Consider the following 56804-nt stretch of genomic DNA (forward strand, 5'->3'; position numbering starts at 1 on the left):
GCTGTCCACGGCGAGGAGACGGGGTTCGCACAGTATGCCCAGCGCTTGCAAAACAGCATGGCGAACATCCAGAAACGCCTGGGTGGCGAGCGCTACAAGCGTTTCTCGACCCTGCTGCAGGACGCGCTCGATGAGCAGCAACGCAGTGCTCAGGTTGACTTGCACCGCGGCTGGATCGCAGGCCTGCTGAACGAGTATTACGACCCGATGTACGCCTTCCAGCGCGCCAGCAAGGGCGAACGGGTTGAATTCGTTGGCGAACAACAGGCCGTCATCGAGTACCTGCAACAGCGCATGGCACGCCACTAAGCGCTATCAATCGCCCTGCCCTACTTCAGATAAGACCTGAGCAGAGCGGCAATCTGGTCGACTTCGGCTTGCCGCTGCTGCGCTGTCAAATCCTCTGCTCCGAGGTGCTCACGAATGTGACCCTCCATCACCTCGGTCATCAAGCCATTGACGGCGCCGCGAATGGCCGCGATCTGCTGCAGGATCGCGATGCAGTCAGTGTCCTGCTCCAGTGCCGTTTCCAGTGCCGTTGCCTGCCCTTTGATCCGGCGAACCCGGGTCAGCAGTTGCTTCTTGCCTTTGGTTGTGTGTGCCATTGCATTCTCGCCAATTAGTATACTGGGGTATAGTATACGAACCCCTGTTATCCCGAGCATGATACCCATGAATTCACTGGCCTCCGAGTACCGGCATTCCCATGTCTTCGACGAAGGGAATCCGCTGGCGGAAAAAAAGACCCGCTGGGCCCTGGGTTTGACACTGGTGATGATGGTCGCAGAGATCTGCGGCGGCTGGTTGTCCAACTCGATGGCGCTGCTTGCCGACGGCTGGCACATGAGTTCACACGCTCTGGCGCTGGGCTTGTCGGTGTTTGCCTATCGCGCAGCCCGGCAGTTGGCCAACGACGGGCGCTTCGCCTTTGGTACCTGGAAAATCGAGATACTGGGTGGCTACTCGAGCGCCATCGTGCTGCTGGGTATCGCGGGCTTGATGCTGTTCCAGTCCGTCGAGCGACTGTTCAGCCCCAGCCTGATCCATTATGACGAAGCCATCGCGATTGCCATTGTCGGGTTGGCGGTGAACCTGGCCTGCGCCTGGCTGCTCAAGGACGACCACTCGCATCATCACGATCACCACCACGGGCACGCTCATGAAGGGCATGGACATGGGCATGACCACCACCATCACGACCTGAACCTGCGCTCAGCCTACCTGCACGTCATTGCCGATGCGGCGACTTCGGTGCTGGCAATCATCGCCCTGATCGGCGGCAAACTCTGGGGCGCGGCATGGTTGGACCCTTTGATCGGGATTGTCGGCGCGGCAATGGTTGCGATCTGGGCCGTAGGCCTGCTGCGTGAAACCGGGCGCGTGCTGCTGGATGCCGAGATGGACGCGCCAGTCGTCGAGGAAATCCGCGAGGTGATCGAGCAGTTCCCCATCCAGGCGGAAATCGCCGACCTGCATGTCTGGCGTGTTGGTAAAGGAAAGTACGCCTGTATCCTCTCCCTCGTCAGCCACGGCTCATTCAACGCCGATGCCGTGCGCCGGCGGTTGAGTATTCACGAAGAACTGGTACACATTACGGTAGAGGTGAATCAGCCCCGCGCGGCGTGATCCACCTCTACGACAACGACAGCCCTGCGTATCACCCGCTAGCGGTGTCGGGTATCAAGACAGGCTTCAGGCACAGGGCTTCTGCGCCTGATCCAGGGCGCGTAGCACCTGCACTTGCGGGGGTGTCGCCAGCCAGCCGCTGATGCGACTGCGGTAGGCCTGAAAATGCGCGCTGTCACGGTGAGCCTCCAGTGCTGCCTGGTCGGCATAGGTCTCGAACAACGAGAACCCGGCGCCACCGTCAAGGTCCGCAAACAGGTCATAGCACAGGTTACCCGGCTCTTGGCGGGTAGCGGCGACCATCGTGCGCAGCTCCGCCTCAACCTGTGCCTGGTGCTCCGGCAACCCGACTACACGGGCAATGACGTGAATCATCAATACAGTCCTCTCTGCGATATTCAGTGCTGAAGGCCGGCCAGTCTACTGGCTGACCTGATAGCGTTCCAGCCAATGGGCGTAGGGCGTGGGCAGCACCCAGGAAGGGCGTTCTACCTGCAGTTGCAGTGCCGCCTGGTAAGGCCAATTGGGGTTGGCCAGGTGAGCGCGGCCCACCATCACCAGATCCATCTGCCCCTCGGCCAGGGTAGCTTGCGCGATTGCCGGGCTGTCGATGCCCCACGCAGCAGCCACCGGCAGTTCCGCTTCACGACGCACGCGCTCGGCAATCGGCGCAAGGAACGCTGGCCCCCATGGAATAGAGACGTCCGGCACAGTGAAACCCACGCTGACACTGAGCAGGTCCAGCCCACCCCGGCGAAATGCCTTGGCCAGCTCGATGGACTCTTCCAGCGTCGCCTCGTCGCGACCGTCATATTCAATGACACCGAAACGCGCGGTCAGCGGCAGGTGCTCCGGCCAGACCTCTCGCACCTGCGCCAGGGTTTCAAGCAGGAAGCGGCTACGGTTTTCAAAGCTGCCACCGTAGGCATCATCGCGCTGGTTGCTATGGCTGGAAAAGAAGCTCTGGCCCAGGTAACCATGAGCAAAATGCAGCTCCAGCCACTCAAAACCGGCCGCCAGGGCACGGCGTGCCGCCGCCACGAAGTCCGCGCGAACACGGGCAATGTCTTCGAGGGTCATGGCCTTTGGGGTTTTCGGCAGATGAGTACCGAAAGGAATCGCCGAGGGTGCGAGGGTGTCCCAACCACGGGCATCCTCTTCGCCAATGTGATCGTCGCCTTCCCACGGACGGTTGGCACTGGCCTTGCGACCGGCATGAGCGATCTGAATACCCGGTACGGCACCGGCGCGCTTGATCGCAGAGGCGACCTCAGCCAACGCGTCGGCCTGGGCATCGTTCCAGATGCCGGCACAACCCGGGGTAATGCGCCCTTCCGGTGAAACAGCGGTGGCCTCGACAATGACCAGGCCGGCACCACCACGCGCAAGGCTGGTGTAGTGCGCCAGGTGCCAGTCATTGATCAAGCCGTCAGTGGCGGTGTATTGGCACATCGGCGGCACGGCAATGCGGTTGCGCAAGGTCACGCCCTTGAGCTGGAACGGGGTAAAGAGTGCGGACATGTAATCAACTCGTCTGATGCTGAAACGAAGAGAAGGCAGGCTGAACAGCGCCTGCCTCAGGGGCAGCCAGGTGGCCAGCCTTAGAGCAGCTTGAGCAAGGCGTGGGCGGTGGCATCGGAGGACGCTGGGTTCTGCCCGGTTACAAGCAGGCCGTCGACGACCACATGGCTGTGCCAGTCCTCGGCACGGCTGTACACCCCACCATGGCCTTTGAGCATGTCTTCAACCAGAAAAGGCACCACATCCGTCAAGTTGACAGCCGCTTCTTCGGTGTTACTGAAACCCGTCACCTGCTTGCCCTTGACCAAAGGCGCACCGTTGGCATCCACAGTGTGGCGCAGCACCGCCGGAGCGTGGCAGACCGCACCAACGGGCTTGCCCAGTGCCTGGAAACGTTCAATCAGGGCGATCGAGCGCGGGTCTTCAGCAAGGTCCCAGAGCGGACCATGACCACCGGGGTAAAACAGTGCATCGAAATCATCGGCGTTGACCTGAGCCAAGGTCAGGGTGCTGGCCAGGGCCTTGCGTGCAGCCTCATCGGCCTGGAAGCGTTCAGTGGCGGCAGTCTGCGCGCCAGGATCGTCGCTCTTGGGGTCGATCGGCGGCTGGCCGCCCTTGGGCGAGGCCAGGGTGACCTGCGCCCCAGCATCGAGAAATGCGTAGTAAGGGGCTGCGAACTCTTCCAGCCAGAAGCCGGTCTTGTGGCCTGTATTACCCAGGGTGTCGTGGGACGTGAGCACCATCAAAATGTTCATCGGGTTCTCCTGCTATGGCCGCTGGGCCAGTGATGAGTCAGTGCCGAGGATCTTAGAGCGGGACTCAGGATTCGATAAATCGAACGCAGTGATTAACGGTATTCGATTAATGAATAGCAGGTAGCACCCGTGCTACAGGGCGGTGCCCAGTACCTGGCGCAACTGCGCGCCACGCGCATCGGCAACGTCACTGATCAATGCATAGTTATAGTCACCGCGAGACCAGTAGCGCGCTTGCAGTTCGCCCTCGGTGCGCTCACCACTGGGCATCCGCACATAACGCTCACTGGGAGAGCGCAGGAAAAGGCTGACACGCTCACCGTTTCGGTCCTGGAACAGCAGCAGCGCGGCCGGGCCCTGCTCATTGCTCAGCAACCGTGCCCCTACCGGAGTAAACCCATAGGCCGAGAGGTCCGGCAGATTGCCGGCATGCCTGAAGTGCTGGCCCAACCAGGCCTGCAGTTGCTCTGGGGTGTTTACCGACAAGTCCAGTGAGGATGCATAGGCGAACAGCCGGTGCGCCTGCACGGCGTCGGCCATCGGCGGGTTGCCAGCCATCAGATTGACCTCCCGCGCCTGCCAGCCACCCAGCCCCCCTACGCCCAACGCGACCAGCAGCATCGCAGCACTGGCCCAGCGGCGCTGGCGACGCTGACGCAGGTCGCGGCGAACCCAGGCCGGGTCGAGGCGCGGGTTAGGCGCCTGTTCGATTTGCCCTGCCAGGGCAGCACGCAAACGCCGGGCATCGGCACGCCAGGCATCAAGCTCGGCGGCCCGCTGCGGATGTGCCGCCAGGTACCTGTCTACCTCACGTCGACGTTCGGGCAGCAACCGATCATCGACGTAAGCCTGTAATTCCTCTTCGGATGGGATCAACCGACTCATTTCAACCTCCGCAACCCAGGGGGCAACGGCGTGCCCTCGGTCAGTTCTCGCAGTGCTGCACGGGCCCGCGACAAGCGCGACATCACCGTGCCAATCGGTACATCCAGGGCCTGCGCGGCCTCCTTGTAGCTCATGCCTTCAACACTCACCATCATCAACAAGGCGCGCTGCTCAGCCGAAAGCCTGGCAAAGGCAGCCAGACCGGACTGAGCCTCGACAATATCCTCGGTATTGTTCCCGACCTCTTCGGCCCGCCCGAACCAGCTCAGCCAGCGCATATGGCGGCGCTCTCGACGCTTGCTGTCGAGAAACTGCCGGTAAAGGATCGAGAACAGCCAGGCACGCAAACTCGCAGGATCACGCTGCTGCGCGCCCCGGCTCAATGCTCGCTCCACCGTCGCCTGCACCAGGTCGTCGGCGCTCGTGCCCTCGCGGGTCAACCACAAGGCGAAACGGCGCAACCGCTGAAGCATCTCGCGTAGTTGGTCGTCATCCAGTTCGTTCATCGAGTGATCCGTGATCTTCGTGCAGTCAGTGTACGAGGCAGACGGCCGACCGCGAATTTTATTCCAGGCCACTGGAATAAAACTTCAGCGGGTGCGTCGTACCCGCTCATTTACTGACCTGGATAGCCCCATGAGCACTCCACTAAACGGTCGCGCCCGTACACTACGCCTGGCTGCCATCGGCCTAGGCGTCGCTGCACTGGGCGCAGGCTTTGCCTTCACCGCCGGCTGGATCGGCCCGGACCGGCTGACCCCGAAACGTATCGTCGACACCTTCGAAGCTCAGGCCGGGCACTACCCTGGCTACCGGAAAAACCACGCCAAAGGCCTGTGCGTCAGCGGCTACTTTGAAAGCAGCGGCCAGGCCGCCGAACTCTCAAGCGCTCGGGTGTTTGCCCAGCCAAGGGTACCGGTTATTGGCCGCTTCGCCATCGGCGGCGCCAACCCGCATAGCGCCGATGCCAGCGTCGCCACTCGCAGCCTGGCCGTGGAATTCACCACTGATGATGGACAACGCTGGCGCAGTGGCATGAATACCCCGCCGGTACTGGCAGTGAACACCATCGAGGGTTTCTACGAACAGGTGCTGGCAATGACCCCGGTACCTGCCACCGGTAAACCCGACCCGGCAAGGTTGCAGGCCTTCTTTGCCGCACACCCGGAAAGCGCGGCCTTCCGCCAGTGGGTCAAGGGCTACACGCCCTCCGACAGCTTTGCCAGTTCGGCTTACCACAGCATCAACGCCTTTCGCCTGATCGACGCCAAGGGCACCCCGCATTACGTGCGCTGGAAACTACAGCCACTGACCCCGTTCAGTGCATTACCGGCCCAGGTGGAAGACCCGAATTACCTGCAGAATGACCTGCGCAAACGCCTGACCGAAGGCCCCTTGCGCTGGAACCTGCTGTTGACCCTGGCCGAGCCGGGCGATGCAGTCGACGATCCCGCTCAACCCTGGCCTGAGCAACGGCTGCAAGTCAACGCGGGCACCGTGGTCATTGAGCAGGTCGATGCGGCCGAGCAAGGCGCCTGCCGTGACCTGAACTTCGACCCGCTGATTCTGCCAACCGGCATTGAACCGTCTGCTGATCCGATTCTCGCCGCGCGCTCGGCCGCCTACTCGGAATCCTTCAACCGCCGCAGCCGCGAAGCGGCCCATTCAGGAGTACAACCATGACCCCCTCCTTCCATCCCCTGCTGCGCGGGCTGCACTGGCTGATGGCTCTGCTGATCCTGAGCATGCTGTTCATCGGTGTAGGCATGATCAGTGACCTGTCACCCCGGCACACCCTGTTGGTCAGCGTACACAAGCTGGTGGGGCTGGCCCTTCTGGTATTGGTATTGATCCGTATCGGCGTGCGCGTGTGCGTTGGCAGCCCCGCGTTGCCGAGCGATCTGCCACCGGCGCAACGCTGGGCAGCCAAGGCCTCGCACCTGGTGCTCTACGGAATGATGCTGGCCATGCCGCTGCTTGGCTGGGGCATGCTTTCGGCGGGAGGTTATCCATTACCCCTGCAGTTACCCGCACTGCTGCCTCAGGATATCCGCGTCTACGCCGTCCTTCGCCAGGCGCATGGCTGGCTCGCATACCTGCTCTTCGCGACCGTGTTGTTGCACTTGGCGGCGGCGTTGGTGCACGGCTTGATCCGCCGTGACGGCGTGTTACGCAGCATGTGGTCGGGACGTGTCAATTGAGCGTGCGCTACTGAGGGCCCGAGTGTGCTTTAATGCGTCGCCATTTATTTTTGACACTAAGGCAGCTATGGATACGGGGACACGACTCAGACTGGTGCGTGAACGCAACAAGCTCTCGCAACGGGAACTGGCCAGACGCAGCGGCTTGACCAACTCGACGATCTCGCAGATCGAGCAAAACCGCGTCAGCCCGTCGGTCAGTTCCCTGAAGAAACTGCTCGAAGGCATCCCGATGTCGCTGGCAGAGTTTTTCAGCTTCGATGAACCGCCGCGCCAGGAACGCTTCGTGTTCCGCTCCAACGAACAACCCGACCTGGGCAATAGCGGCCTGCGCCTGTTGCTGGTCGGCGCCAGCGTGGAAGGTCGGCAAATGCGTATGCTGCGCGAACTGTATGCACCCGGCGCAGACTCCGGTGAAGAGCCGATCGTGCATACCGAGGGCGAGGAATGCGGCCTGGTTACCCGTGGCACCATCGAATTGCGCGTCGATGGCCAGGTCAGCGTGCTCAATTCCGGTGACGGTTACTACTTCCCCACCACCCTGCCCCACAGCTTCAAGAACATCGGCCCGGATGAAGCCGAAATCATCAGCGCCAACACCCCGGCGAACTTCTGACGGGCAAGCGCCTGCGAGCGTGAGCCTGCCTGCAAAGGTGTTGACTGGGTGCAGTGAGTTCGCGGTGTGTGCATCACTGGCACGCCAGTTCCCACGCGGTGTCGACGCCACCGCGAAGTCTCACCCTGTTTTCACATCCAGCCCAGCCAGTGCCACCAGGTCGCCGCGAACACCAGCATCAGCAGGTAGCCGATCAGGGTAATCACCACACCGACCCGAGCAAACTGCCTGGCATTGAAGGTTTCGGTACCCAGGCAGACCATGTTCTGCGGCGCGTTGATCGGCAAGATGAAGCCATAACTGACGACAAACCCCAACGCCATGGTCATCCCCAGGCGACTGAAGTCGCCCGGCAACGTCTGCAGCACGGCAATCAGAATGGGCAGCAGCGCCGAGGTCAGTGCGGTGGCACTGGCGAAGCCGAGGTGGATAAGGATCAGGAACGCCGCGAGAATCGAGAACACCCCCAATGTACCGAGTTGGTCCAGGCCGGTATGGGCCACGACCTGCTGCCCCAGCCACTGCCCGGCCTGCGTCGTGAGCAAGGTAGTGCCCAGGCTGATCCCGACACCGAAGACAATCACCGTGCCCCACGGAATGCGCGACTGCACATCTTTCCAGGTCATCACGCCAAAGCGCGGCAGCAACAGCAAGACCAGCCCGGCGTAGGTGGTCGAGGTCGTGTCAAAGCGATGCAACTTGCCTTCGGTGGCCCAGGCCAGCAGCAACAGGACCGAAACGCCTAACAAGCGTTTCTGCGCAGACGTCATCGGCCCCAATGCGGCCAACTGATCCGCCACCGCCGCCTTGCCACCGGGAATGCTGTCGCTCTCTGGCGGAAGCATTTTCAGTACCACGACGATCAGCACCAACGACATGAGCACCGCCCAGGGCGCCCCGGCGATCAGCCAGTCAATCCATGACACCCGTCCGCCGAGCATCTTGTCCATGAAGCCCACTGTCAGCAGGTTCTGTGCCGCTGCGGTCTGGATACCGATATTCCAGATACTGGTGCCCTGCGCAACGATAATCATGATCCCGGCGGCGATGTTTGAGCGCTTGTCGACGCCAAAGGCCGCAATCACCCCCATCATGATCGGCACCACACAGGCACTGCGCGCCGTCGCGCTGGGCACTACCAGGCTAAGCAGCACCGTGACTGCGACGGCGCCCAAGAGGATGCGCCGGGTGCTGACACCAACACTGGACAAGGTCACCAGTGCGATACGCCGGTCCAGCCCGGTGTGGGTCATGGCCGCTGCAATGAACAAGGCGCCAACCACCAGCGCCAGCGCTGCGTTGGAGAACCCGGTCAAGGCCATGGTGATCCCGGCGGACGAACCGTACGTCACCGAGGGATCGGCCAGGGTCGGTGCCGTGCCAAGCAAGAACGCCATAAGCGAAGTGATCATGATGGCGCTGGCTTCGTACGACACCGCTTCAGTGATCCAGATGACCACGGCAAATGCGAGGATCGCCAAGACCCGCTGCCCCGCCACAGGCAAGTCAGCCGGCAATGGCAGCAACAGCACCGCAATCAAGGCCGCAATACCGACTATAAGGCCCAATGGCAGCGAAGCCTTGGCGGTTTCTGAAGAAGGCGCGGAGGCCGGTGAATGCATGAGGATCTCCCTGAAAGGCATGTGCCGGTCATGATCCACCATCCCGATGACACCTGCGCTGATGCGGATCAATAAGCCCGGGGCCGGTATTGTCGGACAATATGTAGTGAAGATAAAAAAACACTACAAACCCTATTGACGCCGTTCATCGCCGCTTGCATGATGCAGACGTCTCCCCGATCGGGAGCGCTGGCAAGGGTGTTCCAGACGGCTCAACGGATCCAAGAGCTGTCGCTGGATGGGTACTGCCCAAAAGGCAGAAAGTAGAAGCCCCCTGTTGTGACGCTGCTGTAGCAGCTTTCTGTCAACGCTACATGATTGGCGCCAAGCAATAACTCAACAATTAATGGTGGTTAAGGGGGCTTTAATGATGAACTTGAACAATCAACCTACTATCGACGAATTGGCCCGGCTGTTCGCAGCACGCAAGGACAGTCTCGACAGCCACATTCTCTGGGTCTGCGACTCGGGCGAAGTTCGCATCGACAAGGTCTCGCCGCTGGCTGGCGAAGAAGAGTTCGAGCAACGCAACCCGAACATGCGTGCCCGCTTCAAGATGTACCGCCGTGGCCATGGCTACGTCGGCAAGAAGGCCGCTGCCGATACCCACTTCATCGGTAACGTACTGCAGACCCTGCAACATGAATGGGCCGCCGTACAAAACCAGCCTGGCGTACGCTTGATCGACCGTTACAGCTGATCACGCCAATGCCGTGAGAAAGCCCGGCCTGAAAAGGTCGGGCTTTTTTCGTTCAAGACGGCGCTGGCTCTGGCTACAATGACGCTTTGAGCTCATGAGTCCTGCGGATGAACAAACCTGCATTCGGTACCGGAGATGCGTCCTACCAAGCCGCTGGCGGCATTGATGGCCTGCGCCGACTGGTCGATGATTTCTATCGATTGATGGACGAACGCCCGGAAGCCGCACTCATTCGACGCATGCACCCGCAAGATTTGAGCATGGCCCGGGACAAGCTGGCCTGTTTTCTCAGCGGCTGGCTGGGTGGCCCACGGCTGTTCAGTGAGCGTTATGGGCCCATCTCGATCCCGGCATTCCATGCCCAGTGGCCGATCGATGAAACCCATAGCGCCCAGTGGCTTGAGTGCATGGCACAGGCCATTGCCTTGCAACCCTACGACGCGGACTTTGCCGAATACCTGCTAACGCAGTTACGCGTGCCAGCCCAACGCATTGTCCAGGCCAGCCACAATCGCCACGGCACGCCCTAGGCCTGGCGCCGTAACGTTTGGGTTTCAATCGCTATCGCGCCCGTGGCCAAGGCCCGGGCCCGATCAACCCCCCACACCAACGCCCGGGTCATGCTTTCGCAAGGCCGGTTCGCGTAGTACTCCTCGACCAACGCCTTGCCGTTGCGGGCATAGATACCCACGAACAACTGTGTAGCGCCAGTACGTGAAAGGCGGGTTTTCACATCAATACTGATGCCGTCGCTGAGTTTTTCATCATGGCTACGGCAGCTCAATTGCCGGTCTGCCCAGCGCCAATAAGTCGCTTCCCTGATACGCATTGAGGTCCTCCTCGATTGAATCGCACCTAGTAAGACACACAAGTGTTACAGCCGCGAGACCAACTGCTCAGGCGTTTGAGCGAGATCAATCAATCAGAAAAAATACCTTGCTCAACAGGCTGTTACCGACAAAAGGCATTAAAAAGCCCCTCATGCAGACGGGGCTATTCTTGACGTGTTCGTTAACGCTTCGGTACCACAACCCTGGGCACGAACTTGGCCAGGCGACGCCGCTGCTGGCTGACAGGCGGGTTCAGGCCTGACGCATCGTCGGCAGTCATGTTGGCGAAGCCGAGCCTGACTGCCGCCTGGCCACAGCGGACCCGGCTATTGATTGGAAACTCGTCCCCATCGTCTTCAATGTAAGGATCACTCATCCTTGCGCCCCCTCCTGCGATAGACCGCTACCGGTAACCCATCGATTACCTGAAAATACCGGCCATCAACAGAAACTGAGACTAGCTGGTCATTTGCAGACTTAAAGTCCGAAATGCAAAAAGCCCGACCAGCTGCCTCACCGAGGACACCGTTGACTCAGCGCCAGCGGCTCAAACGGCTCCACAAGCCCACCAGCGTATTCTCGATCGAACTGCTGGCAGCCAAGCCAACCCGCTCCTGCAGGCTTTTGCGCTCGGCAAAATGCAGGTGATAGAGGTTCGCCTCTCGGGCACGGTCACTGAGGTACTCATCGCTGGTTTTCAGCTCATCAACCAGATGCTTGTTCAGCGCGGCAACACCCAACCAGACTTCGCCGGTGGCGACCTCGTCGATGTGCAACTGAGGGCGATAGCGCGACACGAAATCCTTGAACAGCTGGTGAGTGACGTCCAGGTCTTCCTGAAACTTCTCCCGCCCCTTCTCGGTGTTCTCGCCGAAGACGGTCAGGGTGCGCTTGTACTCACCTGCGGTCAGCACTTCAAAGTCGATGTCATGCTTTTTCAGCAAGCGATTGACGTTGGGCAACTGCGCCACCACGCCGATGGAGCCCAGCACGGCAAACGGTGCACTGACGATTTTCTCGCCGATACAGGCCATCATGTAGCCGCCGCTGGCCGCGACCTTGTCGATGCACACGGTCAGTGGTACACCCGCCTGGCGAATGCGCGCCAACTGCGAAGCGGCCAGGCCGTAGCTGTGGACCATGCCGCCGCCGCTCTCCAGGCGCAACACGACCTCGTCACGCGGCGTCGCGAGCGTCAGCAGCGCCGTAATTTCATGCCGCAGGCTGTCGGTGGCAGACGCCTTGATGTCACCGTCGAAGTCCAGCACGAAGACCCGGCTTTTCTCGTCAGGTGTTTTTTTCTGCAACTTCTCGGCCTTGCCCTGCTGCTTGCGCAAGGCCTTGAGCTGGGCCTTGTCGAGCAGGTTGGTCTCCAGCCGCTCACGTAGCTCCTTATAGAAGTCGTTGAGCTTGGTGACCTGCAATTGCCCACCGGCCTTGCGCCGACCCTTGCCACGCAGGCCGGCGAGGGCCGACAGAACAACCAGTATCGCGATCACCAGGGTCGCGGTCTTGGCGAGAAAGCTTGCGTACTCAGCAAGAAACTCCACAGTAACTCCTTAACATGCCTGCGCCCATACGGCGCGAACCAGGGCTCAAGCATACCGACGCTACCCCGCCCCTGCCAGCGCCTGAAAACACCGGCATTACAGTTCAAACAACCTTTTCAAACGCTTGTATGTTTTTTCATTGACAGCCTGACAGCGGCAACCTAACCTCGCCGAAACCCTTAATTCCGGCAGACGGTCGCAACGTGGGCAGCATTTACCTGATTCGACATGGCCAGGCCTCCTTTGGTGCAGACGACTACGACGTCCTCTCGCCCGTCGGTGTTCGCCAGAGCACCGTGCTTGGCGAACACCTGGCCGAACTGGGCCTGCGCCTGGACCGTTGCCTGGCCGGCGATCTGCGTCGCCAGCAGGATACCGGGCGCCTGGCACTGGCGCGCATGCAGGAGGCCGGCGCCACGGTGCCGAGGCTGGAAACCGACAGCGCCTTCAACGAGTTCGATGCTGATACGCTGATCCGCGCCCTGCTGCCGAGCCTGCTGCCAGACGAGCCCCACGCACTGGATGTCTTGCGCAACGCGGCACAACACCGCAGTGAGTTTCAGCGTATTTTCGCCCTGATTGTTCGCCGCTGGCACACGGGTGACTACCATCACCCCGAGGTGGAAAGCTGGCAGGGTTTCGTCGCCCGGGTAAATGCCGGGTTGCAACGCGTGCTGCAACAGGCCGAGCATGGCGACAATATCGCGATCTTTACGTCGGGCGGCACCATTACTGCCCTGCTCCACCTGATTACCCGAATGACACCAGACCAGGCCTTCGCACTGAACTGGCAGATCATCAACACCTCGCTCAGCCAATTGAAGTTTCGTGGCAGCGAGGTGGCCCTGGCTTCCTTCAACAGCCAAGCCCATGTGCAGCTGTTGAAGGCGCCGGAACTCATGACCTATCGTTGAGTACCGGCCCATGGTGACCTTTGCCGGTCGCCGAAATCACTTAATAAGGAATGCACCATGACCTCTGTAGCTGATGCCGTTCAAGCCATGAAATCCAAGTTCAACCCAGCTGCCGCTGCTGGCCTGGACCTGGTATTCGGTTTCAACGTGACCGACGAAGACAAGCACTACGCGCTGATCATCAAGGATGGCACCTGTGACCTGCAGGAAGGCGAAAACCCAGACGCCAACGTCACCCTGGTCATGGACAGCGAAACCCTCAAGGGTATCGTCAGCGGCGAAACCGACGGCATGCAGGCCTTCATGGGCGGCAAGCTGCGCGTTGAAGGCGACATGATGCTGTCGATGAAGCTCAGCGAGCTGTTCCCGGTTTAAGCCGTCTGCCGGATGCAATTGAAACCGAAGTGTTGCCTGCTTCGGTTTTTTTTCGCCTGCACTTTTGCTGGCCCATCAGGACCACTGATCGACCGGCAACACGGCCGCCAATAAGGCCCTGCGACACTTGTTCGGCCCGAGGGCCAGAATTAGATTAGCCAATAATCTCAGGCCTCAATCATAAGGGATAAGCATGACGCTCAACGACCAGTCCACCCAGGTCCGTCCCGGCGAAGAACTCGACGTCGCCCTCATCGACCCTTATCTGAAAGCACAGATTCCCGGCCTGGGCGGCACGCCGCGCATCAGTCAGTTCCCCGGCGGGGCCTCGAACCTGACCTACCTGCTGCAGTACCCGCAGCAGGAACTGGTACTGCGCCGCCCGCCTTTCGGGCACAAGGCCAAATCGGCCCACGACATGGGCCGTGAGTTCCGTATCCTCAACCAGCTCAACCGTGGCTTCCCCTATTGCCCCAAGGCCTATGTACATTGCACCGACGCCTCGTTGATCGGCAGCGAGTTCTACGTAATGGAACGGGTCAAGGGCATCATCCTGCGCGCCGACCTGCCGGCAGAGCTGAACCTGAACGCCGAGCGCACCGAAGCCTTGTGCAAGAGCTTCATCGATCGCCTGGTCGAGCTGCATCAGGTCGACTATAGCGCCTGCAACCTGACCGACCTCGGCAAGCCTGAAGGTTACGTGCAGCGCCAGATCGAAGGCTGGAGCAGTCGCTACGAGAAGGCATTGACCCCTGACGCGCCGCGCTGGGAAGCCGTGGTCGCCTGGCTGCGCGAGAAGATGCCGGCAGACCACGCGCGCCCCGGCATCATTCACAACGACTACCGCTTCGATAACGTGATCCTTGATGCCGCCAACCCAATGCGGATCATTGGCGTACTGGACTGGGAAATGACCACCCTCGGCGACCCGCTGATGGACCTGGGTAACACCCTGGCGTATTGGATAGAAGCAACAGACCCTGCCCCCGTACAACTGATGCGCCGCCAGCCGAGTAACGCCCCCGGAATGCTGACCCGTCGCCAATTTATTGATTACTACGCCGAACGGGCGGGCATCACGATCGATAATATTGATTTTTACTACACCTACGGCCTGTTCCGCCTGGCCGGTATCATCCAGCAGATCTACTACCGCTTTTATCACGGCCAAACCCAGGACAAGCGTTTCGCCCCGTTCATCCACATGAACAGACTGCTGGAGCATATGAGCCTGCAGGTCATCGAAAAATCCAGCCTTTGACACCAACAAGAAGAAAGGAAAAGCCCATGTCCAAGACCCAACTGTTCGACCTCGACGGCAAGATCGCCTTTGTCTCGGGGGCCAGCCGTGGCATCGGCGAAGCCATTGCGCACCTGTTGGCCCAGCAGGGCGCCCATGTCATCGTCTCCAGCCGCAAGCTCGAAGGCTGCCAGCACGTCGCCGATGCCATTATCGCGGCAGGCGGCAAGGCGACCGCCGTGGCATGTCACATCGGCGAAATGGAACAGATCCGCGAGACCTTTGCCGTTATTCGCGGGCAATTCGGGCGCCTGGACATTCTGGTAAACAATGCGGCCACCAACCCGCAGTTCTGCAACGTACTGGACACCGACCTGAGTGCCTTCCAGAAGACCGTTGACGTGAATATCCGCGGCTACTTCTTCATGTCGGTGGAAGCCGGCAAGCTCATGCGCGAGCACGGCGGCGGCAGTATTATCAACGTTGCCTCAATCAATGGGGTTTCGCCGGGGCTGTTTCAGGGCATCTACTCGGTGACGAAAGCCGCCGTGATCAACATGACCAAGGTGTTCGCCAAGGAGTGCGCCCCGTTCGGTATCCGCTGCAATGCCCTGCTGCCCGGCCTGACCGATACCAAGTTCGCCTCCGCGCTGGTCAAAAACGAGGCCATCCTCAATACGGCCCTGCAGCAAATTCCGCTCAAGCGCGTGGCCGATCCCAAGGAAATGGCGGGTGCGGTGCTGTATCTGGCCAGCGATGCCTCGAGCTACACCACAGGGGTGGCGTTGAACGTCGATGGCGGTTTCCTGTCCTGAGCCGCGCGGCGAGGCGGCTTGTTGGCTTGCCTGCGGCTGCAGGCGCCAGCAAGGCTGGCTCCTGCAGGCACCTGGCGGTACCATGTCGGCCCTTCTGCGCCCTGCCGAATTAAGCCGATTAAATGCCTTTTGAACTCAGCGTTGACCTGACCACCCTCGCCATTCTCGCCGCCGTTGCTTTTGTCGCCGGCTTTATCGATGCCATCGCCGGTGGCGGCGGATTGCTTACCACACCCGCCCTGCTGACTGCCGGCCTGCCACCGCACCTGGTATTGGGTACCAACAAACTCAGCTCGACCTTTGGCTCGGCTACCGCCGGTTTCACGTTCTACCGGCGCAAGCTGTTCGACCCCATTCAATGGCGTCGAGGCCTGATCGGTACGGCGATTGGTGCATTGATTGGCGCGGTCACCGCCCATTACCTGCCCGCCGAGTGGTTGAACAAGATGCTACCGGTGATCGTCTTCGCCTGCGGCGTCTACCTGTTGTTCGGCGGCACGCCCAAGGCGCCACTGGACGCCAACGCGCCGATCAAGAAAGGCAGGCAGTTTCCCCAAGGTTTTTCCCTGGGTTTCTATGACGGCGTTGCCGGCCCTGGCACGGGCGCCTTCTGGACCGTCAGCAGCCTGCTGCTGTACCCCATCGACCTGGTACGGGCCAGCGGTGTGGCGCGCAGCATGAACTTTGTCAGCAACGCAGCCGCACTGTCGGTGTTCATCTTTTCGGGGCAAGTGGACTGGCTGATCGGGCTGTCCATGGGTTCGGCGCTGATGGTGGGTGCGTTTTTCGGTGCACGCACCGCCATCAGCGGCGGCGCCAAGTTTATCCGCCCGGTGTTCATCACCGTTGTGCTCGGGCTGACTGTCCGCTTAGCTTGGCAACACTGGTTCAGCCAGGCCTGAACGACGGGCTACATAAAGGTCAATCAGGTACCGGGCGATAGAGCGGCTTGCTGGCAACGGCGGCAATGCATCTACCCGGAACCACCGGGCATCCTCGATCTCGTCAGGCTGCATGACGATCTCGCCCCCGGCGTACTCAGCATGGAACCCCAGCATCATGGAGTGCGGGAACGGCCAGCACTGGCTGCCGACGTACTGGATGTTCTTCACCTCGACCTGCACTTCCTCACGCACTTCACGAACCAGGCAGTCTTCAGCGGACTCACCTGGTTCGGCAAAGCCTGCCAGGGTGCTGTACACCCCGGTGACAAAGCGTGGTGAACGGGCCAACAGGATTTCATCACCACGGGTGATCAGCACAATCATGCTGGGCGAGATGCGTGGGTAGAAACGCAGCTCGCACGGCGCGCAGTACATCGCGCGCTCCCAGTGGATCTGTTGCATCGGCTGACCACAACTGCCGCAGAAGCGGTGCTCTCGGGCCCAGGTACCGATTTGCGCGGCGTACCCCAGCACCTTGTAGATCTCGAAGTCGCCTTCGAGCATGAACTGGCGCAGCCCACGCCAGCTGCAGCCGGGTACGTCCTGCTCGGCCTTGAGCTCCAACAGAAACACCGGTTGCCCATCAAAATAGCCGATGCCGTGTTCGCACAACACCTCCAGGCCCTGGCGCTTGAGCCAATCGCGGGGAAACAAGGCACCGTTATCGTCGACCAGAAAACCCTGGGCACAGCGGGCGACCGCCAAGCCGCCGCTGATGTTCGTATCCAGTACCGCGGTTGTCCAACGCACTGACATATTCCGGTTCCTTGTGCGAGCCCGCGGCTGGGTGGTTTCAGTCGGCGAACTCGGGTTTCTGTTTACTCATGTGGGCAGCCATGGCTACCCGCAGATCGGTGGACTGCAGCATGGCAGCATTCCAGGTGGCGATGTACTCCAGACCATCGTCGATGCGGTGGTCACGCATGTAGCTGAGCATCTCCTTGGTGCCGGCCACGGCAATGGGGGATTTTCCCGCAATTTCCTTGGCAATGGCAAAGACCCCGTCGAGCAGGCTGGCCTGATCGGTGAAGGTACGGTTGACCAGGCCGATTTGCCGCGCCTCTTCTGCGTCGATGGTACGGCCGGTATAGGCCAGTTCTCGCACCAAGCCATCGCCGATGATACGTGGCAAACGCTGCAAGGTGCCGACGTCCGCCGCCATGCCCATGTCGATTTCCTTGATCGAGAACTGTGCATCGCTGGCGGCATAGCGCATGTCGCAGGCAGTGATCAGGTCGATGGCACCCCCCAGGCAGTAGCCCTGAATGGCCGCCAGGACCGGTTTGCGGCACGTGTCGACGGCATTGAAGGACGCCTGCATCTGCAAAATGGTGCGCCGCAGCAGGCGCGCATTGCGGCCAACGTCCTTGCCCAGCTGGTTGGCCACCGAGGCCAGCAGCAGCAGGTCGATGCCGGACGAGAAATGCTTGCCCGCGCCGCTGATCACCACGACCCGCACAGCATCGGTATCGTCGATCCATTTGAAAATGTCGATGATTTCCGTCCAGAACGCGGCGTTCATCGCGTTGACCTTTTCCGGACGGTTGATCTGTACATGGGCAATGTTGTTCGACAGTTCGACCTTGAACGCTTGATAGTCGGTCACAACGGCACTCCTTAGGCTACGGCAGGGTTAATTCGCAGGACTATATCAAGGTGACGGCCGACACCCAGACCGTGGTTTTGCCAAAACAAGGACTACATCCGCCTTGATCTTGTCGTCCACATCCGGCAAGTTGCGCAGCTGTTGAATCATAAGGATACATTTTTCATGTCCCGCTCCCTGGCCGGCGCCCTGGCCCACAATTTTCTCGGGCAGTCGCCACGTTGGTATAAAGCCACCATTTGCCTGTTCCTGCTGCTCAACCCACTGTTGCTGTTTACCCTCGGCCCGGTAGTGGCTGGCTGGGTACTGGTAATCGAATTCATTTTCACCTTGGGCATGGCGCTCAAGTGCTACCCATTGATGCCCGGCGGGTTACTGATGGTCGAAGCCCTGTTGCTGGGGATGACCACGCCACAAACACTGTACAAAGAGCTGCAACACAACTTCCCGGTCATCCTGCTGCTGATGTTCATGGTGGCTGGCATCTACTTCATGAAAGAGCTGTTGCTGTTCGTGTTCTCGCGCATCCTGCTCGGGGTGCGCTCAAAGGCACTGTTGTCGCTGCTGTTCTGTTTTCTCTCGGCGTTTCTGTCGGCCTTCCTTGATGCCCTCACCGTGACCGCGGTGATCATCAGTGCCGCCGTGGGCTTCTACTCGGTGTACCACCGGGTGGCATCAGGCAACAACCCACGCGAAGAGTCGCTGGTCGATGATGATCAGCACCTGGCAAACCTGCACCATGAAGACCTGCAACAGTTCCGCGCCTTTCTGCGCAGCCTGCTGATGCACGGCGCAGTCGGTACGGCACTGGGCGGTGTCTGCACCCTGGTGGGTGAGCCGCAGAACCTGCTGATCGGTCATGAAATGGGCTGGCACTTTGCCGACTTCTTCCTCAAGGTCGCACCGGTGTCCTTGCCCGTACTGGCCGCCGGCCTGGTGACCTGCGTGCTGCTGGAGAAACTGCGCTGGTTTGGCTATGGCACCTTGCTGCCGGACAACGTGCGCCGCGTGCTCGCCGCCTACGCTGCCGAAGACGATGCCGCCCGCACCTCCCAGCAACGCGCCGCACTGCTGATTCAGGGCCTGGCCGCCTTGATCCTGATTGTCAGCCTTGGCCTGCACATCGCCGAAGTGGGCCTGATCGGCCTGCTGGTCATCGTGCTGATCACCAGCTTCACCGGGATTACCGATGAGCATCGGCTAGGCCGCGCTTTCCAGGACGCCATGCCATTCACCTCGTTGTTGGTGGTGTTCTTTGCCGTGGTCGCGGTCATCCACCAACAACAACTGTTCAGCCCGCTGATTGCGGCGGTACTGGCCCTGCCGGCCGAGCAGCAACCCGGCATGCTGTTCATTGCCAACGGCCTGTTGTCGGCGATCAGCGATAACGTCTTCGTCGCCACGATCTACATCACCGAGGTCAAGCAGGCGTTCCTGGCAGGCAGCATGAGCCGCGAGCATTTCGAAACCCTGGCGGTGGCGATCAACACCGGCACCAACCTGCCGAGTGTGGCCACCCCGAATGGCCAGGCGGCGTTCCTGTTCCTGCTGACGTCGGCCATCGCACCGCTGATTCGCCTGTCCTACGGGCGGATGGTCTGGATGGCCCTGCCCTACACCATCGTCATGGGCGGGCTGGGCTGGTGGGCCGTGACCTATTGGCTGTAGGCCAACAGCACACTTGAGCGCCGAACAGGGCTTCGACAGGCAACCGCCGGTCGAAGCCCTGTTTTTTTCAGCCAATTTTCAGCCAATCGGATGCCAGGCGCGGTGATCCCGTGCCAGCAGTTCATCCGCTGCAGCCGGGCCATCTTCGCCAGCCGCATACGGCTGTACATCGCCGCCACACTGCCACGCATCGAGAAAAGGCTGTACCGCACGCCAGCCATTCTCGATGTTGTCGGCGCGCTGGAACAACGTCTGATCGCCGGTCAGACAGTCATAGATCAGCGTTTCGTAGCCCGTTGATGGCTGCATCTTGAAAAAATCCTTGTAGGCAAAGCCGAACTCCACCGTCTCCATGGCAAGGGTTGGCCCCGGGCGTTTGGCTTGCAGGTCAAACCACATCCCTTCATTGGGCTGGATCTGGATTTTCAAGTAGTTGGGCTTCGGCCGCTCGGCATCGCTGTCACGAAACTGCGCATAAGGCGCTGGCTTGAAGCAGATGGCGATTTCGGTATCACGCACGCTCATCCGCTTGCCGGTACGCAGGTAAAATGGCACCCCGACCCATCGCCAGTTGTCGATCATGACTTTCAACGCAACATAGGTTTCGGTCTGGCTATGCGGGCCAACCCTGGGCTCATCGCGATACCCCGGCAGTTTCTTGCGCCCTTGTTTGCCTGCCGTGTACTGCCCACGCACCGAATTTTTCAAAGCCATGGCCATCGACCAAGGCCGGATAGCCCCGATCACCTTGGCCTTTTCGCTGCGCACGGCATCGGCGCCAAACGCCGCTGGCGGCTCCATGGCAACCATCGCCAGCAACTGGAACAAGTGATTTGGCACCATGTCCCGCAATGCCCCGGTGTGATCGTAAAACCCGCCACGGCTTTCCACGCCGATGGTTTCGGCTGCGGTGATCTGCACATGATCAATGTAGTGATTATTCCAGAAGGCCTCGAACAAGCCGTTGGAGAAGCGGCTGACAAGAATGTTCTGCACCGTCTCTTTGCCCAGGTAGTGGTCGATGCGGTAGATCTGCTTTTCGCTCATCACCGCGAGCAACGCCGCATTCAACGCCTCAGCGCTGGCCAGGTCGGAACCGAACGGTTTTTCCACCACAACCCGACGAAAGCCGTTGGCTTCGTCGAGCAACCCTGCACCGCCCAGTTGCCGGGCTACCTCGGCGAAAAAACGCGGCGCGGTAGCCAGGTAGAAGATGGCATTGCCCGGGCCGCTCTTGTCGATCCGCTGCGCGATGGCTTGATAGGTGGTCGAGGCGAGGAAATCGCCAGTCAGATAGTGAATACGCCTGGCCAGGCGCCCCCATCGCTTTTCATCAAAACAGCGTGTGCCCTCATTACCCTGGTCGCGTTCACGCATGAAGGCTTCCAGACGCGCGGCAAACTCACGGTCGGCGGACGGGTTGTGATCGACCCCGACAATACGCATGCGCGGGTCAAGCAAGCCATCACGCTGCAGGTTGAACAGGGCAGGCATCAGCAGACGTTTGACCAGATCGCCATTGGCACCAAACAGAAACAGCGTGCACGGTGCAGCGGTTTCAGCCTTGGATAGCGTCATTCGAACTTCTCACTGTGCCCACCAAAACCAAAACGCATCGCTGAAAGCAGTTTGTCGGCATAGGTGCCTTGCTGCTGGCGTGAGCGGAAGCGCGCGAACAGGGCACTCGACAACACCGGCACGGGCACTGCCTGCTCGACTGCCGCATCAATGGTCCAACGCCCCTCCCCACTGTCGGCAACGGCGCTGCTGAAACTGTCGAGTTGCGGATCGGCGACCAGCGCGCTGGCGGTCAGGTCTAGCAGCCAGGACGTGACGACGCTGCCACGGCGCCAGACCTCGGCAATCTCGGCCAGGTCGAGGTCAAGACGCTGCTCGGCGGGCAGTGCTGCGCTGGCTTTGCTCTTGAGCAGGTCGAAGCCCTCGGCATAAGCCTGCATCAGGCCATACTCGATGCCATTGTGGATCATCTTCACATAATGACCGGCACCTGCAGGCCCGGCATGGATGTAGCCCTGCTCAGCGCGCCCGAGCGGGCCCGTGCGCCCCCCGGTACGGGGAACGTTGCCAGCCCCCGGCGCCAGTGCGATGAACAACGATTCCAACCGTTCCACGATGGCTGCCTCGCCACCGATCATCATGCAATAGCCGCGCTCCAGGCCCCAGACGCCGCCCGAGGTTCCTACATCGACATAATGCAGTTGATGTGTGGCCAAGGTGTCGGCCCGACGGATGTCATCCTTGTAGTGGGTGTTACCACCATCAATAATCACGTCATCGGCTTCCAGCAGGTCGGCCAACCGGGCAATGGTCTGCTCGGTAGCCTCGCCAGCTGGCAGCATTACCCAAACGGCCCGCGGCTTGTCCAGCAGACCAACCATGTCCTCGAGGCTCTGCGCGCCGCGCGCGCCTTCAACGACCAGAGCATCGATTGCCTCCACGTTACGGTCGTGAACCACTGGAAGATGGCCATGGCGCATCAACCTTCTCGCGATGTTGCCGCCCATGCGGCCCAGCCCCACGATTCCCAATTGCATGACGATGGCTCCACTGGATGTCGGAAAATTCAGCCCGTTGTTGGGCTCAAGATTAGTCCAGAGAGAGGCATTGGCCGTCATAAAGCGCACCGACGCGCGATGACTGACCGGCCAACGCCTGCAGCAGCGCCGTCGTTCACTCAGGGTTGGCCGAGAAACACGTCATCTGCGGTTTTCTTGTCCAGTTTGGCGCGATAGATCGCAATCACCTGCTGACCGTCGCTGGCCTGGGCTTTCTGCCACTGCAAGCCTTGTCGTCGTTGCTCGCGGGTTTTCACATGGGCAGCGCTGAAGTCACGCTCGGCTGCGTCGGCACTGGCGTAATGAAAATGGGCATACCAGAGCACTTCGCCATCCTTGTCACGTATTTCGTACTCATCCAGGTAGTCCACCAGCCGTTGCTGCTTGTCCTTCAACGGTTTACGCCTGACAGTACGAGCGATGATGATCGCCTTCTGCTCGTGCAGGTAGGCAATCCGTGCAGCCGTTGGCAGTTGGCGTTTGATCATCTCGATACGAATCCGCTTGCCAGCCTCGCGCATCTGCTCAGACTTGTCCCATAAGGCCTTGTTTATCAATTCTGCAGACTGCCCCGTCACCGCCTCATCGGTCGCGTTGTCACGAATGAGCAGCGCATCGATCTGCGTGTACAAGTCAATCAAGGGCCGGGCCTGCAACACCAGCAGGTCCTCCATGTCAGAAGGCAACTGAGCCGTCAGTGACTGGGCCTGAGCACGCGCAATAGACTGATCGGCTTGACGCAACAGCGCATCGGCACGCCCCAGCAATGTCCGCAGGGCAACACCCGGTTGCGCGGTGGCCTGCGTCCGTTGGGCCATTGGCACCTCGCGCCACACCGACTCGCCGGGGGTCTGCTCATAACTGGTAATGACCGTGTTCTAGATCGGGTCCATTACATCGACAATCGCCGGTTGCCCGGCGTGCCCCTCAGCACGACGCTGCCCGACGACCAGTCGCTGCCCTCGGGTACGAATCAGCGTTTTACCCCGGCTGGAAGGCCCAGGTTTGGGCTTTGGCGCTTTGGGAAGGCGAGTGATCTGCTCTGCCAGCGCCTGTAATGCCTGGTCCAGGAGTTTCTGAATCAGATCGAGCAGCGGCGCCAGCAACGCCTGATGTTCGGCTTCATCAAGGCTTTGACGATAGTTATCAAGCGTGTCGAGTGATTTTTGGTAACTTCGTACCGCATTATCCAACACCTCCACCTGCTCCTGCGCCGACAAGGCAGGGTCCTTCGCATCGATTCTCAACCGACAGGCCAGTTTGGCTTGCGGAATGACCTGTTCCAGCAACACCGTGCTGCTGTCTTCGATCTTCAGGATGATCCCGAGGGCCATCGTGTACAACTGCGTCCCCCGCCAGGCCAGGGAGGATGACAACCCGACCTGAAGCAGTTGAGTTTCCGTCAAGTAACGAGGGCCATCAGGAAGCGCTTTTTCCAATACTGGCGCCAGCGACTCCATGGCGTAAGTCGTCTCGGCAATTTCAGTGATTTGGGCCTGTTGCTTGGCACAATACTTCTCCAACAGTGCACGTTCCGGCGTACCGTGCCCCTTGAGCAACGCAGGCAACCCCCCTCGCCCCTCGAAACTGTCGACCAAGCGGTCGATCAACTGCTTGACGCTAAAGCGCTGCAAACGCAGCTCTGAAGACAGTTGCCCCTTGACCAGCATGTGCTGCCTGAGCATTTCGGCCATAATGCGCCGATAGCCGCTTACCGCCGACAGGTCGTTCAGCGTTTGCATGTTGGTGATCACCTGCCCGACCAATTCGTCGTGCTGACGCAGCCGTTCAATCAGGCTGGCCAGTTCAGCCCCGGATATTTCCTCTGGGCGCCTGGGTGCGTCCCGCAGCGCTTCCAGTTGCGCACGCTGGGTTGTCAGCTCTCCCTGTAACGCTGCAATACGCGCCTGCTTGCTCACCTGGGCCGCACGTATACGCGCACTGCCGTGCATGCCACCGCGCAGGCGTAAACGCAGGTCCAACGCCCAGGTGCCATCGGCCTGACGTTTCAGCCAGGGCCCTGGCTCATCCGGTGTGCGGCTGTCGGCGATGCGTACCCCCTCTTCATCCACTCGCACCGGATAAACGTCATGGCCGATCTGAACCCAGTTTTTGTGCTGGAAGGAATACACGCCCTGCGCATCCGGCGAGCCGAGTGTGTCGATTGATTTAGCTGAGCGAAAACGTGCCAGCGCCCGAACCTGTGCGCTCGACAACCGGCCTTGAGCCGAGGACCAGGAAAAGTCCAACTGATTGAGCACCGTACCGTTACTCAATACCGCGGGCGCCTCTTCAACACGCAGCGATATCGGAGCCTCGGTTGCCGGGGGTAACGACGTAGCCCCTGCAGCCGATGGCCGTACCGGTAACGGCAGTAACTCCAGGACGTACATCAGGCAGAACAACAGATCGAGCAAGGCCGGTACAAGTTGCGACGGGCTGGTCTGGCCGTTGAGCTGCTGTACACCATGGGCAAACGCCAGCGCCCAACCCACAGCGGCCAAGGGACCACGCACAAATGGCAACAGCGTATTGAACAGCAGCCAACTGAGCGTTTGCCAATGCTTTGCACGGTCCTCGGCATTGGAGATGGACTGCAAGTCGGCAATGCGCAGCAGTTGCGCAACAGTTCCTTCATAGACATGCCGAGCGGCCTCACCCGGCAGTGCCAGGCTACTCAACACTACAGGTGCCGGCGTTTCGATGAGCTGGAAATCGGGTTCCAGAAGAACCCTTCGCAGGTGCGGCTCGCTGAAACCGCCATGGTCGTAGATCGGCCGTACCAGATCGGCCAAGCGGGACACGATGTCCGCCTGCAACCCTGGGTCAGCCACAATCTGCTCCAACAGAGCCTTGCGCGAGGCAAACTGCAACAGCGGCGTGGCGTGCAGGGGTCGAAACAACAGCAGAGGCCCCGGCGAGGAAGGCTCAATCAAGTAGGTGTTCTCTACCTTGTCCGCCGAGGCGCCCGGTTCAGCGACAAAGGCCAGTGCGGACACCGTTGGCGACGGCCCCGCTGGCGATGACGTCAGTGCAACCGCCAACTCATACCCCGCCTCGGTAAAGCCACATGCACCGCGAATGGTGTATTCAAGTGCCAGCAACGGCAGTTGCCCATACCATTGGGCCCTGAACAACGGATAGCGCAGTTCAACCTGCGCAGCATCATCACGCAGTTGGTTTGCCAACAAGGCCTGATACTGCGCGCCTGCATCGACGCTACGGACCAGGTGCCTGACATAGTCAATGTCGAACCATTCCGGCAAGGCAGCCGCGCCTCGGGTGCGAACTTCAAGTGCCCCGGGGCGCAAGCTCTCAAGGTTGTCGAGTGCCAGTTGTGTCAGGCTGCGGACGCTGGTTTTAATCGTACCCTGCACCGTCAGGTTGCCAGCGCTACCCAACGCTGCACCGATCACCTCATGATTGAGGACTTCGATCTGCTCGATCGCCACGGCCTGGGCATCAGGGTGATCACGCAGCATTTGTTGCTGCAGGCGCTTTTGTGCAAAGACCTCGATCGTCGGAATACCGTCGAGATAAGAACGGCCACTCATGACCTCCGGTATCTGTGCCACTGCCTTGAGGCACTGAAGATAGCGATCCTGGTCACTTTTGCGTGCGCTCAACAACCACTCCGGGAGATGCCGGGACAGCTCACGTGCATAATCAATGGCCTGCAGTTGCCCGATGGCTTGCATCGAGATCACGCCATCCAGCGTTGCAGCGAAGGTACTGCCATCAAGGTCCGCGCGCTTGCCCATCAGGTCAATCCAATGGAGCTGCTGCTCAAGCAGCAAACGTGCCTGAGCCTCGAACATGTCGCCCAGGGTACGGGAAACGGTACAGGTGGCCGCACGGTGTTCGGGCCATTGTTCAACATATTGCAGCAACGCCTGGAGTGAGTCGAAGGGTTGCAGATAGCCACTCAGGTCGTACAGGTACACCTGGGTATTGTGCTCACCCTCCAGCCCGCTGATGATCAGGCTGCTCATCAGTTCGCCAGCGCCCCCCTGCTCGCCCGGCGGTACACCCAGCACGTACAGCTTTACCTTGGCCAGTTCGGTAACCCGTGAACGATCCGCCTCGACAGGGTAGCGGGCCAGTTCAGTGAGCAGTGACTGCTGGGTAGCGGTAAGGCGACCCGACGCCTTCGCGACCTGGACTGCGATTGCAAAATGCTGCCGCAGCCAGTGCTCAGTGCAACTGAGCGGTGTTTGCCCGGTGGGTAATGCGCGGTTCCAGAATTCGACCAGTGCCTGTTTGTACGCATCGAGAAGTGCAGTGCCGCAGGCATTGATCAGCAACTCCACGGTATGCAGATCAAGCGTCAGGCCTTGAGGAAATTCGGCGCCCTGCTCTTGCGTGAGGAAATCATGGCCGGGGGTAAGGTTGCAGGTCACTTTGCTGGCGCACTGCTGAACCACTGCTTGAGCCAGGCTCAGCGCGGTACTCGCCTGGTCAGACACCGGCCCACGCACGGTGATATGCAGTGGGTCCAACGTCACGGGCAATTGCCGCGCTGCCCATTCTCGGTTCAGCAGTTGCTCGGCCACCGCGTCCAGGGTGGGTCGGGAGGCAACGATACCAGCCAAGGTCATTGCCTGTGAAACATGGCGCTCGCGCCATTGGGCATAGTGTAGGTCTGTCATCTGAAAAGCCTTCTTGTGTAGAACTGAAGGCCCGATTTGAACGCAGTGCTGCCAATGCCACGCGGTATCCTGATACCGCCCTGCAACAAAACCTCTTAACCTTCACAAAACCCTCGCTAAAGTGACCAGCGGGTCACATATTTCGCTCAAGCTCTCCTACACTCATAACGCTGCCCGGATAACGTTTGGGGAAATTGCCCTGTCGCACCGGTCACGCCTGAAAAACGGGCTAACCACCCAGTAGTAACCAGGCCAGGGTTCCTGACAACAGGTACAACCCTTTCGCCCTCAGTCTGAAACACGCCTTCGGCTGAAAGCATCAATGGGTGCGGCGTTTGCATGCAAGAAAACGAACACCTCAACACGACGTATAAAACAGAGAAATCGCTTTACCGCTAATGACCATTTCGGGTGCCATTACACCCGTTTGCATAGGGACGGAGAGACGTATGATTGATGCTGCTGTCGAACCTCATGTAACGCATTTCACTGCTCAAGTCATCGAGCCGGCCAGCCCCCCTTTCGCACCTGCAGCGACGCCTTCCAAGCCCGTACCACAGCAAAACCCGAACAAGAAAAAAATCCTGTTCGTCACGTCCGAGATTGCCGACCTGGTCAAGACCGGTGGCTTGGGTGATGTCTCGGCTGCCCTGCCGCGCGCCATGAGCCACCGGCATGACGTGCGGGTACTGATCCCCGGCTATCCGCAGGTGCTGGAAAGCGATAATCCGATTCATCTGGTCGGGGAACTGGGCGGGCACGCCGCACTCCCTCCCTGCAAGATCGGCCGCATGGACCTGGCCGACGGCCTGGTGATCTATGTCCTGATCTGCCCAGAGCTGTACCAGCGCGAAGGCACGCCCTACGGGGCAAACAATGGCCGCGACTGGCCTGACAACCACATCCGCTTCGCCCGCCTGGGGCTGGCCGCCGCCGAGATCGCGGCTGGCGAGGGCATGGTGCACTGGAAGCCCGACCTGGTGCATGCCCATGACTGGCCCGCTGGCCTGGCGCCGGCGTACATGCACTGGCGCGGCCTGCATACCCCAACCCTGTTCACCATTCACAACCTCGCCTATCAGGGGGTGGTCAGCCGGGCGTGCTGCCCGGAACTGGCCATCCCTGAACACGCCCTGCAGCAGGAAGGCATGGAGTTCTATGGCAAGCTCTCCTTCCTCAAGGCAGGCCTTGCCTATTCCAGCCACATCACCACCGTCAGCGCCACCTACGCGCAGGAAATCACCACACCCGCGTTTGGCTGCGGCCTCGACGGTTTTCTCTCGAGCAAGGCGCAGTTGGGCCTGTTGAGTGGCATTCCCAACGGTATCGACGAGAGCTGGGATTCGGCTACCGACACTCACCTGAGCCACCCCTTCAGCCTCAACGACTGGGAGGGCAAAGCGCGCAATACCCAACAGGTGCGCACGCTGTTCGGCTTGCAGCCCAGCGAGGGGCCACTGTTTGCAGTCGTGTCACGACTGGTCTATCAGAAAGGCCTGGACCTGACGCTGGGCGTTGCCGAATACATCGTCCAACAAGGCGGCCAGATCGCGATTATCGGCCGTGGCGAGCCGGAAGAAGAACAGGCCATGCGTGACCTGGCGCTACGTTTTCCAGGGCAGATCGGCGTACGCATCGGTTTCAATGAAACTGACGCCCGGCGCATGTTTGCCGGCAGCGACTTCCTGCTGATGCCGTCACGCTATGAGCCCTGCGGCCTCAGCCAGATGTATGCGCAGCGCTTCGGTTCACTGCCGGTAGCCCGCAATACCGGCGGCCTGGCCGACACCATCGAAAATGGCGTCACCGGGTTTCTGTTCAACGAGTCTACGGTGGAGAGTTACCGCGAAGCCTTGAGCCGGGCCTTTTATGTCTATGCCAAAAAAGACCTGCTGCACGCCATGCGCTGCCTGTCGATGACCCAACCCTTCAACTGGTGCCAGGCGGTAGAGCCCTACGCCCGTTTGTATGAAGCGTTGGTAGAACGCGCCACTCAAGGTCACTCATAAGCACGAGGTAACGGGCATGCCCAAAAGCCCGGCCCAGTTGCCAACCCTCGGTAATCACCTGCTGGAGCACGAAACTAGCCGTTTCGTGCTCCGGGCACCGGAGCCTTCCCATGACTGACCACGCCTTGCTCTTGCTGGCGCACCGTGCCGGCCTGCAAGTGGACTGGACCGACGCCAACGGCCGTCAACAACGGGTCACCGACACCGTCCTGCGTAAAATGCTGGCCGGGTTGGGCCATCCGGCCGACACCCCAGCAGCCATCGAGAAGAGCCTGAGCGCACTGCTCAAAGCCCATGACGCCAAGCATCTCCCTCCCCTGTTGACGGTGGATCTGGGGCAGCCACTGGACCTGTCGCACTACTTTGCCGCAGGCAGCACCTGCCAGGTGACACTGGAAGACTCGCATCAACAGTCGCTGCAACTGGACGCCCACGCCATGCTGCCCGGCACGCTGCCAATCGGCTACCACCAGGTGGCGATCGACGGACGTACCTTCACCCTCGCCGTTGCACCTTTGCGTTGCTACAGCCTGGCGGATGCCTTGGGTACCGATCATCCACGCTGCTGGGGGCTGAGCGCTCAACTCTATAGCCTGCGTCGCCCGGGTGATGGCGGTTTCGGTGACTGCCTGGCACTGGAGGCGCTGGCACGAAGTGCCGCCGAGCGCGGTGCTGATGCCCTGGCTATCAGCCCGGTGCATGCGATGTTTGCCAGCGACACTGAACGCTACAGCCCCTACTCACCGTCCAGCCGACTGTTTCTGAACAGCCTGTACGCCAGCCCGGCCATCATTTTTGGCGAGCGTGCCGTACGCCAGGCAAATGAACAGATCGGGCAAGAGGAACTGCAACGCCTCGAAGACCTTCCACTGATCGAATGGCCCAGTGCCGCGAAGGCCAAGCAGCGCCTGCTAGAGGCGTTGTACCGAGACTTCATCCAGCAGGAACACCCGCTGTACAACGACTTCCAGAGCTTTCGCGACACCGGTGGTCAAGCCCTGGAGCATCACTGCCGCTTTGAAGCCATGCTGGAGGCTGCGGCTGAACGCGGTATGGACGCTGACTGGCGACATTGGCCGAAAACCTGGCACAACCCCTACAGCGCGGAGGTCGCAGCCTTCGCCGAGCAGCACGCCGAACGGGTTACTTATCACGCGTTCTGCCAATGGCTGATTACCCGCAGCCTTGAACGTGCCCAGGACGCTGCCCGCAGCAACGGCATGAGCGTTGGCCTGATCAGCGACCTGGCCATCGGTGCTGACGGTGTTGGCAGCCAGGCCTGGAGTCGCCAGGACGAACTGTTGGCCGACTTCAGCATCGGCGCGCCGCCCGACCTGCTCAACCGTGCCGGGCAGAAGTGGGGCCTGTGTGCGTTTTCCCCTGAAGGACTGCGGCGCAATGGCTTTCGCGCCTTTATCGAGATGCTCAGGGCCAGCTTTCAGCATGCCGGGGGCTTGCGCATCGACCATGTACTGGGCCTGCAGCGGCTCTGGCTGATCCCCTTGGACGCCGAAGCGGGTGACGGCGCCTACCTGCACTACCCGCTCGACGACCTGTTGCGCCTGCTGAGCCTGGAATCGGTGCGACACAAGGGCATTGTTCTGGGTGAAGACCTCGGCACCATACCGGAAGGCTTGCGCGACAAACTCTCCGCACGGGCCATACTCGGCCTTCGTGTGCTGTTGTTTGAGCAGCATGGACATGGCCAGTTCAAGCCGATCCTTGATTGGCCAGACGATGCGCTGGCCACCAGCAGCACCCACGACCTGCCACCGCTGGCCGGCTGGCTGCAGGCCCGCGACATCGATTGGAACCAGCGCCTGGGGTTGATCGACGCCATCACCGAGCGGCACTGGCGCGAAACCCGCGTAGCGGAATGCAAAGGCCTGCGCACCATTCTGGAGCAGAACTACCACCAGTCGCTCCCGGACAGTGATTCGCTCATCGATGCCTGCGTACGCTTTATCGGCCATACCCGCGCGCCGCTGGTGCTGCTGCCACTGGAGGATGCCTTGGGTATTGATGAACAGCCCAACCTTCCGGGTACGGTCAGCGGCCATCCCAACTGGCGTCGACGCTTCGCCCTGAACGCCGATGCCTTGCTCGATGACCCGGACGCCGCTCGCCGCCTGGAGCTGCTGGCGCAAGCCCGTGAACAAGCCTTCGAGCGTGACAGATGAATTCAACCCCGGCGAACTCGGCGCTGCTGCCCAGCGGTTTGCCTGCCACTGCAACACCCCACTTGATCCCGGCACAGAACCGGGACAACACACCTGTGTTTCTACCCTTTGTCTTGTCCTCTGCCAGCTGTTCGGGACGTGCTGACACATTTCCCGTCAATCTCGTTATCCAGCCTATCGCCTGAAACAGGAGTATCAAGATGAGTGTCGAGGAAAAACGCATTAAAGAATTCGCCTACCTGATCTGGGAGTCGGAAGGTAAACCCGACGGCCAGGAGCATCGCCATTGGGAGATGGCACGCAAACTGGCTGAGGCCGAAGCACTGGCACCCAAGGCAAAACCGCGCAAACCCAAAGCTGCCGCCAGCGCCCCCTCACGTGCTAGCCCCACCAGCGCAGACAAGCCAGCGTCGGTGAAAAAACCACGCACTACCAGAAAGCCTGCTGCACAGTAAGCGCACTGCAACGTCGGCCTGCCGCTGCACAGGCCGACGTATGTTCGAGCAAGCGACAGATGAACGGTGAGTGCGTCCGTTGCAGGCACAACATGGCCCGGAACTGCGACCGCCACCACCCACCGGCCCCCATGAAGCAAGGACCTCCATGACGACACGCAAGCCCGCTGCGCCACTCCATGAACCTTCGCGATTGCGTGAGGGCCTGCCCTATCCGCTGGGTGCCACCTGGGATGGCCTGGGTGTCAATTTTGCACTGTTCTCAGCCAACGCAACCAAAGTTGAACTGTGCCTGTTCGACGCTGAGGGTCAGGTGGAACTTGAGCGAATCGAACTGCCTGAGTACACCGACGAGATCTACCACGGCTACCTGCCCGACGCGCACCCAGGGTTGCTCTATGGCTACCGTGTGCATGGTCCCTACGCGCCGGAAAACGGCCATCGTTTCAACCCCAACAAACTGCTGATCGACCCCTACGCCAAACAGTTGGTCGGCGACGTGCGGTGGTCCGAAGCGCTGTTTGGCTACACCATCGGCCACCCCGACGGCGACCTGAGTTTTGACACCCGCGACAGCGCGCCCTTCGTGCCCAAGTGCAAGGTCATCGACCCGGCCTACACCTGGGGGCGCGATCAGCGCGTCAACGTCCCCTGGGATCGAACCCTGCTGTATGAGGCACATGTACGCGGCATCAGCATGCGCCATCCGGCCGTACCGGAGACCCACCGCGGCACCTTTGCCGGTTTGATGTGCGAGGCGTTGTTGAGCCATATCAAACAGCTGGGGGTTACCTCCGTTGAACTGCTGCCCATTCATGCATTTGTCAACGACCAGCACTTGCTGAAAAAAGGCATGAACAATTTCTGGGGCTACAACAGCATCGCGTTTTTTGCCCCTCATCAGCGCTATCTGGCCAGCGGCAAAATCGCCGAATTCAAGGAGATGGTCGCGCACCTGCACGATGCCGGGCTGGAGGTCATACTCGATGTGGTCTACAACCACACCGCCGAAGGCAATGAGCAAGGCCCGACCCTGTCCATGCGCGGTATCGACAATGCCTCCTACTACCGCCTGATGCCCGATAACAAGCGGCTCTATATCAACGACTCAGGCACCGGCAACACCCTCGACCTGAGCCACCCGTGCGTGCTGCAACTGGTGACCGACTCCTTGCGCTATTGGGCTGGCGACATGCACGTGGACGGGTTCCGCTTTGACCTGGCGACCATCCTTGGTCGCTACCATAGCGGCTATGACGAGCGTCACAGTTTTCTTGTTGCCTGTCGCCAGGACCCACTGTTACGTCAGCTCAAACTGATCGCCGAACCCTGGGACTGTGGCCCCGGAGGCTATCAGGTGGGCAACTTCGCTCCCGGCTGGGCCGAGTGGAACGACCGCTTCCGCGACACCATGCGCGCCTTCTGGAAGGGTGACGAGGGCCAGTTGACGGACTTCGCCTCGCGTATGACCGCCTCCGGCGAGCTGTTCAACCGACGTGGCCGACGGCCTTTCGCCTCAGTGAACTTCATCACCGCCCACGACGGTTTCACCCTGCGCGACCTGGTGTCCTATAACCAGAAACACAACTTGGACAACGACGAGAACAACCAGGACGGTAGCGACCACAACCTGTCCTGGAACCATGGCGTCGAAGGCCCTACCGACAACCCCGAGATCCGTGCCCTGCGCATGCAGCAAATGCGCAATTTCTTCGCAACCCTGCTGCTGGCCCAAGGCACCCCCATGATCGTCGCGGGCGACGAGTTCAGCCGTACCCAGCACGGCAACAACAACGCCTATTGTCAGGACAGCGAGATCGGCTGGGTCAACTGGAACCTGGATGAAGAAGGCACAGCCCTGCTCGACTTCGTCAAGCGACTGACAGCACTGCGCCAGCACTACCCGGTGCTACGCCGTTCGCGCTTCCTGGTGGGCACTTTCAATGAAGCCCTGGGTGTCAAGGATGTCACCTGGCTGGCAACCGACGGCAACGAAATGACCACAGAGCACTGGCATGACCGCCAAGGGCGCTGCCTGGGCATGCTGCTGAACGGGCGGGCACAGGCCAGCGGCATCCTGCGCCCGGGGAACGACGCGAGCCTGCTGTTGATTGTCAACGCCTACCACGACCCACGCACCTTCACCTTGCCGGCAGTCCCGGATGGCAACCACTGGCGCTGCCTGCTCAATACCGCCCGGCCTGCAGAGGGCAAGACCAGACGGCTGGCGTTCGGCAGCAAACTGAAGGTCAGCGGCCGTTCTCTGGTGTTGTTGGAACTGCACGCTGCCGAGGATGCGTGATTTCGGGCGGGCTGTTCTTTGTCGAGGCGGTAGGCTCGTTTTTTAGTTTTTACAAATCAGATAGTTAAGCTTTTTCGCACGCCTTGATCATTTTTCATACCGAAAGACACGAAAAGTGCGCAACAAGGAACGAGCGCGCCAGGAAAGATGCAACACCGTTGCAGTGCACTGCCCGCAAGCACTCCTTAGAAATGATTCGAAATAGCCAGCCCCGTTGAAAGACCCTCCGGGGCTATTAAAAATGAAGAAATCATAATTTTCAGCACATTAGATGCTCCAACGCTCCCCTCACGACACATTCACAATTTCTTGACGCATGCCTTGACCTCTCCTTAGCTTCAGGGAGTGAAACCTTACAGAATTTCTCATTCCGAGCCTCTAGCTCGCGGTTTTTAGCGCAAGCCTGAGGTAGGTTTGCTGGCGCGTGTCGCCCTCTGATTTTGTTGTACAGCCCGTGACATTCAGCCAGGCCATTGGCTGTTACAACAGAGGAGATCCGCCATGAAAAAAACATCGAGTCCTTCGGGCTTTGAGTATGTTTTCTATGCGGTTTCCACGTCGCTGCTAATCGCAACCCCTGTGGAAACCCATGCAGTGAGCCTAGAGGATAACGATTCGTTCTACGCACAATCGGCGAACCTGCCGGTTGTGTCGCTGCAACCGGTCAGCGTTGCGGGGTTGAGCCTGAGTAGCCTGAGCGGCTTCTCTGGACGCCAGGCTGAGCGCGCAATACAGGTTCCGCAGGACAGCATTGCCAGCCAATGGGCGCAGTTCCTTCCATCCCCTGGCAAGCCTGCAGCCACTGCACCGTACAACCTTGACGCGCCGAACCAGAACCTGCAGATCAGCCCCGACCTGTTCGTCCGTGAAACCAGTGATGGCAATACTCACCGCGCTGGTTTCTTCGTCGGTCACAGCAACTTGCAAAGCCGCTTTGATGGTATGCGCCCACGCGGCAGCGAACCGAAGAATGCGGTCAAGCTGGAAGGTGAAAGCCTGGGGGTCTATTGGAGCATGACCCATGACCAAGGCTGGCATGTGGATGCTGTCGCCATGGGCACCCGCTTCGATGCCAGCGGCCGCAACGAAAGCGGTACTCGCCTGGACGGTACAGGCCATGCGCTAACCCTCTCGGTAGAAGGTGGCTACCCCATTGGCCTGGGTGACAACTGGGTGATCGAACCACAGGCACAATTGATCAACCAACAGTACTACCCCGGGAACCCTAACCAGGCCGAAATGCTGCAAAGCCACGACAGCCTGCCGAACTGGAGCGGACGCGTCGGCGCGCGCTTGTCTGGACGCTATGAGGTGCGCGGCATGCCGATCGAGCCCTACGTGCGCACCAACGTCTGGTATGACTTCTCCAACGCCGACACCCTTAGCCTCGACAAGGTAGACAAAGTCAGCAGTAGCCGCAGCTCTGCCACGATTGAACTGGGGATGGGCCTGGTCGCGCGAATGACACCCAAGGTGAGCCTGTTCGTCAGTGCCGACTACAGCAGCGTTGTCGACGATAACGCCCTGAATGGCTTGATTGGCAATCTGGGTATACGGGTGCGCTGGTAGTGGCGTGGCCCCATCGTCGGCAACGCCGGTCCTGCATGGGGCTCGGCATACCAGCCCCAGCAGGCGGTAGGCGGCTATGCCGGACGCAGGATCAACACCGCCAGCGGTGGCAGATTCAGTGCCAGTGACCGCGCTTGCCCATGGCTGGCAATCGGCTCACTGGCCACGCTGCCGCCATTGCCGTAATTGGACCCGGCATAGCATTCGGCATCGCTGTTGAGCACCTCACGCCAGTGCTCACCGCAGGGTACACCGATGCGGTAGCCCTCACGCGGCACAGGGGTGAAGTTGGCGACCACCAACAACGGCTCACCTTTCGCGCTCCAGCGCAGCCAAGCGTAGACACTGTTGTGTGCATCGTCACCGATCAGCCATTGAAAGCCGCCTGGCAGGCAGTCCTGCTCATGTAGCGCGCGCTCCTCGCGGTACAACCGATTGAGGTCCCCCACCAGACGCTGAACGCCCAGATGCTCGGAGTACTTGAGCAGGTACCAGTCCAGCTCACTGTCGTGGTTCCACTCACGCCACTGGCCGAATTCGCAGCCCATGAACAGCAGCTTCTTGCCAGGATGCGCCCACATGAAGGTCAGGTACGCACGAAGATTGGCAAATTTCTGCCAACGGTCGCCCGGCATCTTGTCAATCAGAGAGTGTTTGCCATGCACCACTTCGTCATGGGAAATAGGCAGGATGAAATGCTCGGAGTAGGCATAGATCAGGCCGAAACTCATCTCGTTGTGGTGGTGCACGCGGTGCACCGGATCGTTCTGGATATAGTGCAGGGTGTCGTGCATCCAGCCCATGTTCCACTTGTAGGAAAAGCCCAGCCCGCCCTGCTGAGTCGGCTGGCTGACACCGGGCCAGGCCGTCGACTCTTCAGCGATCATCAGCGCACCCGGCACTTCCTCGGCAACCACCGCGTTCAAATGCTTCAGGAAGTCGATGGCCTCAAGGTTCTCACGACCACCATGACGGTTGGGTATCCACTCCCCTTCGTTACGCGAATAGTCGCGATACAGCATCGAGGCCACCGCATCGACCCGCAACCCATCAATGTGGAAGTGCTTGAGCCAGTGCAGTGCCGAAGCCAACATGAACCCATGAACTTCGGTACGGCCAAGGTTGTAGATCAGCGTATCCCAGTCCTGATGAAAGCCCTCCAGCGGGTTGTCATACTCATACAGTGCCGTACCATCAAAACGTGCCAGGCCGTGGGTGTCGGTCGGGAAGTGTGCCGGTACCCAATCGAGAATCACACCGATGTCGGCCTGATGGCAGGCGTCGATAAAGGCAGCGAAATCCTCGGCCGAACCGTAGCGTGCCGTGGGCGCAAACAGCGACAACGGCTGATAACCCCAAGAGCCACCGAACGGATGCTCCATGATCGGCATCAGTTCAATATGGGTAAAGTCCAGGCTCTGGATGTAGGGGATCAGGCGCTCGGCCAGCTCTCGCCAGTTGTAAAACCTTGCAACCTCACCCTCATCGTCCAGCTCGCACTGCCAGGAACCCGCATGCAGTTCATAAATTGACAATGGCGCATCGGTGGCCTGGCGAGCACTGCGATTCTGCATCCAGTAGTGATCCTGCCAGTCATGCTGCAGGTGCCCAGCCACCTTCGACGCCGTGCTCGGTGGCAGCTCCGTGGCCCGGGCCAAGGGGTCGGCCCTAAGCGGCAGGATCCCTTCATGGCCGAGAATTTCGTACTTGTATGCCTCGCCGGGATACAACCGAGGCACGAACACTTCCCAGACCCCGCTGGAATGGCGCAGGCGCATCGGATGCCGGCGTCCGTCCCAGTTGTTGAAATCACCCACGACAGAGACCCGCCGGGCATTGGGCGCCCACACCGAGAAACACACACCATCAATACCGTCCACCTGCATCGGCTGCGCACCGAAACGCGAGGACAGGTCGCGGTGATTGCCTTCGGCGAACAGGTAAAGGTCCGTATCACCCAGTAGCGGGCCAAAGCTGTAGGGGTCTTCGGTGATTTGCTCGTCGCCCTCCCAACCGATCTTCAAGCGATAAGCCTGTGCCGTACCGATACGCCCGGTAAACAGTCCCTCTACGTCACCCTGCACCAGGTCGGCGAGCACCTCATCACGGTCACGGGCCAATACCTGTACCGTCAATGCCTTGGGCAGGTAGACCGTGACCCACTGAGCGCCGGCACCATCAAGGTGCGGCCCCAGGACTGCAAACGGATCGGCATGTTCGGCCTTTACCAGCGCCTCGATATCCCGTTGGTCAAGCCGCCCCTGCTCCCGCTTGTGCACGCTCATCTACTGCTCTCCCAGGTACTGATAAGCCCATGCAGACCATGCAAGGACACGGCCAACCGCTTGGGCGGTCGGCGTCATGAGCCCCTGCACCAGCCAACACCCTGGCAGCAGCATAGACGACTGAACGCAGCGTGCGCGCTTGATATGCGCGCTGGCGTTAACCGCGCTTGCAGGTATTGATACCCAACAATGCGTACGCTGGGCAAAAGCGGAAAATACCGGTCAATACCGGCACTACGCCGATCCAGCCCCAAACGCCGATCACCCCGGCCAGGCTCAGGCCGATGAGGATCAGGCCAGCGATAACACGCAGGCTACCGTCGATGGTTCCAACATTTGCGTTCATGGTGATCTCCCGATCAATGCGTGCGCCGACGCTCCAGCGCCGCGAACAGCAACATGCCGGCCAGCATGGCCAACACGAAGACAATGCTTTGCCAATGCCCGGTTAACAGCACTGCAACCGCCGGCCCCGGACAGATACCGGCAATTCCCCAGCCTATACCGAACACCAGACCACCGACGATCAAGCGACGATCCAGCTCACGCTTGACCGGCAGTTGCATGGGCAGGCCCAGTAACGAGGTCGAGCGCTTGCGGGCCACGCTCATAGGCACAAAGGCTACAGCTATCGCTCCCACCATCACCAGTGCCAGCGAGGGGTCCCAGGCACCGCCCAGGTCGAGAAACGCCAGTACTTTGCCTGGGTTGGCCATCCCCGCCAGCAGGAGCCCGATACCGAACAACAGCCCTGCAAGAAACGCTGTCAGCTTGTTCATGCTCAACCTCCCCATAGATGACGCAGGACAAACACCGTGGCAAAACCACTGGCCATGAAACACAAGGTTGCCACCAGCGAGCGCCCAGACAACCGTGAGATGCCACACACCCCATGGCCACTGGTGCACCCGGCGCCATAACGTGTACCGATACCGACCAGCAAACCGGCGCTGACCAGACCAAGCACCCCGTTTTGAAACTCAAGGCTTGGCAGCGCAGCAAAAAGCCCCCAGACCAATGGCGCGACCAGCAGCCCCAACAAGAACAGCGCCTTTTCGCCACGCCCCTCGCCGTCGCGCTGCAACACGCTACCCAGCAGACCGCTGATACCGGCAATCCGCCCGTTGGCCAACACGAACAGGCTGGCCGCCAGGCCAATCAGCGCGCCACCGGCCAGGGATGAGCCTGGTGTGAAATGTAACCAGTCGATGTTCACGAAGCCTCTCCTGCACAGAACAGTTGATACAGCGTATTGATCACCGCCAGCGCCGCCGGGCTGCTGATCCGGTAATAGATCTGCTTGCCTTCACGGCGGGTGGCAACCAAGCCCTCGCGACGCAACACCGCGAGCTGTTGCGACAGCGTCGGTTGTTGAATGCCCAGCAGCGCCTCTAATTCACTGACATTGCGCTCGCCCTCAGTCAGTTGGCACAGCAACAGAAGACGATCCGGGTTGGCCAGGGCCTTGAGCAACTGGCTGGCCTGGTCGGCATTGGCATGCAGTTGCTGGATATCGAGGGGCTGCACATGGCTATTCATGTCAGGCGGGCTATTCAATTAAGACAATAACAATCTATTACTTTATATAGTGTATGGCAAGCAAAACGCCACCGGGAGGCGACATTGCATCGCTCCTTGGTGGCGTCTGCTGATCGACGTTGATTTACCCGTTGTTACCCTGACGCGTGCGCAGCTCCTCGATACTGATTTCGCGCATGCGGAACTTCTGCACTTTCCCGGTAACGGTCATCGGGAACTCGTCGACAAAGCGGAAGTAACGCGGTGTCTTGAAGTGCGCAATACGGCTCTTGCACCACTGCTGCAGCTCGACATCGCTGGCGCTGTGGCCCGGGTGGAACTTGATCCAGGCCACGATTTCCTCGCCATAGCGGTCATCCGGAATACCGATGACCTGCACATCGGCCACTGCGGGATGGGTGAAGAAGAACTCTTCCAGTTCGCGTGGGTAGATGTTCTCCCCGCCGCGGATGATCATGTCCTTGTTACGCCCGGCTATGCACACATACCCCCGCTCATCCATCGTCGCCAGGTCACCGGTATGCATCCAGCCTGCCGGGTCGATGGCATCACTGGTTGCCGACGGGTTGCCCCAGTACCCGAGCATGACGCTGTAGCCCCGGGTACAGAGTTCACCAATCTGCCCACGCGGGACGACGCAGCCGTGCTCATCGATGATCTTGCTTTCCAGTTGCGGCTGGGTGCGCCCTACCGTGGTCACCCGCAGTTCCAGCTCATCGTCCGGTCCGGTCTGCAACGACACCGGGCTGGTCTCGGTCATGCCATAGGCGATCTGCACTTCACTCATGTGCATCTCATTGATGACCCGGCGCATCACTTCAATCGGACAGGTAGCACCGGCCATGATCCCCGTGCGCAGGCTGGAGAGATCGAACTCACCACGTTGCGGGTGATCGAGCAAGGCAATGAACATGGTCGGTACGCCATACAGCGCCGTGGCCCGCTCTTCACTGACCGTACTCAGGGTCAGCAATGGGTCGAAGGCATCGTTGGGGTAAATCATGGTGCTGCCATGGGTGACGCAGCCCAGGTTACCCATGACCATACCGAAGCAATGGTACAGTGGCACCGGGATCACCATGCGGTCGTGCTCGGTGAGCCCCAGGCTTTCACCCACCATGTAGCCATTGTTGAGGATGTTGTAATGGCTCAGCGTCGCGCCTTTCGGGAAGCCGGTGGTACCGGAGGTGTACTGGATGTTCACCGGCTGATCGAACTGCAGGCTGTGCTGACGGGCCAGGTACTCCTGTTCACTGACACCCTCGGCCAACGCTGCCAGATTGCCCCAGGCGAGAAAACCGCCCGGCGGTTGTGCCGCAAGGCTGATCACGCCGTGCAGATCCGGCAGACGCTCACTGTTCAACTGACCAGGTGCCTGATGTGCCAGGTCAGGCAACAGCTCGCCGAGCATCTCATGGTAGTTCGAGGTTTTGAACGCATCGGCACAGATCAGCCACTGGCAGCCTGACTGCCTGAGTACATACTCCAGCTCACTGGTGCGGTAGGCCGGGTTGATGTTGACCAGGATCACACCGACCTTGGCACTGGCGAACTGGGCAATGCACCATTGAGCGCAGTTCGGCGCCCAGATACCCAGTCGATCACCGGTTTTCATGCCCAGCGCCATAAACGCTTTGGCATGCTGGTCGACACTGTCAGCCAGTTGCTGCCAGGTGTAACGTATCTGCTGGTGACGCACCACCAGGGCCTCACGATCAGCAAAGCGTGAGGCCGTGTGATCGAAAGCCTGGCCGATGGTCTTGGCCAGCAAGGGTTTGTCCTGGCGGCCCTGGGTGTAGCTCGGTTGATTCATGGCGGTCCCTTTTTATGTTTGTTCTGGGAGCGGATTCAAGCGGCTCTTACTCTGGCGCAAATTTACGTTAACGTAAAGGTCATGGTGCGATTGACAGCTAACAGCGGCAGGTTTACGTTAACGTAAAGGTTAGAAATGAACGGCCACGGTACTGGCCAGTCGCTGAAAGCCTGCGACACGGACCTCATAGAACACACCTCCCAAGAACAACCATTAAAGGTGCCAGCATGCGTTATCCGACCCTGAACTTTGCCCTTGGCGAAACCATCGACATGCTTCGCGACCAGGTCCAGGCCTTCGTTGCGGCGGAACTGGCGCCACGCGCCGCGCAAATCGACCATGACAACCTGTTCCCCGTCGATATGTGGCGCAAGTTCGGTGATATGGGCCTGCTCGGCATCACCGTACCGGAAGAATATGGCGGTGCTGGCCTGGGCTACCTGGCCCACGTGGTAAGCATGGAAGAAATCAGCCGTGGCTCGGCCTCGGTCGCCCTCTCCTACGGTGCGCACTCCAACCTGTGCGTGAACCAGATCAACCGTAACGGCACCCACGATCAGAAAACCAAGTACCTGCCAAAACTGATCAGCGGCGAACACATCGGCGCACTGGCCATGAGCGAACCCAACGCCGGTTCCGACGTGGTCTCGATGAAGCTGCGCGCTGACAAGCGCGGCGACCACTATGTACTCAACGGCAGCAAGACCTGGATCACCAACGGCCCGGACGCCAACACCTACGTGATCTACGCGAAGACCGATCTGGAGAAAGGGGCGCACGGCATCACCGCCTTTATTGTCGAGCGTGACTGGAAAGGCTTCACCCGCAGCAACAAGTTCGACAAGCTGGGCATGCGCGGCTCCAACACCTGCGAGCTGTTCTTCGACGACGTCGAGGTGCCGGAAGAAAACATCCTCGGCAGCCTTAACGGTGGCGTCAAAGTGCTGATGAGCGGCCTGGACTATGAGCGCGTGGTACTGTCCGGCGGCCCGACCGGGATCATGCAAGCCTGCATGGACATCGTCGTGCCGTACATCCATGACCGCAAACAGTTCGGCCAGAGCATCGGCGAGTTCCAGCTGATCCAGGGCAAAGTGGCTGACATGTACACCCAGCTCAACGCCAGCCGTGCCTACCTGTATGCCGTGGCCCAGGCCTGCGACCGCCGCGAGACGACCCGCAAGGACGCTGCCGGGGTGATCCTGTACAGCGCCGAACGCGCCACGCAGATGGCCCTGGACGCCATCCAGATTCTCGGCGGCAATGGCTACATCAATGAATTCCCTGCCGGCCGCCTGCTGCGCGACGCGAAGCTCTACGAGATCGGTGCCGGCACCAGCGAGATTCGCCGGATGCTGATCGGTCGCGAACTGTTCAACGAATCCCGCTGAGCTGCGATAAGGAAAAGGCGCCCATGGCTATCCTGCACTCCCAGATCAACCCGCGCTCGGCGGAGTTCGCCCACAACAGCGCGGCCATGCTCGAACAGGTTCAGGCCTTGCGCACCCTGCTCGCCCAGGTTCACCAGGGCGGCGGCGCCAAGGCACAGGAGCGGCATACCTCTCGTGGCAAACTGCTGCCGCGCGAGCGCATCGACCGTCTGCTTGACCCCGGCTCACCGTTTCTCGAAATCGGCCAACTGGCCGCCCATGCGGTGTATGGCGAGGACGTTCCGGCGGCCGGGGTAATCGCTGGCATCGGCCGTATCGAAGGCGTCGAATGCATGATCGTGGCCAACGATGCCACGGTCAAAGGCGGCTCCTACTACCCATTGACGGTGAAAAAACACCTGCGCGCCCAGGCGATCGCCTTGCAGAACCGTCTGCCCTGCATTTACCTGGTGGACTCAGGCGGGGCCAACCTGCCGCGTCAGGACGAAGTATTCCCCGACCGCGAACATTTCGGGCGGATCTTCTTCAACCAGGCCAACATGAGCGCCATCGGCATTCCACAGATCGCGGTGGTGATGGGCTCCTGTACCGCAGGCGGCGCCTATGTGCCGGCCATGGCCGATGAAGCCATCATGGTTCGCCAGCAAGCGACCATCTTCCTTGCCGGCCCACCGTTGGTGAAAGCGGCCACCGGCGAAGTGGTAAGCGCCGAAGACCTCGGCGGTGCCGACGTACACTGCAAGACCAGTGGCGTCGCCGACCACTACGCAGACAACGACGAGCATGCCCTGGCGATTGCCCGGCGCTGTGTGGCCAACCTGAACTGGCACAAGCTCGGCACCTTGCAGCAGCGCATGCCGATCGCGCCGCTGTATGACGCTGAGGAACTTTATGGCGTGGTTCCGGCCGATGCCAAACAGCCGTTCGATGTGCGTGAAGTGATCGCCCGCCTGGTCGACGGTTCGGTGTTTGATGAGTTCAAGGCACTGTTTGGTACCACCCTGGTGTGCGGCTTCGCCCACCTGCACGGCTACCCGATTGCGATCCTGGCCAACAACGGCATCCTGTTTGCCGAAGCGGCGCAAAAAGGTGCGCACTTCATCGAACTGGCGTGCCAACGTGGCATTCCGTTGCTGTTCCTGCAGAACATCACCGGCTTCATGGTCGGCCAGAAGTACGAAGCCGGCGGCATCGCCAAGCACGGCGCCAAGCTGGTCACCGCCGTGGCCTGCGCCCAGGTACCGAAGTTCACCGTGATCATCGGCGGCAGCTTCGGTGCGGGCAACTACGGCATGTGCGGCCGGGCCTACGACCCACGTTTCCTGTGGATGTGGCCGAACGCCCGAATCGGCGTGATGGGGGCCGAACAGGCGGCCGGGGTACTGGCCCAGGTCAAGCGCGAGCAGAGCGAACGCAGCGGCCAGCCATTCAGCGCCGACGACGAAGCGCGGCTCAAGCAACCGATCCTTGACCAGTACGAGCACCAGGGCCATCCCTACTACTCCAGTGCCCGGCTCTGGGACGACGGTGTCATTGACCCGGCACAGACCCGCGATGTCTTGGGCCTGGCCTTGTCGGCGGCACTCAACGCACCGATCGAGCAAAGCCGTTTCGGCATTTTCCGGATGTGACCGATGAGCGACTTCACGACCCTCGAACTGATCAAGGACCCACGCGGTTTCGCCACACTGTGGCTGAGTCGCGAGGACAAGAACAACGCCTTCAACGCACAGATGATCCGCGAATTGATCCTGGCCATCGACGCCGTCGGCAACGATGCCAGCCTGCGCTTCTTGCTGCTGCGCGGACGCGGACGGCACTTCAGCGCCGGGGCAGACCTGGCCTGGATGCAGCAATCGGCACAACTGGACTACAACACCAACCTGGACGATGCTCGCGAACTGGCCGAGCTGATGTACAACCTGGCCAAGCTCAAGCTACCGACCCTGGCAGTGGTGCAAGGCGCCGCCTTCGGGGGTGCGCTGGGGTTGATCAGTTGCTGCGACATGGCCATTGGCAGCGAAGATGCCCAACTGTGCCTGTCGGAAGTACGTATCGGCCTCGCCCCTGCGGTGATCAGCCCGTTCGTGGTTCAAGCCATGGGGGAGCGTGCCGCACGCCGCTATGCACTGACCGCCGAGCGTTTCAGCGGCCTGCGTGCCCGTGACCTGGGTTTGCTGGCCGAAGCCTACCCCTTGGCCGAACTGGAACAGCAGGTCGAGCTATGGGTCACCAATCTGCTGCAGAACAGCCCCCAGGCGATGCGCACCAGCAAAGAGCTGTTGCGTGAAGTCGGCCATGGCGAGCTCACCCCTGCCCTGCGCCGCTATTGCGAAACCGCCATTGCCCGAATCCGGGTCAGCGCCGAAGGCCAGGAAGGCCTGCGCGCCTTTCTGGAAAAACGCACGCCAAACTGGCACGTCGAACCCAACAAGAAGGAACCGCGCCCATGAGCCGTCCCACGCTGACCACCCTGCTGGTTGCCAACCGTGGCGAAATTGCCTGCCGCGTCATGCGCACCGCCAAAGCCCTTGGCCTGACCACCGTGGCCGTTCACAGTGCTGTGGACCGCGAAGCCCGGCATAGCCGCGAAGCCGATATCCGCGTTGACCTGGGCGGAGCAAAAGCCGCTGAAAGCTACCTGGATGTCGCGAAGTTGATTGCTGCGGCCAAGGCCAGCGGTGCCCAGGCCATTCACCCCGGCTACGGCTTCCTTTCGGAAAACGCCGGCTTTGCCCGCGCCATCGAAGAGGCCGGCCTGATATTCCTCGGCCCACCGGCTTCGGCCATCGAGGCCATGGGCAGCAAGTCGGCGGCCAAAGCCCTGATGGAAACCGCCGGTGTGCCACTGGTACCGGGCTATCACGGTGAAGCCCAGGACCTGGAAACCTTCCGCGCGGCCGCCGAAAAGATCGGTTACCCGGTACTGCTCAAGGCGACAGCCGGTGGTGGCGGCAAAGGCATGAAAGTGGTCGAACAGGAAAGCCAGTTGGGCGAAGCCCTGGCGTCGGCCCAGCGTGAGGCGCTGTCGTCGTTCGGCGATGCCCGCATGCTGGTGGAAAAATACGTGCTCAAGCCCCGCCACGTGGAAATCCAGGTATTTGCCGACCAACACGGCAACTGCCTGTACCTGAACGAGCGTGACTGTTCCATTCAGCGGCGCCACCAGAAGGTCGTCGAGGAAGCGCCAGCGCCCGGTCTGAGTGAGCAACAACGTCAGGCGATGGGTGAAGCCGCTGTGCGCGCGGCTCAAGCCATCGGTTATGTGGGGGCCGGTACCGTAGAGTTCCTGCTCGACGCCCGGGGCGAATTCTTCTTCATGGAGATGAACACCCGCCTGCAGGTCGAACACCCGGTCACCGAAGCCATTACCGGCCTCGACCTGGTCGCCTGGCAGATCCGTGTTGCCTGCGGTGAGCCGTTGCCGATCACCCAGGCACAGGTACCGCTCAACGGTCACGCCATCGAAGTGCGCTTGTACGCAGAGGATCCGGCCAACGATTTTCTCCCGGCCACTGGGGATCTGACGCTGTACCGCGAGTCGGCTCCCGGTGCTGGCCGTCGGGTCGACAGCGGAGTCAGCGAAGGCGACAGCATTTCGCCCTACTACGACCCAATGCTCGGCAAGCTGATTGCCTGGGGCGAAAACCGTGAGCAGGCACGCCTGCGCCTGCTGGCGATGCTCGATGAGTTCGCCATCGGCGGCCTGAAAACCAACATTGCCTTCCTGCGGCGCATTCTCGCGCACCCGGCGTTTGCCGACGCCGAGCTGGATACCGGGTTCATTCCACGCTATCAGGCGCAACTGTTGCCTGAAGCCGACACGCTACCTGCCGAGTTCTGGCAAGCGGCTGCCGAAGCCTTCATCCAGAGTGAACCGCTGGTACAACGCGATGACGACCGGCATTCGCCATGGGCCACCCACAGCGGCTTGCGCCTGGGCGTGCCAGCGCATATCAGCCTGCACCTGCGCTGCAATACCGAAGAACAGGCTGTCAGCCTTGACCACAGCGCGCCCTCAACCCTGACGCTGCGCGGTGAGCAGTTGGTCCACGAGCACAACGGCTTGCGTCGCCAACACCTAGCGATCCGCCGTGGCAATACGCTGTATCTGCAGTGGAATGGCGAACTCCAGGCAATCACTCAGCTCGACCCGATTGCCGAAGCCGATGCCAGCCACAGCCATCAAGGCGGCTTGGGGGCGCCCATGAACGGCAGCATTGTGCGGGTCATGGTGGAAGTCGGCCAGGTTGTCGAAGCCGGTACGCCACTGGTGGTGCTGGAAGCCATGAAGATGGAACACAGCATCCGTGCACCGCATAACGGTACGGTGAAAGCCTTGTTCTGTGAGGAAGGCGACATGGTCAGCGAGGGCAGCGTACTGGTCGAGCTGGAAGGCACGGACGTTTAATACCACCTGCGACGCCAGTAGCCTGGGAGACCGGCTGCTGGCGCCGAGCGAAGGGTGCCGATCAGAACTTCATCGTGGCCTGCACCACCACACCGATCATTTCACACGCGTCATCGCATACAACCTTGGGATAGGTCGGGTTGAGCGGGCGCAGATAACGCTGCCCGCCTTCCTCGATCAACTGCCGGAAGACCGGCGTCGCACTCGTGGGCAAGCGGGCAATCACCAGTTTGCCGGGCAGTGCCGATAGCCCCGCATCCACCAGAATCAGCATCCCGGCGGGCACACTCAAGCCCACCGGCGCCGTCATCGCATCGCCCTGCACCTCCAGCCAGAACGCCGAACCCTGGGCGTAATAATCGGTGGCTTCAAAACGTGGCTCAGGGTCTTGCGCCCCGAGGTTTTCCCAGTGCGTGACCGGGTAGCGAAAATACAGATTGTGCTGTGGGATACGTCCTTCGGCATCTGTAGCCGAATTCTGATCGTCACCATAGGAACCGGAGGATTCGGCGAGTTCGGTAACCAGCGCGAACTCCATCGGCGGCAATCCGAGCACCACCAGAATCTGGTTCATCGTCTCCAGTTTTGGCCGGCGCTCGTTGCGTAACCAATGCCCGACGGCGCCTTGGGTCACCCCAATCCGCTCGCCCAACTTTTCCTGCGTGATCTTCAGCTCACACATTCTGGCCCTGACCAGGGCAATCCATTTATCCATTGCTGGCACGATACGGACTGCCCCGAAGCTCTCAATACACAAATTGTAGTATTTAAAACGTCGAAATAAATACATCTCGTACTTATCGTTAATACACCCACCCACAATCGCCACAGGCAGCCCCCATGAGCTCACATTCACCGGATGCACTGGATGCCAAACTGGACAGCGAATCGCTGAGCAGCAGCGACGCCGCCCGACGTGCATTGGACTACTACCTCAACCCCCCACAGCGCGCCGCAGAAATGGAGGCACCGTTTTTTGTCCCGCGCCCCGATCTTGGCCGCCTGAAAGCCAGCGAACACGCCTGCAGCCTGCTGCGCTGTGCGTCGGCAACCACCTATGAAATGGCAGACGACCTCAAAGGGACACGGCGCGACATGGCGCTGTCAGTGGTGCACATCATCAACATGGCATTGGCTCTGGTGGAGCACAGCCTGGGCGAGCGAACTGGCTTGCCGCCAGGAATCGAAAGCACCTGACCCGGCGGGTCAGTAATGGCCCGAATGGGTCATCACGCGGGAAAACAGACACACCGAGAAACCTATTTTCTGCCATGACAGAAAATTCACTTGACCTGTAAATGATAACGATTATTATTGCCAGCAACTGGTCGCGAGACTGGTTGGATAAACTGAAAGCTCACAGGTCGGACTCTCAGGTTATCTCCTCATCAGGCTAATCACGGTTTTTGACCCGGCTTTTTGCCGGGTCTTTTTTTTGCGCTTGTCCCGTCCGAATGGCCGCATTCAAGCACCACGCCCCACCCGTTTTCTTGCAAGGAGCCCGTACCATGACCCCTCTGTTGCTGCCCCTTGAATCCCCTGCCCTCGCCGCCCCTGGTGATCAGGCACTGCTGCAGCGCCTGAAAAAACTCCCGCGCCGCGCTCAACAGGTGTTCCTGCTCAGTCGCCTCGATCAATGGTCGTTTGCCATGATCGCCGAACACCTGGCCATCCCTCCAAGCACGGTGGAGCGGTACATGAACCAGGTGCTGCAAAGCGTGCAACCCGCCACTGACCCGCTAGCCCGTGAGGCCGGGTACTGGTATGTGCGCCTGCAAAACCCGCAGATTACCGCCAGCGAACGTATCGACTTTCGCCGCTGGCTGGACAGCGCACCCGCCCACCTGAGCGCCTTCCATGCCACTGAGCTGCGCTGGCGCAGCCTGCTCGCACCCGCGCAGGTACTGGGCGATGGCCACGGCTACCGTCAGGCTCGTCCGGCACTGGCCCTGGGTGGTTGCTCGGTCGCCATTGCCGTACTGCTCGGTACGCTGCTGACACTCGGTTTCTGCGCCTGACGCAGGGGTGTAGAGTAAAGGGCACAACAACGCTGAAGGAGCCTGGTAATGAGCGTGACGCTGTCCCCCCTGCACATCACGTGCGATTTCGATTCCGGTAACATCGTGGTTCGCGATGCCAGCGAGCCCTCTCGGGTGCGCCTGGCGATCCGTCCCGATACCCGCAGCGATCATTTCCAGTGGTTTCACTTCAAGGCCAGCGGGCTGACCCCAGGGCGCACACACCGCTTCACCCTGGAGAACGCTGGGCAATCCTCCTATAACCAGGCATGGGACGGCTATCAGGCGGTTGCCTCTTATGATCAGCAACACTGGTTTCGGATACCGACCCAGTTCGACGGCCAGGCGCTGCACTTCCAGCTTGAGGCCGGCGAACAGGAGGCCTGGTTTGCCTACTTTGAACCCTACTCCCGCGCCCGCCACAACCAACTGATTGAACGGGCGGTCAGCCTGCCTGGCGTGGAACTGCTGGCCACAGGGCGCAGCGTCGAAGGGCGCGACATCCCGCTACTGCGCGCAGGCAACGGCGCAGCAGGCAAACGCAAGCTGTGGATCATCGCCCAGCAGCATCCCGGCGAGCACATGGCCGAGTGGTTCATGGAGGGCGTGATTGATCGCCTGCAGGCCAACGATCCAACGGTTCAGGCGCTGCTGAAGGTGGCCGACCTGTACCTGATCCCGAACATGAACCCCGATGGTGCCTTCCACGGGCACCTGCGCACCAATGCTCAGGGCAAGGACCTCAACCGCGCCTGGCAGGACGCCAGTGTCGAACACAGTCCGGAAGTGCTCTTTGCGCAGCAACAAATGAAACTGCAGGGTGTCGACCTGTTCCTCGACATTCATGGCGATGAAGAAATCCCTCACGTCTTCACCGCAGGCAGCGAAGGTACACCAGGCTACACGCCCCGTATCGAGCAACTGGAAAGCGCGTTCCGTGAGCGCTTGTGCCGCCTGACCGCGGACTTCCAGCAAGTGCATGGCTACCCGCGCGACAAACCTGGGCAGGCGAACCTGACCCTGGCCTGTAACAGCGTTGCGCAGGCCTATGGCTGCCTGGCACTGACCCTCGAAATGCCGTTCAAAGACCACGACGACGCACCCAATGCCATTACCGGCTGGTCTGGGCAGCGCTCCAAAGCGCTGGCCAGTGCGGTGCTGGATACGCTAGCGCCGATGGTCGGCGACCTGCGTTGAGTGCTTGCGGTTGGCCCTGCTGCGCTGAGCGCGTCGTGGCCAACCGCAACCGATAGCTTCCCGGGCTCTCACCCGTCCATTTCTTGAAGGCCCGGTGAAAGGCACTGGGCTCCTGAAAACCCGTCTGCTCGGCAATTTCCGCAACACTCAGTTCGCTGCCACGCAGGCACTCGAACGCCATCGCCCGGCGCACTTCATCCTTGATCTGCTGGAACGAACAGCCCTCACGCTCCAACTGCCGACGAAAACTGCTGGGGCTCAAGCCTTCCCCCTCGGCCATGGCCAACAATGTCGGCCATTGCCCGTACTGCCGTGCACGCAAATGCCGATAAACCCTTGCTGCCAGGCCGTTCTGATTACGGTAGCGAATCACCAGCCACTGCGGCGCACTGTGCAGGAAGGTCTTCAGTGCCCCCAGGTCCTGAACCACCGGCAGGCGCAGGTAATCGGCAGCAAATTCGATTTCGGTATGCCCCGCCCCCAACTGCAGGTTCGGCCCCCACAGCAGCGCGTCATCATCCAGCGGTGCCCGGGAGTCGGCCAGCTCCGTGCGGTCGATGCCGATGCGCCGTCCACTCAGCCAGCACAACAGGCTGATCACCAGCACCAGGAAGGTTTCCTCGGCATAGACCCGGGTCTGTGCATCGGCCATCGTCGACTCCAGGCGGATCACCGCGCGCTGCCCCTTGAGGGTCAATACACCCTTGAGGTCACGCAGGAACAGCGCAAAGTAACTCAAACACTGGCGCAAGGCTTTTTCCAGGTTGGGCTCCTGGATCAGGCCACGGCAGATCAAGGCAAAACTGCCCAATGGCATGCCGTGGCTGTCGAGGTGGAAGAACTCGTCATCCAGTTCGTGAATCAGAATAAGCCAGAGGCGGGCGAAGGCCTTCGCCGGCACCCGGGCGCCCGGCTCGTCAAGCAGCTCAACAGCGATGCCGGCCTGCTCCAGCAGCGCAGCCGCGCGCGCAGGCTGATCACGCAAGCCATGAAGCATGACATGAACAAAATACACCGCGACCGAATCGTTTTCCCGCATGGCTGGTTCCGCTGTAACACGCACTGGTATGGCAAAAAATGCCAGCTCGCCTGGACAGTTATGGCATAGGACGACAGCGTCCCTTTGCCTAGACTCGACTGCATCCTGAAGCTGGTGCCCGGCATTCTCGCAGAGCCGAACACTGCCACGCCACGCTTTCGCACTCTGGAGTCGACGATGAACAACCACGAAATCTATGTAGTCAGCGCCGTACGCTCGGCCATTGGTACATTTGGCGGCTCGCTGAAAGACCTGCCGCTGGCGGATCTGGCCACTCAAGTCTGCCGCGCCAGCATCGAACGCGCCGGCATCGACCCGGCCCAGATCGGCCATGTGGTCATGGGCACCGTGATTCCAACCGAAGCGCGCGACGCCTACCTGGGCCGCGTTGCAGCAATGAATGCCGGCATTCCCAAGGAAACCCCGGCCTTCAACGTCAACCGCCTGTGCGGTTCGGGCCTGCAGGCAATCGTCTCCGCCGCCCAGAGCCTGATGCTGGGCGATGCCGAAGTCGCACTGGCCACCGGCGCCGAATCCATGAGCCGTGGCCCTTACCTGCTGCCACAGGCCCGTTGGGGCGCGCGCATGGGCGACCTGCAGGGTATCGACTATATGGTCGGCGTCCTGCATGACCCCTTTGAACACTTCCATATGGGCATCACCGCCGAAAACGTCGCGGCCAAACTGGGCATCAGCCGGCAGATGCAGGACGAACTGGCCCTTACCAGCCAGCGCCGCGCAGCCCGCGCCATTGCCGAGGGCCGCTTCGCCGGGCAGATCGTTACGGTCGAAGTCCCTGGGCGCAAAGGGCCACAGCAATTCAGCATCGATGAACACGTGCGCGGCGAGGTCAGCCTTGAGCAACTGGCCGGCATGAAAACCGTATTCAAGAAGGACGGTACGGTCACCGCCGGTAACGCCAGCGGCCTGAACGACGGTGCCGGGGCCTTGGTGCTGGCCACTGGCGATACGGTACGCCGCCAAGGGCTCAAGCCGCTCGCCCGCCTGGTGGGCTATGCCCATGCCGGGGTTGAGCCGGAACTCATGGGCCTGGGGCCGATTCCGGCCAGCCGCAAGGTGCTGGAAAAGGCCGGTCTGACCGTCGCTGACCTGGACGTGATCGAGTCCAACGAGGCCTTTGCCGCCCAGGCTTGCGCCGTTGCCCGCGAACTGGGTTTCGACCCTGAGAAGGTCAACCCCAACGGCTCCGGTATCTCGCTCGGCCATCCAGTGGGTGCGACCGGCGCGATCATCGCGACCAAGGCCATTCATGAATTGCACCGCATCCAGGGCCGTTATGCCCTGGCGACCATGTGCATCGGCGGCGGCCAAGGTATCGCCGTACTGTTCGAACGCACTTGAGCCCAAAGGAGTTTTATACCGTGACAATCAACAACATCGCCGTGATCGGCGCCGGGACCATGGGCAACGGTATTGCTCAGGTCTGTGCCGTAGCCGGCTTCCAGGTCACCCTGATCGACATTTCCGACGCTGCCCTTGAGCGTGGCGTAGCCACCCTGCGCAAGAACCTCGAGCGTCAGGTCAACAAGCAAACGCTGGATGCCGCACAGGCCGAGGCGGCGCTGCAACGAATCAGCACCAGCACCGACTATGCCCAGCTCAAGAGCGCGCAACTGGTCATCGAAGCGGCTACCGAGAACCTTGAGCTCAAGCAGCGCATTCTCGGCCAGGTCGCAGCCAGTGTCAGCGATACCTGCATCATCGCGACCAACACCTCGTCGCTGTCGATCACCCAACTGGGCGCGACCATCAGCCTGCCAGAGCGCTTCATTGGGGTGCATTTCTTCAACCCGGTGCCCATGATGGCCCTGGTGGAGGTGATCCGTGGCCTGCAGACCAGCGACGCGACTCACGCAGCAGCGCTGGCCCTGACCGAAGCACTGGGCAAGACCGCCATCAGCGCCGGCAACCGTCCGGGCTTTGTGGTCAACCGGATTCTGGTTCCGATGATCAACGAAGCGATCATGGTGCTGCAGGAAGGTCTTGCCAGCCCGGAAGACATCGACACCGGCATGCGCCTGGGCTGCAACCAGCCGATCGGCCCGCTGGCCCTGGCTGACCTGATTGGCCTGGACACCTTGCTGGCGATCCTCGAAGCCTTCTACGACGGTTTCAACGACAGCAAATATCGCCCGGCCGCACTGCTCAAGGAAATGGTCGCCGCTGGCTACCTGGGCCGTAAGAGCGGTCGCGGTTTCTACACCTACTGAGGCTATCACCATGCCAATGACCTGTGCCGAACGCGGTGGCTACTATGAAGAGCGGCGCGACAAGGCGCTCGAACTCCTTGCAGTCAAGGGCTTCGGCCAGGTCAGCATGCGCGAACTGGCCAGCCACCTGGGCCTGACCGCAGGCTCGCTGTACCACCACTTCCCGAGCAAGCAGCACCTGCTGTTCGACCTGATCGAAGAGCTGTTCGAGGAGTTGCTGGCCACGCTGCAACCGCCACGGCGCAGCCGTGGCAGCAGCGAGGACTGGCTGACGAGCGTCATCGATGCGCACTGGCAGTTGCACCGCGAACGTCCGCTACAGTTTCGTCTGGCCGAGCGTGACCTGTGCTGCCTGACCGACGAGCAACAGGCCCGGATCAAGCACCTGCGCGATGACTACGAATGCCAGTTGCTGCGCCTGATCGCACCGACGGCGGCGCTGTCGAAGGCGGCACGGCAGGCGGCCGGCCATGCCATCGCGACACTGCTCAACAGTTTGCCGGGCTGGCTACAGTCGAGTGAATTGCCCGAAGCCCAGCGCCTGACGTTGATGCAGAACCTGCTGTTGGGCGCCATCGAGCGGACGCTGCACGATAGCGCTCAGGTGTGCGCTGCCTGAAGCACTCAGGCGAGCAACTGTTGAATGCGCTCGCCCAGCGTATCGAGGTCGAAGGGCTTGGTCAGGATCGGCGCCGTGCGCGCAATGGCACTGCCGGACTCCAGAATTTCTTCGGGGTAGCCACTGATGAAGATCACTTTCAGCTCGGGCCGCAACTTCACCGCGGGCTCGGCAATATCGACCCCCGAGATCCCGCCCGGCAGACGAAAATCCGTGACCATCAGGTCCAGGTGCGGTTTGCTGGCAAGCATTTCAAACGCCTGCGCACCATCTTCGGCCACCAGTACCCGGTAACCTTCCCTGGCCAGATAATCGTGCAGCACCCTGCGGATCGCCGGCTCATCCTCGACGATCAGCACGACATCTTGTGCATCTTCACTCATATCAACGCCTTGTTTTTCAATTCAATCGCTATCCGACCCCAGCGTCAGGCAGAGGTTGCCTGCTGCCGGTCAATTTCCTGCACGTGGCGTGCCACCTGTAAGCGTACCGCAAAGGTCAGCGCCTCGCCTGCACTCCTGTACGTCGATAACCCTGCCGTCACACGGTTCAGGACTTGCGGTAGATTCGTTCGGCTTTGACCAACGCCTCGAAGCGCTCGCTATAACCCGAAAAGCTCAGGGTTTCCTTGCTGCCCAAGACCAGAAAACCACGGTGGCACAATGACTCGTGGAACAAACCCAGGGCCCGGTCCTGCAACGGCTTGTTGAAGTAGATCAACACATTCCGGCACGAGATCAAGTGGGTCTCGGAAAATACGCTGTCAGTCGCCAGGCTATGATCGGCGAAGGTCACCTTCTCACGCAGGCTGCTGTCGAGTATCGCGCTGCCGTAGGCCGCCGTGTAGTAATCACTGAGCCTCTGCAGGCCTCCTGCCTTTTCATAGTTGCGCGCATACCGCTCCATCGCCTGCATCGAATAGATACCCTGCCTGGCCCGCTCCAGTGAATACGGGTTGATGTCGGTTGCGTAGATGATCGAGCGCTCCAGCAGCCCCTCCTCACGCAACAGGATGGCCATGGAATACACCTCCTCACCCGTGCTGCAACCGGCGATCCAGAGTTTGATCGACGGCCAGGTACGCAACAACGGCACCACCTCCCGGCGCAATGCAAGGGCGTGCTCGGGATCACGGAACATCTCGCTGACCGGAATGGTCAAGTATTGCAATAACGCCATGAAGGCCGCGGGGTCCTGCAATACGCGCGCCTGCAAGGCCGCTACGGTCGCACAGCCGAACTGACGCAACGCGTGCTGTATCCGACGCGTGATAGAGGCGCCAGAGTAGTTGCGAAAGTCATAGCTGTACGTGAGGTAAATCGCCTCGATCAGCCCTTGAATCTCGATATCGGCACTGCACTCACTGGTCAAATGCGCTCCAGATGCGGCAACCACACGCGAATCAGCGAGAACAATCGCTCCAGCTCTATCGGCTTGGCCAGGTAGTCGTTGGCACCGGCCTGCAGGCAGCGTTGCTGATCATCCTTCATCGCCTTGGCCGTCACGGCGATGATCGGCAACTTGCGCCAGCGGGGGTCTTTGCGAATCAATCGGGTTGCCTCATAGCCATCCATTTCCGGCATCATCACGTCCATCAAGACCAGATCGATAGCCTCGTTCTGCTCTAGCCTGTCGATGGCCTCGCGGCCATTACGGCCAACCTCGACAATGGCCCCCTTCTGCTCCAATGCACTGGTCAAGGCGAAGATATTGCGAACGTCGTCGTCAACCAGAAGCACCGTGCGCCCCTCGAACACCCGGTCGCGGCTGCGCGCGGTCTTGAGCATGCGCTGGCGCTCGTGGGACAACTGCGATTCGACCTTGTGCAGAAACAGCGTTACTTCGTCGAGCAGGCGCTCTGGAGAACGTGCGCCCTTGATGATGATCGAGCGCGAGTACTTGAGCAGGTTGGCCTCTTCATCGCGGCTCAGGTTGCGCCCGGTATAGACGATCACCGGCGGGAAGGCCCGGATACTGTCCTCGGCCATGCGCTGAAGCAGCTCATTGCCCTGCATGTCAGGCAACTTGAGGTCGATGATCATGCAATCGTAGACCTGCTCGCGCAGCAATTCGAGGGCGTCCTGGGCCATGCCGACCGCCGTGATTTCGATATCCTCATCGCCGATCAGTCGGGCAATGCTGTCACGTTGCAGGTCGTCATCTTCGACCAGCAGGATGTGCTTGAGCTTCTGGGTCAGCGTGGCCTCCAGCCGGCCAAACACCGCCTTGAGCTGTTCTCGACTGGCCGGTTTTACCGCATAACCAATCGCCCCCATGTGCAGCGCCGCCTCGACGCGGTCCTCCACCGAGATCACATGAACCGGGATATGCCGGGTGAGCGCCTGTTCCTTGAGCCGTTGCAACACCGTCAACCCGGAGTGATCCGGCAGGCGCATGTCCAGCAATATGGCATCGGGCACATAACTGACGGCCAGGTCGAACCCTTCATCGGCCGCGTGCGCCACCAAGCAGCTGTAGCCCAGTTCATGGGCCAGATCGAAGAGGATGCGAGCGAAGTCCGGCTCGTCTTCAATCACCAGAATGCAACGTTTGCTGAACGGCGCTAGCTGGCGGTCATCAGCAAAACCTGGCGCGCGCGGCACTGCCTCTGGCGCCGCACAATCAGCCTGAACCGGCACAACGGATGAACGGA

55 protein-coding genes (2 of these 55 cut by a window edge) are annotated in these 56804 nt (G+C 60.6%); 28 read left to right on the plus strand and 27 right to left on the minus strand.

Annotated elements, in window-relative coordinates:
- Nucleotides 1-309, plus strand: the end of a protein-coding gene (mnmH, locus tag EKA13_RS00825) for a tRNA 2-selenouridine(34) synthase MnmH (RefSeq protein WP_065757638.1). It extends 795 nt beyond the left edge of the window; the window shows 309 of its 1104 coding nt (coding positions 796-1104); the start codon falls outside the window, past its left edge; it ends in the stop codon at nucleotides 307-309.
- A gap of 20 nt (nucleotides 310-329) precedes the next feature.
- Here mnmH and EKA13_RS00830 read toward each other — a convergent pair whose 3' ends face one another.
- Nucleotides 330-605: a metal/formaldehyde-sensitive transcriptional repressor gene (locus EKA13_RS00830; RefSeq protein ID WP_065757639.1), complete on the minus strand. Its 276-nt coding sequence runs from the start codon at nucleotides 603-605 to the stop codon at nucleotides 330-332.
- 67 nt (nucleotides 606-672) lie between these two features.
- Here EKA13_RS00830 and dmeF point away from each other — a divergent pair, with 67 nt between their 5' ends.
- Nucleotides 673-1626 (plus strand): CDF family Co(II)/Ni(II) efflux transporter DmeF, encoded by a 954-nt coding sequence (gene dmeF / locus EKA13_RS00835; RefSeq protein WP_065757640.1) that lies wholly within the window; start codon nucleotides 673-675, stop codon nucleotides 1624-1626.
- Between the two features lie 66 nt (nucleotides 1627-1692).
- Here the strand turns inward: dmeF and EKA13_RS00840 are convergent, their stop codons facing one another.
- The 5 genes from EKA13_RS00840 to EKA13_RS00860 form a co-directional block, all read right to left on the minus strand.
- On the minus strand, nucleotides 1693-2001 hold the full coding sequence (locus EKA13_RS00840) for a putative quinol monooxygenase (RefSeq protein WP_065757641.1): 309 nt from the start codon (nucleotides 1999-2001) through the stop codon (nucleotides 1693-1695).
- A 45-nt stretch (nucleotides 2002-2046) separates the two neighbouring features.
- Entirely contained in the window at nucleotides 2047-3147 is a 1101-nt protein-coding gene (locus tag EKA13_RS00845) for an NADH:flavin oxidoreductase/NADH oxidase (RefSeq protein WP_065757642.1), read from the minus strand.
- An 80-nt stretch (nucleotides 3148-3227) separates the two neighbouring features.
- Nucleotides 3228-3902: a type 1 glutamine amidotransferase domain-containing protein gene (locus EKA13_RS00850; RefSeq protein ID WP_065757643.1), complete on the minus strand. Its 675-nt coding sequence runs from the start codon at nucleotides 3900-3902 to the stop codon at nucleotides 3228-3230.
- A gap of 132 nt (nucleotides 3903-4034) precedes the next feature.
- Complete coding sequence (locus EKA13_RS00855) at nucleotides 4035-4787, minus strand: anti-sigma factor family protein (protein WP_065757644.1); 753 nt, start codon at nucleotides 4785-4787, stop codon at nucleotides 4035-4037.
- Nucleotides 4784-5293 carry a sigma-70 family RNA polymerase sigma factor gene (locus tag EKA13_RS00860; RefSeq protein ID WP_065757645.1) on the minus strand — a complete coding sequence of 170 codons (510 nt, stop codon included), beginning with the start codon at nucleotides 5291-5293 and terminating at the stop codon, nucleotides 4784-4786. The genes EKA13_RS00855 and EKA13_RS00860 overlap by 4 nt, the downstream gene beginning before the upstream one ends.
- Nucleotides 5294-5423: 130 nt before the next feature.
- On the opposite strand from EKA13_RS00860, the gene EKA13_RS00865 reads away from it, so the two are divergent.
- From EKA13_RS00865 to EKA13_RS00875, 3 genes are all read left to right on the plus strand, one after another.
- Nucleotides 5424-6470, plus strand: a complete 1047-nt coding sequence (locus EKA13_RS00865; protein WP_065757646.1) for a catalase family peroxidase — start codon at nucleotides 5424-5426, stop codon at nucleotides 6468-6470.
- Complete coding sequence (locus EKA13_RS00870; protein WP_065757647.1) at nucleotides 6467-6988, plus strand: cytochrome b; 522 nt, start codon at nucleotides 6467-6469, stop codon at nucleotides 6986-6988. Before EKA13_RS00865 ends, EKA13_RS00870 begins: the two co-directional genes overlap by 4 nt.
- A gap of 67 nt (nucleotides 6989-7055) precedes the next feature.
- On the plus strand, nucleotides 7056-7604 hold the full coding sequence (locus EKA13_RS00875; protein WP_065757648.1) for a cupin domain-containing protein: 549 nt from the start codon (nucleotides 7056-7058) through the stop codon (nucleotides 7602-7604).
- Between the two features lie 131 nt (nucleotides 7605-7735).
- Here EKA13_RS00875 and EKA13_RS00880 read toward each other — a convergent pair whose 3' ends face one another.
- Nucleotides 7736-9226 (minus strand): DASS family sodium-coupled anion symporter, encoded by a 1491-nt coding sequence (locus tag EKA13_RS00880; RefSeq protein ID WP_065757697.1) that lies wholly within the window; start codon nucleotides 9224-9226, stop codon nucleotides 7736-7738.
- A 370-nt stretch (nucleotides 9227-9596) separates the two neighbouring features.
- Between EKA13_RS00880 and EKA13_RS00885 the strand changes: the two genes are divergently transcribed.
- Together EKA13_RS00885 and EKA13_RS00890 are read left to right on the plus strand one after the other, a co-directional pair.
- Nucleotides 9597-9926, plus strand: coding sequence for a hypothetical protein (locus EKA13_RS00885; RefSeq protein ID WP_065757698.1), 330 nt, complete (start codon nucleotides 9597-9599; stop codon nucleotides 9924-9926).
- 107 nt (nucleotides 9927-10033) lie between these two features.
- Nucleotides 10034-10456 carry a group II truncated hemoglobin gene (locus tag EKA13_RS00890; RefSeq protein ID WP_065757649.1) on the plus strand — a complete coding sequence of 141 codons (423 nt, stop codon included), beginning with the start codon at nucleotides 10034-10036 and terminating at the stop codon, nucleotides 10454-10456.
- Here the strand turns inward: EKA13_RS00890 and EKA13_RS00895 are convergent.
- The 3 genes from EKA13_RS00895 to sohB all read right to left on the minus strand — a co-directional run bounded on the left by EKA13_RS00895 (nucleotide 10453) and on the right by sohB (nucleotide 12306).
- Entirely contained in the window at nucleotides 10453-10755 is a 303-nt protein-coding gene (locus tag EKA13_RS00895; protein WP_065757650.1) for a hypothetical protein, read from the minus strand. The genes EKA13_RS00890 and EKA13_RS00895 overlap by 4 nt on opposite strands.
- Nucleotides 10756-10937: 182 nt before the next feature.
- Entirely contained in the window at nucleotides 10938-11132 is a 195-nt protein-coding gene (locus tag EKA13_RS00900) for a hypothetical protein (RefSeq protein WP_065757651.1), read from the minus strand.
- Between the two features lie 157 nt (nucleotides 11133-11289).
- Nucleotides 11290-12306: a protease SohB gene (sohB, locus tag EKA13_RS00905; protein ID WP_065757652.1), complete on the minus strand. Its 1017-nt coding sequence runs from the start codon at nucleotides 12304-12306 to the stop codon at nucleotides 11290-11292.
- Nucleotides 12307-12509: 203 nt separating this feature from the next.
- On the opposite strand from sohB, the gene EKA13_RS00910 reads away from it, so the two are divergent.
- The 5 genes from EKA13_RS00910 to EKA13_RS00930 all read left to right on the plus strand — a co-directional run bounded on the left by EKA13_RS00910 (nucleotide 12510) and on the right by EKA13_RS00930 (nucleotide 16552).
- Nucleotides 12510-13220 (plus strand): histidine phosphatase family protein, encoded by a 711-nt coding sequence (locus tag EKA13_RS00910; protein WP_065757653.1) that lies wholly within the window; start codon nucleotides 12510-12512, stop codon nucleotides 13218-13220.
- A 57-nt stretch (nucleotides 13221-13277) separates the two neighbouring features.
- Nucleotides 13278-13595: an SCP2 sterol-binding domain-containing protein gene (locus EKA13_RS00915; RefSeq protein WP_065757654.1), complete on the plus strand. Its 318-nt coding sequence runs from the start codon at nucleotides 13278-13280 to the stop codon at nucleotides 13593-13595.
- A gap of 193 nt (nucleotides 13596-13788) precedes the next feature.
- A complete protein-coding gene (locus EKA13_RS00920; RefSeq protein ID WP_065757655.1) occupies nucleotides 13789-14856 on the plus strand; it encodes a phosphotransferase family protein in 1068 nt (355 codons plus the stop codon).
- Between the two features lie 26 nt (nucleotides 14857-14882).
- Nucleotides 14883-15650 (plus strand): SDR family oxidoreductase, encoded by a 768-nt coding sequence (locus tag EKA13_RS00925; protein WP_065757656.1) that lies wholly within the window; start codon nucleotides 14883-14885, stop codon nucleotides 15648-15650.
- Between the two features lie 122 nt (nucleotides 15651-15772).
- Nucleotides 15773-16552 (plus strand): TSUP family transporter, encoded by a 780-nt coding sequence (locus EKA13_RS00930; RefSeq protein WP_065757657.1) that lies wholly within the window; start codon nucleotides 15773-15775, stop codon nucleotides 16550-16552.
- Here EKA13_RS00930 and nudC read toward each other — a convergent pair.
- Together nudC and EKA13_RS00940 are read right to left on the minus strand one after the other, a co-directional pair.
- Complete coding sequence (gene nudC, locus EKA13_RS00935; protein ID WP_065757658.1) at nucleotides 16520-17350, minus strand: NAD(+) diphosphatase; 831 nt, start codon at nucleotides 17348-17350, stop codon at nucleotides 16520-16522. The two genes, EKA13_RS00930 and nudC, sit on opposite strands and share 33 nt — an antisense overlap.
- 37 nt (nucleotides 17351-17387) lie before the next feature.
- The gene (locus EKA13_RS00940) at nucleotides 17388-18200 is read right to left on the minus strand and encodes a crotonase/enoyl-CoA hydratase family protein (RefSeq protein WP_065757659.1); all 813 of its coding nucleotides are present in this window, start codon (nucleotides 18198-18200) and stop codon (nucleotides 17388-17390) included.
- A gap of 165 nt (nucleotides 18201-18365) precedes the next feature.
- Between EKA13_RS00940 and nhaB the strand changes: the two genes are divergently transcribed.
- Nucleotides 18366-19868, plus strand: coding sequence for a sodium/proton antiporter NhaB (nhaB, locus tag EKA13_RS00945; protein WP_065757660.1), 1503 nt, complete (start codon nucleotides 18366-18368; stop codon nucleotides 19866-19868).
- 78 nt (nucleotides 19869-19946) lie between these two features.
- On the opposite strand, the gene zwf is transcribed toward nhaB, so the two are convergent.
- The 4 genes from zwf to EKA13_RS00965 form a co-directional block, all read right to left on the minus strand.
- Complete coding sequence (gene zwf / locus EKA13_RS00950; RefSeq protein ID WP_065757661.1) at nucleotides 19947-21446, minus strand: glucose-6-phosphate dehydrogenase; 1500 nt, start codon at nucleotides 21444-21446, stop codon at nucleotides 19947-19949.
- Nucleotides 21443-22423, minus strand: a complete 981-nt coding sequence (gene gnd / locus EKA13_RS00955) for a phosphogluconate dehydrogenase (NAD(+)-dependent, decarboxylating) (RefSeq protein ID WP_065757662.1) — start codon at nucleotides 22421-22423, stop codon at nucleotides 21443-21445. The genes zwf and gnd overlap by 4 nt, the downstream gene beginning before the upstream one ends.
- Before the next feature lie 140 nt (nucleotides 22424-22563).
- On the minus strand, nucleotides 22564-23262 hold the full coding sequence (locus EKA13_RS00960; protein ID WP_065757663.1) for a hypothetical protein: 699 nt from the start codon (nucleotides 23260-23262) through the stop codon (nucleotides 22564-22566).
- Nucleotides 23263-23322: 60 nt separating this feature from the next.
- Entirely contained in the window at nucleotides 23323-27093 is a 3771-nt protein-coding gene (locus tag EKA13_RS00965) for a dermonecrotic toxin domain-containing protein (protein ID WP_065757664.1), read from the minus strand.
- A 449-nt stretch (nucleotides 27094-27542) separates the two neighbouring features.
- Between EKA13_RS00965 and glgA the strand changes: the two genes are divergently transcribed.
- The 5 genes from glgA to EKA13_RS00990 all read left to right on the plus strand — a co-directional run bounded on the left by glgA (nucleotide 27543) and on the right by EKA13_RS00990 (nucleotide 35608).
- A complete protein-coding gene (gene glgA, locus EKA13_RS00970; protein ID WP_065757665.1) occupies nucleotides 27543-29102 on the plus strand; it encodes a glycogen synthase GlgA in 1560 nt (519 codons plus the stop codon).
- Nucleotides 29103-29212: 110 nt separating this feature from the next.
- Nucleotides 29213-31282 carry a 4-alpha-glucanotransferase gene (gene malQ / locus EKA13_RS00975; protein ID WP_065757666.1) on the plus strand — a complete coding sequence of 690 codons (2070 nt, stop codon included), beginning with the start codon at nucleotides 29213-29215 and terminating at the stop codon, nucleotides 31280-31282.
- 200 nt (nucleotides 31283-31482) lie between these two features.
- Nucleotides 31483-31737, plus strand: a complete 255-nt coding sequence (locus EKA13_RS00980; protein ID WP_065757667.1) for a DUF2934 domain-containing protein — start codon at nucleotides 31483-31485, stop codon at nucleotides 31735-31737.
- Nucleotides 31738-31885: 148 nt separating this feature from the next.
- Nucleotides 31886-34039 carry a glycogen debranching protein GlgX gene (gene glgX, locus EKA13_RS00985; protein ID WP_065757668.1) on the plus strand — a complete coding sequence of 718 codons (2154 nt, stop codon included), beginning with the start codon at nucleotides 31886-31888 and terminating at the stop codon, nucleotides 34037-34039.
- Between the two features lie 501 nt (nucleotides 34040-34540).
- Nucleotides 34541-35608 (plus strand): autotransporter domain-containing protein, encoded by a 1068-nt coding sequence (locus tag EKA13_RS00990; protein WP_065757669.1) that lies wholly within the window; start codon nucleotides 34541-34543, stop codon nucleotides 35606-35608.
- Nucleotides 35609-35682: 74 nt separating this feature from the next.
- Here the strand turns inward: EKA13_RS00990 and glgB are convergent, their stop codons facing one another.
- The 6 genes from glgB to EKA13_RS01020 all read right to left on the minus strand — a co-directional run bounded on the left by glgB (nucleotide 35683) and on the right by EKA13_RS01020 (nucleotide 41245).
- Entirely contained in the window at nucleotides 35683-37893 is a 2211-nt protein-coding gene (glgB, locus tag EKA13_RS00995) for a 1,4-alpha-glucan branching protein GlgB (protein ID WP_065757670.1), read from the minus strand.
- A gap of 157 nt (nucleotides 37894-38050) precedes the next feature.
- Nucleotides 38051-38239 (minus strand): YgaP family membrane protein, encoded by a 189-nt coding sequence (locus EKA13_RS01000; RefSeq protein ID WP_065757671.1) that lies wholly within the window; start codon nucleotides 38237-38239, stop codon nucleotides 38051-38053.
- A 13-nt stretch (nucleotides 38240-38252) separates the two neighbouring features.
- A complete protein-coding gene (locus EKA13_RS01005) occupies nucleotides 38253-38672 on the minus strand; it encodes a DUF6691 family protein (RefSeq protein WP_065757672.1) in 420 nt (139 codons plus the stop codon).
- Between the two features lie 2 nt (nucleotides 38673-38674).
- Nucleotides 38675-39109: a YeeE/YedE family protein gene (locus EKA13_RS01010; RefSeq protein ID WP_065757673.1), complete on the minus strand. Its 435-nt coding sequence runs from the start codon at nucleotides 39107-39109 to the stop codon at nucleotides 38675-38677.
- Entirely contained in the window at nucleotides 39106-39432 is a 327-nt protein-coding gene (locus EKA13_RS01015; RefSeq protein ID WP_065757674.1) for an ArsR/SmtB family transcription factor, read from the minus strand. Before EKA13_RS01015 ends, EKA13_RS01010 begins: the two co-directional genes overlap by 4 nt.
- 124 nt (nucleotides 39433-39556) lie before the next feature.
- The gene (locus EKA13_RS01020) at nucleotides 39557-41245 is read right to left on the minus strand and encodes an AMP-binding protein (RefSeq protein WP_065757675.1); all 1689 of its coding nucleotides are present in this window, start codon (nucleotides 41243-41245) and stop codon (nucleotides 39557-39559) included.
- 227 nt (nucleotides 41246-41472) lie between these two features.
- On the opposite strand from EKA13_RS01020, the gene EKA13_RS01025 reads away from it, so the two are divergent.
- Genes EKA13_RS01025 through EKA13_RS01040 form a run of 4 tightly spaced genes read left to right on the plus strand, consistent with a single transcriptional unit; the run spans nucleotide 41473 to nucleotide 47047 of the window.
- On the plus strand, nucleotides 41473-42636 hold the full coding sequence (locus tag EKA13_RS01025) for an isovaleryl-CoA dehydrogenase (protein WP_065757676.1): 1164 nt from the start codon (nucleotides 41473-41475) through the stop codon (nucleotides 42634-42636).
- A 23-nt stretch (nucleotides 42637-42659) separates the two neighbouring features.
- The gene (locus EKA13_RS01030) at nucleotides 42660-44267 is read left to right on the plus strand and encodes a carboxyl transferase domain-containing protein (RefSeq protein ID WP_065757677.1); all 1608 of its coding nucleotides are present in this window, start codon (nucleotides 42660-42662) and stop codon (nucleotides 44265-44267) included.
- Between the two features lie 3 nt (nucleotides 44268-44270).
- Complete coding sequence (locus EKA13_RS01035) at nucleotides 44271-45089, plus strand: gamma-carboxygeranoyl-CoA hydratase (RefSeq protein WP_065757678.1); 819 nt, start codon at nucleotides 44271-44273, stop codon at nucleotides 45087-45089.
- Complete coding sequence (locus tag EKA13_RS01040; RefSeq protein WP_065757679.1) at nucleotides 45086-47047, plus strand: acetyl/propionyl/methylcrotonyl-CoA carboxylase subunit alpha; 1962 nt, start codon at nucleotides 45086-45088, stop codon at nucleotides 47045-47047. The genes EKA13_RS01035 and EKA13_RS01040 overlap by 4 nt, the downstream gene beginning before the upstream one ends.
- Before the next feature lie 61 nt (nucleotides 47048-47108).
- On the opposite strand, the gene EKA13_RS01045 is transcribed toward EKA13_RS01040, so the two are convergent.
- Nucleotides 47109-47762 (minus strand): LexA family protein, encoded by a 654-nt coding sequence (locus EKA13_RS01045; RefSeq protein ID WP_065757680.1) that lies wholly within the window; start codon nucleotides 47760-47762, stop codon nucleotides 47109-47111.
- Between the two features lie 125 nt (nucleotides 47763-47887).
- On the opposite strand from EKA13_RS01045, the gene EKA13_RS01050 reads away from it, so the two are divergent.
- From EKA13_RS01050 to EKA13_RS01060, 3 genes are all read left to right on the plus strand, one after another.
- Nucleotides 47888-48244: a DUF6124 family protein gene (locus EKA13_RS01050; protein ID WP_065757681.1), complete on the plus strand. Its 357-nt coding sequence runs from the start codon at nucleotides 47888-47890 to the stop codon at nucleotides 48242-48244.
- Nucleotides 48245-48555: 311 nt separating this feature from the next.
- Entirely contained in the window at nucleotides 48556-49065 is a 510-nt protein-coding gene (locus EKA13_RS01055; RefSeq protein WP_065757682.1) for a sigma factor-like helix-turn-helix DNA-binding protein, read from the plus strand.
- Nucleotides 49066-49113: 48 nt separating this feature from the next.
- Nucleotides 49114-50262 carry a M14 family metallopeptidase gene (locus EKA13_RS01060; protein WP_065757683.1) on the plus strand — a complete coding sequence of 383 codons (1149 nt, stop codon included), beginning with the start codon at nucleotides 49114-49116 and terminating at the stop codon, nucleotides 50260-50262.
- Here EKA13_RS01060 and EKA13_RS01065 read toward each other — a convergent pair.
- The gene (locus EKA13_RS01065) at nucleotides 50177-51301 is read right to left on the minus strand and encodes an AraC family transcriptional regulator (RefSeq protein WP_083199711.1); all 1125 of its coding nucleotides are present in this window, start codon (nucleotides 51299-51301) and stop codon (nucleotides 50177-50179) included. The two genes, EKA13_RS01060 and EKA13_RS01065, sit on opposite strands and share 86 nt — an antisense overlap.
- A gap of 177 nt (nucleotides 51302-51478) precedes the next feature.
- Between EKA13_RS01065 and EKA13_RS01070 the strand changes: the two genes are divergently transcribed.
- The 3 genes from EKA13_RS01070 to EKA13_RS01080 are packed head-to-tail and all read left to right on the plus strand — an operon-like array spanning nucleotide 51479 to nucleotide 54151.
- Nucleotides 51479-52663: an acetyl-CoA C-acyltransferase family protein gene (locus EKA13_RS01070; RefSeq protein ID WP_065757684.1), complete on the plus strand. Its 1185-nt coding sequence runs from the start codon at nucleotides 51479-51481 to the stop codon at nucleotides 52661-52663.
- 20 nt (nucleotides 52664-52683) lie between these two features.
- Nucleotides 52684-53532, plus strand: coding sequence for a 3-hydroxybutyryl-CoA dehydrogenase (locus EKA13_RS01075; protein WP_065757685.1), 849 nt, complete (start codon nucleotides 52684-52686; stop codon nucleotides 53530-53532).
- Nucleotides 53533-53542: 10 nt separating this feature from the next.
- Nucleotides 53543-54151: a TetR/AcrR family transcriptional regulator gene (locus tag EKA13_RS01080; protein ID WP_065757686.1), complete on the plus strand. Its 609-nt coding sequence runs from the start codon at nucleotides 53543-53545 to the stop codon at nucleotides 54149-54151.
- A gap of 5 nt (nucleotides 54152-54156) precedes the next feature.
- Here EKA13_RS01080 and EKA13_RS01085 read toward each other — a convergent pair whose 3' ends face one another.
- From EKA13_RS01085 to EKA13_RS01095, 3 genes are all read right to left on the minus strand, one after another.
- Complete coding sequence (locus EKA13_RS01085) at nucleotides 54157-54534, minus strand: response regulator (protein ID WP_065757687.1); 378 nt, start codon at nucleotides 54532-54534, stop codon at nucleotides 54157-54159.
- A 166-nt stretch (nucleotides 54535-54700) separates the two neighbouring features.
- Nucleotides 54701-55522: a CheR family methyltransferase gene (locus EKA13_RS01090; protein WP_065757688.1), complete on the minus strand. Its 822-nt coding sequence runs from the start codon at nucleotides 55520-55522 to the stop codon at nucleotides 54701-54703.
- Nucleotides 55519-56804 carry the final stretch of a response regulator gene (locus tag EKA13_RS01095; RefSeq protein ID WP_065757689.1) on the minus strand. 2197 nt of this gene lie beyond the right edge of the window, so the window shows 1286 of its 3483 coding nt (coding positions 2198-3483); its start codon lies beyond the right edge, outside the window; its stop codon occupies nucleotides 55519-55521. Before EKA13_RS01095 ends, EKA13_RS01090 begins: the two co-directional genes overlap by 4 nt.

It is taken from the genome of Pseudomonas defluvii (assembly GCF_001695625.1).
Taxonomy (GTDB): Bacteria; Pseudomonadota; Gammaproteobacteria; order Pseudomonadales; family Pseudomonadaceae; genus Aquipseudomonas; species Aquipseudomonas defluvii.

Bases quoted from the DNA above. Each gene is read 5' to 3' on its own strand.
- EKA13_RS00830 (WP_065757639.1), bottom strand. From the start codon at position 605: ATGGCACACACAACCAAAGGCAAGAAGCAACTGCTGACCCGGGTTCGC.
- dmeF (WP_065757640.1), top strand. From the start codon at position 673: ATGAATTCACTGGCCTCCGAGTACCGGCATTCCCATGTCTTCGACGAA.
- EKA13_RS00840 (WP_065757641.1), bottom strand. From the start codon at position 2,001: ATGATTCACGTCATTGCCCGTGTAGTCGGGTTGCCGGAGCACCAGGCA.
- EKA13_RS00845 (WP_065757642.1), bottom strand. From the start codon at position 3,147: ATGTCCGCACTCTTTACCCCGTTCCAGCTCAAGGGCGTGACCTTGCGC.
- EKA13_RS00850 (WP_065757643.1), bottom strand. From the start codon at position 3,902: ATGAACATTTTGATGGTGCTCACGTCCCACGACACCCTGGGTAATACA.
- EKA13_RS00855 (WP_065757644.1), bottom strand. From the start codon at position 4,787: ATGAGTCGGTTGATCCCATCCGAAGAGGAATTACAGGCTTACGTCGAT.
- EKA13_RS00860 (WP_065757645.1), bottom strand. From the start codon at position 5,293: ATGAACGAACTGGATGACGACCAACTACGCGAGATGCTTCAGCGGTTG.
- EKA13_RS00865 (WP_065757646.1), top strand. From the start codon at position 5,424: ATGAGCACTCCACTAAACGGTCGCGCCCGTACACTACGCCTGGCTGCC.
- EKA13_RS00870 (WP_065757647.1), top strand. From the start codon at position 6,467: ATGACCCCCTCCTTCCATCCCCTGCTGCGCGGGCTGCACTGGCTGATG.
- EKA13_RS00875 (WP_065757648.1), top strand. From the start codon at position 7,056: ATGGATACGGGGACACGACTCAGACTGGTGCGTGAACGCAACAAGCTC.
- EKA13_RS00880 (WP_065757697.1), bottom strand. From the start codon at position 9,226: ATGCATTCACCGGCCTCCGCGCCTTCTTCAGAAACCGCCAAGGCTTCG.
- EKA13_RS00885 (WP_065757698.1), top strand. From the start codon at position 9,597: ATGAACTTGAACAATCAACCTACTATCGACGAATTGGCCCGGCTGTTC.
- EKA13_RS00890 (WP_065757649.1), top strand. From the start codon at position 10,034: ATGAACAAACCTGCATTCGGTACCGGAGATGCGTCCTACCAAGCCGCT.
- EKA13_RS00895 (WP_065757650.1), bottom strand. From the start codon at position 10,755: ATGCGTATCAGGGAAGCGACTTATTGGCGCTGGGCAGACCGGCAATTG.
- EKA13_RS00900 (WP_065757651.1), bottom strand. From the start codon at position 11,132: ATGAGTGATCCTTACATTGAAGACGATGGGGACGAGTTTCCAATCAAT.
- EKA13_RS00915 (WP_065757654.1), top strand. From the start codon at position 13,278: ATGACCTCTGTAGCTGATGCCGTTCAAGCCATGAAATCCAAGTTCAAC.
- EKA13_RS00920 (WP_065757655.1), top strand. From the start codon at position 13,789: ATGACGCTCAACGACCAGTCCACCCAGGTCCGTCCCGGCGAAGAACTC.
- EKA13_RS00925 (WP_065757656.1), top strand. From the start codon at position 14,883: ATGTCCAAGACCCAACTGTTCGACCTCGACGGCAAGATCGCCTTTGTC.
- EKA13_RS00930 (WP_065757657.1), top strand. From the start codon at position 15,773: ATGCCTTTTGAACTCAGCGTTGACCTGACCACCCTCGCCATTCTCGCC.
- nudC (WP_065757658.1), bottom strand. From the start codon at position 17,350: ATGTCAGTGCGTTGGACAACCGCGGTACTGGATACGAACATCAGCGGC.
- nhaB (WP_065757660.1), top strand. From the start codon at position 18,366: ATGTCCCGCTCCCTGGCCGGCGCCCTGGCCCACAATTTTCTCGGGCAG.
- zwf (WP_065757661.1), bottom strand. From the start codon at position 21,446: ATGACGCTATCCAAGGCTGAAACCGCTGCACCGTGCACGCTGTTTCTG.
- gnd (WP_065757662.1), bottom strand. From the start codon at position 22,423: ATGCAATTGGGAATCGTGGGGCTGGGCCGCATGGGCGGCAACATCGCG.
- EKA13_RS00960 (WP_065757663.1), bottom strand. From the start codon at position 23,262: ATGGCCCAACGGACGCAGGCCACCGCGCAACCGGGTGTTGCCCTGCGG.
- EKA13_RS00965 (WP_065757664.1), bottom strand. From the start codon at position 27,093: ATGACAGACCTACACTATGCCCAATGGCGCGAGCGCCATGTTTCACAG.
- glgA (WP_065757665.1), top strand. From the start codon at position 27,543: ATGATTGATGCTGCTGTCGAACCTCATGTAACGCATTTCACTGCTCAA.
- malQ (WP_065757666.1), top strand. From the start codon at position 29,213: ATGACTGACCACGCCTTGCTCTTGCTGGCGCACCGTGCCGGCCTGCAA.
- EKA13_RS00980 (WP_065757667.1), top strand. From the start codon at position 31,483: ATGAGTGTCGAGGAAAAACGCATTAAAGAATTCGCCTACCTGATCTGG.
- glgX (WP_065757668.1), top strand. From the start codon at position 31,886: ATGACGACACGCAAGCCCGCTGCGCCACTCCATGAACCTTCGCGATTG.
- EKA13_RS00990 (WP_065757669.1), top strand. From the start codon at position 34,541: ATGAAAAAAACATCGAGTCCTTCGGGCTTTGAGTATGTTTTCTATGCG.
- glgB (WP_065757670.1), bottom strand. From the start codon at position 37,893: ATGAGCGTGCACAAGCGGGAGCAGGGGCGGCTTGACCAACGGGATATC.
- EKA13_RS01000 (WP_065757671.1), bottom strand. From the start codon at position 38,239: ATGAACGCAAATGTTGGAACCATCGACGGTAGCCTGCGTGTTATCGCT.
- EKA13_RS01005 (WP_065757672.1), bottom strand. From the start codon at position 38,672: ATGAACAAGCTGACAGCGTTTCTTGCAGGGCTGTTGTTCGGTATCGGG.
- EKA13_RS01015 (WP_065757674.1), bottom strand. From the start codon at position 39,432: ATGAATAGCCATGTGCAGCCCCTCGATATCCAGCAACTGCATGCCAAT.
- EKA13_RS01020 (WP_065757675.1), bottom strand. From the start codon at position 41,245: ATGAATCAACCGAGCTACACCCAGGGCCGCCAGGACAAACCCTTGCTG.
- EKA13_RS01025 (WP_065757676.1), top strand. From the start codon at position 41,473: ATGCGTTATCCGACCCTGAACTTTGCCCTTGGCGAAACCATCGACATG.
- EKA13_RS01030 (WP_065757677.1), top strand. From the start codon at position 42,660: ATGGCTATCCTGCACTCCCAGATCAACCCGCGCTCGGCGGAGTTCGCC.
- EKA13_RS01035 (WP_065757678.1), top strand. From the start codon at position 44,271: ATGAGCGACTTCACGACCCTCGAACTGATCAAGGACCCACGCGGTTTC.
- EKA13_RS01040 (WP_065757679.1), top strand. From the start codon at position 45,086: ATGAGCCGTCCCACGCTGACCACCCTGCTGGTTGCCAACCGTGGCGAA.
- EKA13_RS01045 (WP_065757680.1), bottom strand. From the start codon at position 47,762: ATGGATAAATGGATTGCCCTGGTCAGGGCCAGAATGTGTGAGCTGAAG.
- EKA13_RS01050 (WP_065757681.1), top strand. From the start codon at position 47,888: ATGAGCTCACATTCACCGGATGCACTGGATGCCAAACTGGACAGCGAA.
- EKA13_RS01055 (WP_065757682.1), top strand. From the start codon at position 48,556: ATGACCCCTCTGTTGCTGCCCCTTGAATCCCCTGCCCTCGCCGCCCCT.
- EKA13_RS01060 (WP_065757683.1), top strand. From the start codon at position 49,114: ATGAGCGTGACGCTGTCCCCCCTGCACATCACGTGCGATTTCGATTCC.
- EKA13_RS01065 (WP_083199711.1), bottom strand. From the start codon at position 51,301: ATGCGGGAAAACGATTCGGTCGCGGTGTATTTTGTTCATGTCATGCTT.
- EKA13_RS01070 (WP_065757684.1), top strand. From the start codon at position 51,479: ATGAACAACCACGAAATCTATGTAGTCAGCGCCGTACGCTCGGCCATT.
- EKA13_RS01080 (WP_065757686.1), top strand. From the start codon at position 53,543: ATGCCAATGACCTGTGCCGAACGCGGTGGCTACTATGAAGAGCGGCGC.
- EKA13_RS01085 (WP_065757687.1), bottom strand. From the start codon at position 54,534: ATGAGTGAAGATGCACAAGATGTCGTGCTGATCGTCGAGGATGAGCCG.